Annotated in this window: 55 protein-coding genes (2 of these 55 cut by a window edge); 32 read left to right on the forward strand and 23 right to left on the reverse strand. The window is 72.4% G+C overall.

Annotated elements, in window-relative coordinates; translation table 11 throughout:
• The 5 genes from IEZ03_RS26050 to bsaP form a co-directional block, all read left to right on the forward strand.
• On the forward strand, positions 1-285 hold the 3' end of the coding sequence (locus tag IEZ03_RS26050; protein ID WP_184887435.1) for an FAD binding domain-containing protein. 621 nt of this gene lie to the left of the window's left edge; 285 of the gene's 906 nt are visible here — the last part of the coding sequence; its start codon lies off the left edge, out of view; it ends in the stop codon at positions 283-285.
• Entirely contained in the window at positions 282-767 is a 486-nt protein-coding gene (locus tag IEZ03_RS26055) for a (2Fe-2S)-binding protein (protein WP_132050969.1), read from the forward strand. The genes IEZ03_RS26050 and IEZ03_RS26055 overlap by 4 nt, the downstream gene beginning before the upstream one ends.
• Positions 764-3,193: an aerobic carbon-monoxide dehydrogenase large subunit gene (locus IEZ03_RS26060; protein WP_184887433.1), complete on the forward strand. Its 2,430-nt coding sequence runs from the start codon at positions 764-766 to the stop codon at positions 3,191-3,193. Before IEZ03_RS26055 ends, IEZ03_RS26060 begins: the two co-directional genes overlap by 4 nt.
• The gene (locus IEZ03_RS26065; RefSeq protein ID WP_184887431.1) at positions 3,190-3,948 is read left to right on the forward strand and encodes an XdhC family protein; all 759 of its coding nucleotides are present in this window, start codon (positions 3,190-3,192) and stop codon (positions 3,946-3,948) included. Before IEZ03_RS26060 ends, IEZ03_RS26065 begins: the two co-directional genes overlap by 4 nt.
• Positions 3,949-4,016: 68 nt before the next feature.
• Positions 4,017-5,555 carry a biotin synthase auxiliary protein BsaP gene (bsaP, locus tag IEZ03_RS26070; protein WP_184887429.1) on the forward strand — a complete coding sequence of 513 codons (1,539 nt, stop codon included), beginning with the start codon at positions 4,017-4,019 and terminating at the stop codon, positions 5,553-5,555.
• Here the strand turns inward: bsaP and IEZ03_RS26075 are convergent.
• The gene (locus tag IEZ03_RS26075) at positions 5,552-6,049 is read right to left on the reverse strand and encodes a GNAT family N-acetyltransferase (protein ID WP_184887427.1); all 498 of its coding nucleotides are present in this window, start codon (positions 6,047-6,049) and stop codon (positions 5,552-5,554) included. The genes bsaP and IEZ03_RS26075 overlap by 4 nt on opposite strands.
• The gene (locus IEZ03_RS26080) at positions 6,042-7,718 is read right to left on the reverse strand and encodes an acetolactate synthase (RefSeq protein ID WP_184887425.1); all 1,677 of its coding nucleotides are present in this window, start codon (positions 7,716-7,718) and stop codon (positions 6,042-6,044) included. Before IEZ03_RS26080 ends, IEZ03_RS26075 begins: the two co-directional genes overlap by 8 nt.
• Before the next feature lie 109 nt (positions 7,719-7,827).
• Between IEZ03_RS26080 and IEZ03_RS26085 the strand changes: the two genes are divergently transcribed.
• Positions 7,828-9,507 carry a carotenoid oxygenase family protein gene (locus IEZ03_RS26085; protein ID WP_184887423.1) on the forward strand — a complete coding sequence of 560 codons (1,680 nt, stop codon included), beginning with the start codon at positions 7,828-7,830 and terminating at the stop codon, positions 9,505-9,507.
• A 92-nt stretch (positions 9,508-9,599) separates the two neighbouring features.
• On the opposite strand, the gene IEZ03_RS26090 is transcribed toward IEZ03_RS26085, so the two are convergent.
• Positions 9,600-10,373, reverse strand: a complete 774-nt coding sequence (locus IEZ03_RS26090; protein WP_184887422.1) for a hypothetical protein — start codon at positions 10,371-10,373, stop codon at positions 9,600-9,602.
• 157 nt (positions 10,374-10,530) lie between these two features.
• Here IEZ03_RS26090 and bioD point away from each other — a divergent pair, with 157 nt between their 5' ends.
• Complete coding sequence (gene bioD, locus IEZ03_RS26095) at positions 10,531-11,256, forward strand: dethiobiotin synthase (RefSeq protein WP_184887420.1); 726 nt, start codon at positions 10,531-10,533, stop codon at positions 11,254-11,256.
• Positions 11,257-11,259: 3 nt separating this feature from the next.
• Positions 11,260-12,255 (forward strand): biotin synthase BioB, encoded by a 996-nt coding sequence (bioB, locus tag IEZ03_RS26100; protein WP_184887418.1) that lies wholly within the window; start codon positions 11,260-11,262, stop codon positions 12,253-12,255.
• A gap of 4 nt (positions 12,256-12,259) precedes the next feature.
• Here bioB and IEZ03_RS26105 read toward each other — a convergent pair whose 3' ends face one another.
• The 4 genes from IEZ03_RS26105 to IEZ03_RS26120 form a co-directional block, all read right to left on the reverse strand.
• Positions 12,260-12,556 carry a hypothetical protein gene (locus IEZ03_RS26105; protein ID WP_184887416.1) on the reverse strand — a complete coding sequence of 99 codons (297 nt, stop codon included), beginning with the start codon at positions 12,554-12,556 and terminating at the stop codon, positions 12,260-12,262.
• Positions 12,547-12,924: a hypothetical protein gene (locus tag IEZ03_RS26110; protein ID WP_184887414.1), complete on the reverse strand. Its 378-nt coding sequence runs from the start codon at positions 12,922-12,924 to the stop codon at positions 12,547-12,549. The genes IEZ03_RS26105 and IEZ03_RS26110 overlap by 10 nt, the downstream gene beginning before the upstream one ends.
• 162 nt (positions 12,925-13,086) lie before the next feature.
• Entirely contained in the window at positions 13,087-13,815 is a 729-nt protein-coding gene (locus IEZ03_RS26115; RefSeq protein WP_067905497.1) for a GntR family transcriptional regulator, read from the reverse strand.
• 112 nt (positions 13,816-13,927) lie between these two features.
• Positions 13,928-15,100 (reverse strand): 8-amino-7-oxononanoate synthase, encoded by a 1,173-nt coding sequence (locus tag IEZ03_RS26120; protein ID WP_184887413.1) that lies wholly within the window; start codon positions 15,098-15,100, stop codon positions 13,928-13,930.
• Between the two features lie 75 nt (positions 15,101-15,175).
• On the opposite strand from IEZ03_RS26120, the gene IEZ03_RS26125 reads away from it, so the two are divergent.
• Positions 15,176-16,846 carry a GAF domain-containing sensor histidine kinase gene (locus IEZ03_RS26125; protein WP_184887411.1) on the forward strand — a complete coding sequence of 557 codons (1,671 nt, stop codon included), beginning with the start codon at positions 15,176-15,178 and terminating at the stop codon, positions 16,844-16,846.
• Between the two features lie 233 nt (positions 16,847-17,079).
• Here IEZ03_RS26125 and IEZ03_RS26130 read toward each other — a convergent pair whose 3' ends face one another.
• Together IEZ03_RS26130 and IEZ03_RS26135 are read right to left on the reverse strand one after the other, a co-directional pair.
• Positions 17,080-17,346 carry a WhiB family transcriptional regulator gene (locus IEZ03_RS26130; protein WP_184887409.1) on the reverse strand — a complete coding sequence of 89 codons (267 nt, stop codon included), beginning with the start codon at positions 17,344-17,346 and terminating at the stop codon, positions 17,080-17,082.
• Between the two features lie 312 nt (positions 17,347-17,658).
• Positions 17,659-18,591 carry a diacylglycerol/lipid kinase family protein gene (locus IEZ03_RS26135; protein WP_221481624.1) on the reverse strand — a complete coding sequence of 311 codons (933 nt, stop codon included), beginning with the start codon at positions 18,589-18,591 and terminating at the stop codon, positions 17,659-17,661.
• A gap of 108 nt (positions 18,592-18,699) precedes the next feature.
• On the opposite strand from IEZ03_RS26135, the gene IEZ03_RS26140 reads away from it, so the two are divergent.
• On the forward strand, positions 18,700-19,218 hold the full coding sequence (locus IEZ03_RS26140; protein WP_184887405.1) for a hypothetical protein: 519 nt from the start codon (positions 18,700-18,702) through the stop codon (positions 19,216-19,218).
• 62 nt (positions 19,219-19,280) lie between these two features.
• Here the strand turns inward: IEZ03_RS26140 and IEZ03_RS26145 are convergent, their stop codons facing one another.
• On the reverse strand, positions 19,281-20,066 hold the full coding sequence (locus IEZ03_RS26145; RefSeq protein WP_132049087.1) for an RNA polymerase sigma factor SigF: 786 nt from the start codon (positions 20,064-20,066) through the stop codon (positions 19,281-19,283).
• A gap of 62 nt (positions 20,067-20,128) precedes the next feature.
• Positions 20,129-20,557 (reverse strand): ATP-binding protein, encoded by a 429-nt coding sequence (locus IEZ03_RS26150; RefSeq protein ID WP_184887403.1) that lies wholly within the window; start codon positions 20,555-20,557, stop codon positions 20,129-20,131.
• 178 nt (positions 20,558-20,735) lie between these two features.
• On the opposite strand from IEZ03_RS26150, the gene IEZ03_RS26155 reads away from it, so the two are divergent.
• Complete coding sequence (locus tag IEZ03_RS26155; RefSeq protein WP_184887401.1) at positions 20,736-21,206, forward strand: GNAT family N-acetyltransferase; 471 nt, start codon at positions 20,736-20,738, stop codon at positions 21,204-21,206.
• Positions 21,207-21,268: 62 nt separating this feature from the next.
• On the opposite strand, the gene sodN is transcribed toward IEZ03_RS26155, so the two are convergent.
• The gene (gene sodN / locus IEZ03_RS26160) at positions 21,269-21,673 is read right to left on the reverse strand and encodes a superoxide dismutase, Ni (RefSeq protein WP_207933133.1); all 405 of its coding nucleotides are present in this window, start codon (positions 21,671-21,673) and stop codon (positions 21,269-21,271) included.
• A gap of 185 nt (positions 21,674-21,858) precedes the next feature.
• On the opposite strand from sodN, the gene sodX reads away from it, so the two are divergent.
• A complete protein-coding gene (sodX, locus tag IEZ03_RS26165) occupies positions 21,859-22,308 on the forward strand; it encodes a nickel-type superoxide dismutase maturation protease (RefSeq protein ID WP_229808585.1) in 450 nt (149 codons plus the stop codon).
• On the opposite strand, the gene IEZ03_RS26170 is transcribed toward sodX, so the two are convergent.
• Positions 22,209-22,772, reverse strand: a complete 564-nt coding sequence (locus tag IEZ03_RS26170; RefSeq protein ID WP_184887399.1) for a CGNR zinc finger domain-containing protein — start codon at positions 22,770-22,772, stop codon at positions 22,209-22,211. The genes sodX and IEZ03_RS26170 overlap by 100 nt on opposite strands.
• Positions 22,773-22,939: 167 nt before the next feature.
• Entirely contained in the window at positions 22,940-24,130 is a 1,191-nt protein-coding gene (locus IEZ03_RS26175; protein WP_279436336.1) for an NAD(P)-dependent malic enzyme, read from the reverse strand.
• A 347-nt stretch (positions 24,131-24,477) separates the two neighbouring features.
• Here IEZ03_RS26175 and IEZ03_RS26180 point away from each other — a divergent pair, with 347 nt between their 5' ends.
• The 4 genes from IEZ03_RS26180 (at position 24,478) to IEZ03_RS26195 (ending at position 28,171) form a co-directional block, all read left to right on the forward strand.
• Positions 24,478-25,392 (forward strand): ABC transporter substrate-binding protein, encoded by a 915-nt coding sequence (locus IEZ03_RS26180; RefSeq protein WP_184887397.1) that lies wholly within the window; start codon positions 24,478-24,480, stop codon positions 25,390-25,392.
• A gap of 4 nt (positions 25,393-25,396) precedes the next feature.
• Positions 25,397-26,311, forward strand: a complete 915-nt coding sequence (locus IEZ03_RS26185) for an amino acid ABC transporter permease (protein ID WP_184887395.1) — start codon at positions 25,397-25,399, stop codon at positions 26,309-26,311.
• Between the two features lie 62 nt (positions 26,312-26,373).
• Positions 26,374-27,126 carry an amino acid ABC transporter ATP-binding protein gene (locus IEZ03_RS26190; RefSeq protein WP_132049092.1) on the forward strand — a complete coding sequence of 251 codons (753 nt, stop codon included), beginning with the start codon at positions 26,374-26,376 and terminating at the stop codon, positions 27,124-27,126.
• Positions 27,127-27,202: 76 nt separating this feature from the next.
• Complete coding sequence (locus IEZ03_RS26195; RefSeq protein WP_184887393.1) at positions 27,203-28,171, forward strand: zinc-binding dehydrogenase; 969 nt, start codon at positions 27,203-27,205, stop codon at positions 28,169-28,171.
• 30 nt (positions 28,172-28,201) lie between these two features.
• Here the strand turns inward: IEZ03_RS26195 and IEZ03_RS26200 are convergent, their stop codons facing one another.
• The 7 genes from IEZ03_RS26200 to IEZ03_RS26230 form a co-directional block, all read right to left on the reverse strand.
• Entirely contained in the window at positions 28,202-28,978 is a 777-nt protein-coding gene (locus IEZ03_RS26200) for a PadR family transcriptional regulator (RefSeq protein ID WP_184887391.1), read from the reverse strand.
• Between the two features lie 7 nt (positions 28,979-28,985).
• A complete protein-coding gene (locus IEZ03_RS26205; protein WP_184887389.1) occupies positions 28,986-29,807 on the reverse strand; it encodes a DUF4097 family beta strand repeat-containing protein in 822 nt (273 codons plus the stop codon).
• A gap of 106 nt (positions 29,808-29,913) precedes the next feature.
• On the reverse strand, positions 29,914-30,096 hold the full coding sequence (locus tag IEZ03_RS26210) for a DUF6104 family protein (RefSeq protein WP_132049073.1): 183 nt from the start codon (positions 30,094-30,096) through the stop codon (positions 29,914-29,916).
• 113 nt (positions 30,097-30,209) lie between these two features.
• Positions 30,210-33,914, reverse strand: coding sequence for a multifunctional oxoglutarate decarboxylase/oxoglutarate dehydrogenase thiamine pyrophosphate-binding subunit/dihydrolipoyllysine-residue succinyltransferase subunit (locus tag IEZ03_RS26215; protein ID WP_229808586.1), 3,705 nt, complete (start codon positions 33,912-33,914; stop codon positions 30,210-30,212).
• A gap of 387 nt (positions 33,915-34,301) precedes the next feature.
• Positions 34,302-34,973, reverse strand: coding sequence for an AIM24 family protein (locus IEZ03_RS26220; RefSeq protein ID WP_184887385.1), 672 nt, complete (start codon positions 34,971-34,973; stop codon positions 34,302-34,304).
• A 62-nt stretch (positions 34,974-35,035) separates the two neighbouring features.
• Positions 35,036-35,944 (reverse strand): glutathione S-transferase family protein, encoded by a 909-nt coding sequence (locus tag IEZ03_RS26225; protein ID WP_184887383.1) that lies wholly within the window; start codon positions 35,942-35,944, stop codon positions 35,036-35,038.
• 49 nt (positions 35,945-35,993) lie between these two features.
• Complete coding sequence (locus IEZ03_RS26230) at positions 35,994-37,061, reverse strand: NAD(P)H-dependent amine dehydrogenase family protein (protein ID WP_184887381.1); 1,068 nt, start codon at positions 37,059-37,061, stop codon at positions 35,994-35,996.
• Between the two features lie 257 nt (positions 37,062-37,318).
• On the opposite strand from IEZ03_RS26230, the gene IEZ03_RS26235 reads away from it, so the two are divergent.
• Both IEZ03_RS26235 and IEZ03_RS26240 read left to right on the forward strand, forming a co-directional pair.
• Positions 37,319-38,221 (forward strand): SDR family oxidoreductase, encoded by a 903-nt coding sequence (locus IEZ03_RS26235; RefSeq protein ID WP_132049083.1) that lies wholly within the window; start codon positions 37,319-37,321, stop codon positions 38,219-38,221.
• A 3-nt stretch (positions 38,222-38,224) separates the two neighbouring features.
• Positions 38,225-39,022, forward strand: a complete 798-nt coding sequence (locus IEZ03_RS26240; protein WP_184887379.1) for an enoyl-CoA hydratase/isomerase family protein — start codon at positions 38,225-38,227, stop codon at positions 39,020-39,022.
• Between the two features lie 102 nt (positions 39,023-39,124).
• Here the strand turns inward: IEZ03_RS26240 and IEZ03_RS26245 are convergent, their stop codons facing one another.
• Positions 39,125-39,976: a sirohydrochlorin chelatase gene (locus IEZ03_RS26245; RefSeq protein ID WP_184887377.1), complete on the reverse strand. Its 852-nt coding sequence runs from the start codon at positions 39,974-39,976 to the stop codon at positions 39,125-39,127.
• Positions 39,977-40,368: 392 nt separating this feature from the next.
• Between IEZ03_RS26245 and IEZ03_RS26250 the strand changes: the two genes are divergently transcribed.
• The 14 genes from IEZ03_RS26250 (at position 40,369) to IEZ03_RS26315 (ending at position 56,168) form a co-directional block, all read left to right on the forward strand.
• Positions 40,369-43,167: a sensor histidine kinase gene (locus IEZ03_RS26250; RefSeq protein WP_184887375.1), complete on the forward strand. Its 2,799-nt coding sequence runs from the start codon at positions 40,369-40,371 to the stop codon at positions 43,165-43,167.
• Positions 43,167-43,625, forward strand: a complete 459-nt coding sequence (locus IEZ03_RS26255; RefSeq protein ID WP_132053284.1) for a roadblock/LC7 domain-containing protein — start codon at positions 43,167-43,169, stop codon at positions 43,623-43,625. The genes IEZ03_RS26250 and IEZ03_RS26255 overlap by 1 nt, the downstream gene beginning before the upstream one ends.
• A gap of 6 nt (positions 43,626-43,631) precedes the next feature.
• Entirely contained in the window at positions 43,632-44,009 is a 378-nt protein-coding gene (locus IEZ03_RS26260; RefSeq protein WP_184887373.1) for a DUF742 domain-containing protein, read from the forward strand.
• Complete coding sequence (locus tag IEZ03_RS26265) at positions 43,990-44,628, forward strand: GTP-binding protein (RefSeq protein WP_184887371.1); 639 nt, start codon at positions 43,990-43,992, stop codon at positions 44,626-44,628. The genes IEZ03_RS26260 and IEZ03_RS26265 overlap by 20 nt, the downstream gene beginning before the upstream one ends.
• A gap of 78 nt (positions 44,629-44,706) precedes the next feature.
• Positions 44,707-47,316, forward strand: a complete 2,610-nt coding sequence (locus IEZ03_RS38635; protein ID WP_268248560.1) for a sensor histidine kinase — start codon at positions 44,707-44,709, stop codon at positions 47,314-47,316.
• Positions 47,313-47,756, forward strand: coding sequence for a roadblock/LC7 domain-containing protein (locus IEZ03_RS26275; protein WP_132053276.1), 444 nt, complete (start codon positions 47,313-47,315; stop codon positions 47,754-47,756). The genes IEZ03_RS38635 and IEZ03_RS26275 overlap by 4 nt, the downstream gene beginning before the upstream one ends.
• 1 nt (position 47,757) lies before the next feature.
• Complete coding sequence (locus tag IEZ03_RS26280) at positions 47,758-48,159, forward strand: DUF742 domain-containing protein (protein WP_132053278.1); 402 nt, start codon at positions 47,758-47,760, stop codon at positions 48,157-48,159.
• Entirely contained in the window at positions 48,140-48,745 is a 606-nt protein-coding gene (locus IEZ03_RS26285) for a GTP-binding protein (protein WP_132053280.1), read from the forward strand. Before IEZ03_RS26280 ends, IEZ03_RS26285 begins: the two co-directional genes overlap by 20 nt.
• A gap of 195 nt (positions 48,746-48,940) precedes the next feature.
• Positions 48,941-50,128, forward strand: a complete 1,188-nt coding sequence (locus IEZ03_RS26290; RefSeq protein ID WP_221480852.1) for an ROK family transcriptional regulator — start codon at positions 48,941-48,943, stop codon at positions 50,126-50,128.
• Between the two features lie 25 nt (positions 50,129-50,153).
• Positions 50,154-51,683 (forward strand): sugar ABC transporter ATP-binding protein, encoded by a 1,530-nt coding sequence (locus IEZ03_RS26295; RefSeq protein WP_184887369.1) that lies wholly within the window; start codon positions 50,154-50,156, stop codon positions 51,681-51,683.
• Positions 51,680-52,789 (forward strand): ABC transporter permease, encoded by a 1,110-nt coding sequence (locus IEZ03_RS26300; protein ID WP_229808587.1) that lies wholly within the window; start codon positions 51,680-51,682, stop codon positions 52,787-52,789. Before IEZ03_RS26295 ends, IEZ03_RS26300 begins: the two co-directional genes overlap by 4 nt.
• Positions 52,790-52,827: 38 nt before the next feature.
• A complete protein-coding gene (locus tag IEZ03_RS26305; RefSeq protein WP_184887367.1) occupies positions 52,828-53,904 on the forward strand; it encodes an ABC transporter substrate-binding protein in 1,077 nt (358 codons plus the stop codon).
• Between the two features lie 118 nt (positions 53,905-54,022).
• Positions 54,023-55,162: a Gfo/Idh/MocA family protein gene (locus tag IEZ03_RS26310; RefSeq protein WP_184887365.1), complete on the forward strand. Its 1,140-nt coding sequence runs from the start codon at positions 54,023-54,025 to the stop codon at positions 55,160-55,162.
• Position 55,163: 1 nt separating this feature from the next.
• A complete protein-coding gene (locus tag IEZ03_RS26315) occupies positions 55,164-56,168 on the forward strand; it encodes a sugar phosphate isomerase/epimerase family protein (RefSeq protein ID WP_132054529.1) in 1,005 nt (334 codons plus the stop codon).
• A gap of 163 nt (positions 56,169-56,331) precedes the next feature.
• On the opposite strand, the gene IEZ03_RS26320 is transcribed toward IEZ03_RS26315, so the two are convergent.
• A protein-coding gene (locus tag IEZ03_RS26320; protein WP_308427996.1) for a cupin domain-containing protein crosses the window boundary here: on the reverse strand, positions 56,332-56,543 show its 3' portion. Its footprint extends 484 nt past the window's final position; only the last 212 of its 696 coding nucleotides appear in the window; its start codon lies beyond the right edge, outside the window — the gene reads right to left on this strand; its stop codon occupies positions 56,332-56,334.

Raw genomic sequence — 56,543 nt, forward strand, 5'->3', positions numbered from 1 at the left:
CTCGCCGCCGCCGGCGCCGCCCTCTGGCTGGAGGGCGGCCGGATCGCCGACGCCGGCATCGGGCTCACCGCCGTCCGCGCCGAGCACTTCGTCGCGCCCGAGGCGGAGGAGGTGCTGCGCGGGGCCGTCCCGTCCGAGGAGGTGTTCGCCGAGGCCGGACGGGTCGCCGCCGAGCACTGCGACCCCGGTTCCGACCAGCGGGGACCGGCCGACTACAAGCGGCACCTGGCCGGAGAGCTGACCACACGCGCGCTGCGCCGCGCCTACGGGAGGTCGCAGGCATGAACATCACCGTGACGGTCAACGGGCAGCCCTGCACGCGCGACGTGGAGCCGCGCCTGCTGCTCGTCCACTTCCTCCGCGACGAACTCGACCTCACCGGGACGCACTGGGGGTGCGACACGTCCAACTGCGGGGCCTGCGTCGTCTGGCTGGACGACGTGCCGGTGAAGTCGTGCACGGTCCTGGCGGTGATGGCGTCCGGCAGGGAGGTCCGCACCGTGGAGGGCCTGGAGCGGGACGGCGAGCTCGACCCGGTCCAGAAGGGCTTCTCCGAGTGCCACGGCCTCCAGTGCGGGTTCTGCACCCCCGGGATGATGATGACGTCGCGGTGGCTGCTCGACCGCAGCCCCGACCCGACCGAGGCGGAGATCCGCGAGGCGCTGTCGGGGCAGATCTGCCGGTGCACCGGCTACGAGAACATCGTCCGGTCCGTCCGCTGGGCGGCCGAGCATCCCGCCGAGAAGCCCGAGGAAGTGACCCCATGAGCGCGAGCGGCCCCAACGGGCACGGCCCCAACGGGCACGGCGGCCCCAACGGGCACCACGGGTTCGGCAGGGTGGCGCGCAAGGAGGACGCGCGCTTCATCCGCGGCCAGGGCAACTACGTCGACGACATCAAGCTGCCGGGGATGCTGTACGGGGCGATCCTGCGCAGCCCCCACGCCCACGCCAGGCTCCTCTCGGTCGACACCGCGGCCGCCGAGGCGCACCCGCAGGTCAGGGCGGTCATCACCGGGGAGACGCTCGCGGGCCTGAACCTCGCGTGGATGCCGACGCTCTCCAACGACGTCCAGGCCGTCCTCGCGACCGACAAGGTCCGGTACCAGGGGCAGGAGGTCGCGTTCGTCGTCGCGGAGACCCACTACGCCGCGCGCGACGCGCTGGAGCTCATCGACGTCGACTACGAGGCGCTGCCCCCGGTCGTCGACGCCCGCACCGCCCTGGACGACGGCGCCCCCCTGATCCGCGACGACGTGGAGGGACGCACCGACAACCGCATCTTCGACTGGGAGGCCGGGGACGCCGAGCAGACCGGCCGGGTCTTCGACGACGCCGAGGTCGTCATCGCCCAGGACATGCTCTACCCGCGCGTGCATCCCGCCCCGCTGGAGACCTGCGGGATCGTCGCCGACATGGACAAGGTGACCGGCAAGCTCACCGTCCACACCACCACCCAGGCGCCGCACGCGCACCGCACCGTGTACGCGCTGGTCGCGGGCCTGCCCGAGCACAAGATCCGGGTCGTCTCGCCCGACATCGGCGGCGGCTTCGGCAACAAGGTCGGCATCTACCCCGGCTACGTCTGCGCGATCGTCGGGTCGATCGTCACGGGCCGCCCGGTCAAGTGGATGGAGGACCGGTCGGAGAACCTGATGACCACGTCCTTCGCCCGCGACTACCACATGCGCGGGGAGATCGCCGCGACGCGCGACGGCCGCATCCGCGGGCTGCGCGTGGAGGTCCTCGCCGACCACGGCGCGTTCAACGGCACCGCGCAGCCGACGAAGTTCCCCGCCGGGTTCTTCCACGTGTTCACCGGCTCGTACGACATCGAGGCCGCGCACTGCGCCGTCACCGGCGTCTACACCAACAAGGCGCCGGGCGGCGTCGCCTACGCCTGCTCGTTCCGCATCACCGAGGCCGCCTACCTGGTCGAGCGCATGATCGACCTGCTGGCCGCCGAGCTGGGCACCGACCCCGCCGAGCTGCGGCTGCGCAACCTGCTGCGCGCCGAGCAGTTCCCGTACTCGTCGCCGACCGGGTGGGAGTACGACTCGGGCGACTACCCGCGCACCCTGCGCACCGCCATGGACATCGCCGGGTACGACGAGCTCCGCGCCGAGCAGGCCGACCGGCGAGCCCGTGCCGCTGACGCGCGCGAGGACGGCCCGCTGATGGGCATCGGCATCAGCTTCTTCACCGAGGCGGTCGGCGCCGGCCCGCGCAAGCACATGGACATCCTCGGGCTCGGCATGGCGGACGGCGCCGAGCTCCGCGTCCACCCGACCGGCAAGGCGGTGCTGCGCATCTCCGTCCAGACGCAGGGGCAGGGCCACGAGACGACGTTCGCGCAGATCGTCGCGCACGAGCTCGGCATCCCGGTCGACGACGTCGATGTCGTCCACGGCGACACCGACCAGACGCCGTTCGGGCTCGGGACCTACGGGTCGCGGTCCACCCCGGTGTCGGGCGCGGCCACGGCGGTGGTCGCGCGGAAGGTGCGCGAACGCGCCCGGATCGTCGCGGGCGCCATGCTGGAGGCCGACCCCGAGGACCTCGAATGGACGCCGGGACGCTGGATCGTCCGCGGCGACCCGTCGTCCGGCGCGACCATGCAGGAGATCGCGATGGCCGCGCACGGCAGCCTCGAACTGCCGGACGGCGTCGAGGGCCACCTGGACGCGACCACCGTCTACAACCCGCCCAACCTCACCTACCCGTTCGGCGCCTACATCGCGGTCGTGGACGTCGACCCGGGCACCGGCAAGGTGACCGTCCGGCGGTTCATCGCGGTGGACGACTGCGGCGTCCGGATCAACCCGATGATCGTCGAGGGCCAGGTGCACGGCGGCCTCGCCGACGGCGTGGGGATGGCGCTCATGCAGGTCATGGCGTTCGACGAGGACGGCAACCACCTCGGCGCGTCGTTCATGGACTACCTGCTGCCGACGTCGATGGAGTGCCCGTCCTGGGAGCTGGGCGAGACCGTCACCCCGTCGCCGCACCACCCGCTGGGCGCCAAGGGCGTCGGCGAGTCCGCCACGGTCGGCTCGCCCGCCGCGATCGTCAACGCCGTCGTGGACGCGCTCCACCCCTACGGCGTCCGGCACGCCGACATGCCGCTCACCCCGGCGAACGTCTGGCGCGTCATCCAGGGCCGGCCCTTCCGCACGGACCTGGCGATCCAATGAGCGACAGGACGGAGACGCTGCGCAGCCAGCGGACGCCCTACGTGCTGGCCACGGTCGTCCGCGCCGAGCGCCCGACGAGCGCGAAGACGGGCGACCGGGCGCTCGTGCTGCCCGACGGGACGATGGAGGGGTTCGTCGGCGGCGAGTGCGCCGAGTCGGCGGTGCGCGACCAGGCGCTCCGGCTGCTCGCATCCGGCGAGTCGACGCTGCTGCGCATCACGCCCGGTGCGGACTCCTCACCGCTGGACGGGATGGTCACCGTCACCAACCCGTGCCTGTCCGGCGGGACGCTCGACGTGTTCCTCGAAACGGTGATCCCGCCCGCCCTCGTCACCGTGCACGGGGACGGGCCGGTCGCCCGCGCGCTGGTCGACGTCGGCCGCGCCGCCGGGTTCGACGCGCGGCCGGCCGGGGCCGCCGAGCCGCCCCGCCCGGACGCCGCGGCCGTCGTGGTCGCCACGCACGGGCGGGACGAGGAGGCGCTCCTCACCGCCGCGCTGCGCGCCGGCGTCCCGTACGTCGGGCTGATCGCCAGCCGGAAGCGGGGCGCGGCGGTCACCGCGTCCCTGGAGGACGGCGACCGCGTGCGCACCCCGGCTGGCCTGGACATCGGCGCCCGGACGGCGCCCGAGATCGCGCTGTCGGTGCTCGCCGAGATCCTGGCGCGGCGCCCGGCCCCTGAGCATGCCCCTGCGCCGACACCTGCACCGCGGGAGGCCGACCAGCCGGAAGGAGGCGGGCACTGCTGCGGCTGAGCCGCCGCCCCCGCTAGTCTCGGTGGGGCGGGGCGGCTGCCCCGCGATCCGCGAGGGGGAGTGCGCACGTGTTCGAGTCCGTGCTCGTGGCGAACCGCGGCGAGATCGCCGGCCGGATCATCCACACGGCGCGCGCGATGGGCATCAAGGCCATCGCGGTGTACTCCGACGCCGACGCCGACCTGCCGTTCGTGGCGGAGGCGGACGAGGCCGTCCTGATCGGCCCCGCCGACCCCGCGCGCAGCTACCTCAACGTCCCCGCGGTCCTTGAGGCCGCGCGCCGGACCAACGCGCAGGCCGTCCACCCCGGCTACGGGTTCCTCGCCGAGAGCGCCGCGTTCGCCCGCGCGGTCACCGACCACGGCCGCGTCTGGGTCGGGCCGCCGCCGCTCGTCATCGCCCGGATGAGCGACAAGATCAACGCGCGGAACCTGATGAAGGAGGCGGGCGTCCCCGTCGCGCCCGGCGTGTGGGAGCCCGTCCCGGACGCCGACACGGCGGTCGGGGAGGCCGAGCGGATCGGCTACCCGGTGCTGGTCAAGCCCGCCGCGGGCGCCGGCGGCGTCGGCATGGCCGCCGCCCGCGACGAGGCGGCGCTGCGCACGGCGTACGAGGCGGCCCGGTCCAGCGCCGCCCGCCTGTTCGGGCAGGACGACATCCTCCTCGAACGCTTCATCGACGGCGCCCGGCACGTCGAGGTGCAGATCCTCGGCCTGAACGACGGCACCGTCGTGACGCTCGGCGACCGGGACTGCTCCGTCCAGCGCCGCTACCAGAAGGTCGTGGAGGAGGCCCCGTCGCCCGGCGTCGGCCCCGAGCTGCGCGAGCGGATGCTCGCCGCCGCCGTCCGGGCGGGCGAGGCGGTCGGCTACCGCGGCGCGGGCACCGTCGAGTTCCTCGTGGACCCCGCGGCGCAGGAGTTCTTCTTCCTGGAGCTGAGCACCCGCCTCCAGGTGGAGCACGCCGTGACCGAGCTGGTCACCGGCATCGACCTGGTCGAATGGCAGTTCCGCATCGCCGCGGGCGAGCCCGGCCCGTCCGCCGTCCCCGCGCCGCGCGGCCATGCCGTCGAGTTCCGCGTCTACGCCGAGGACCCGCGGCGGTTCCTGCCCGTGCCCGGCACCATCAAGGTGTGGGAGGAGCCCGTCGGCGACGGCATCCGCATCGACGCCGGCTACGTCGAGGGCGACACCGTCACGCCCCACTACGCGATGCTGCTCGCCAAGCTCTGCGTCCACGGCCACGACCGCGAGCACGCGCTGAGCAAGGCCAGGGCCGCCCTCGACGCGTTCTGCATCGAGGGGCTCCCCACCAACCTGCCCTTCCTGCGGGAGCTGCTCGACCGCCCCGAGTTCGCGGGCGGCGCCTACGACACCGGGCTGGTGGCGCGCATGCGCGGCGCCGCGCCGGTGGACGCCGCCTACTGCGACAGGTGCGGGGAGCCCGCCGCCGCGCGGGACCACGGCCCGTGCCGCGAGGCCCGCCGGATGGAGCCGCCGCGCTACTGCCCGCACTGCCGCCGCCGCCTGGTCGTCCAGGTCACCCCGCTGGGCTGGACGGCCCGCTGCTCCGAGCACGGCGACCTGGAGCCGGACCCCGCTCGCTAGAACTCCAGGGCATAGGTGAGCAGGAGTTTCACGCCGGGCGCGGGGATCCAGTCGCGGTCGGGGGTGCGGACGAAGCCCATCCGCTCGTACATGCGCTGGGCTCCGACCATGTTCGCCTGGGTCGACAGGCGCAGGCCGCGCAGCCCCGAGGCGCGGGCGCGGTCGATGCACGCCCGCACCATGGCCGTGCCGACGCCCTGGCCGCGCGCCTTCTCCCGGACGGCGAGCATGCGGAACTCGGCCTCGTCCGGCCCGGCGACCTGGACGTAGGGGCTGCCGGGCCCGCAGTAGGCGACCGCCCCGACGACCTCGCCCCCGGCCTCGGCGACGAGCAGGTCGGACTTGGCGGCGCGGTCGGCGGCGTCCCGGAGCGTCTCGACGTAGGAGGACGTGGGCGAGACCAGGCCGCCGTCCACGTAGGTCTCCACGGTCAGGTCGCCGACCAGCTCGTACTCGTCCGGGCGGGCCGGGCGCACGGTGACCTGCTCAGACACCGGTGGTCTTGCGGGGGTAGGAGATGTCCGGGTCGGTGGCGACGTTGACCAGGTACGGGACGCCCGAGTCGAACGCGCGGCGCAGCGCCGGTCCGATCTCGTCCGGGCGGGTGACGAGCTCCCCGGCGCCGCCGAGCGCCTCCACCACCCGGTCGTAGCGGCAGTGCTCCTGCAGCTCGGCGGCCACGTCGTAGCCGTACAGCATGCGCATCGGGTGCTTCTCCAGACCCCAGGAGCCGTTGTTGCCCACGACCAGCACGACGGGCAGGCCGTGCCGGACCAGGCTATCCGCGTCCATAAGCGACAGCCCGGCGGCGCCGTCGCCGAGCAGCAGCACGACCTGCGCGGTGGGGCGGGCCAGGCGCGCGGCGATCGCGTAGCCGAGCCCGGTGCCGAGGCACCCGTACGGGCCGGGGTCCAGCCAGCGGCCGGGCCGCCGCGGCTCGATGTACTTGCCCGCGTACGAGACGAAGTCGCCGCCGTCCCCGATCACCACGGCGTCGTCGTCGAGGACCTTGGACAGCTCCCCGTAGATCCGCAGCGGATGGATCGGGTCGGCGCCGGACGCGAGCAGGTCGATGTCGCCCGCGATGGCCGCGTAGGTCGCGTCGCGCAGGCCCTCCCGCCAGTCCCCGTACGTGCCCGGAACCACCCCCGCCTTCGCGCAGGCGGCGGCGAGGTCGGTGAACAGCAGGGACAGGTCCCCGGCCGCGGAACCCGCCGGGCGGATGTGCGACACCAGCTGCGAGGGCGCGTCCGCGAGGTGGACGACCTTGGCCGTCCCGTCGCCGAACGAGCCGTAGCCCAGGCGGAAGTCGAGCGGCGTGCCCGCGGCGATGACGAGGTCGGCGTCCCCGAACGCGGCGCCCCTGGCGCGGGTGACGAGCAGCTCGTGCCCGGCGGGCAGGATGCCGCGCCCCTGCCCGTTGGCGACCACGGGCAGCCGCAGCTCCTCGGCGAACGCGCGGGCGGCCTCCTCGGCGCCGTCCATCCACACGTCCGAGCCGAGCACGAGGACGGGCCGCCGCGCCGCCTTCAGCAGCTCGGCGACGCGGGCGAGCCGCTCCGGGTCGGCGGGCCGCTCCGGCGCGTCGGGGATCGCCCCGGCGCGGGCCGGTCCGGCCGGGCCGAACAGGTGGTCCATGTGGACGTCGAGGAACACCGGGCCGCGGTGCGGGGCGGCGGCGGTCGTGAAGGCGCGGGCGACGTCGGAGGCCAGCGTGTCCGGCCCGGTGACGGTCATCGCCAGCTTGGTGACGGGCTCCAGCAGCGGCGGCTGGTCGAGTTCCTGCAGCGCGCCCGCGCCCCACCGGCCGAGCGGGGCGCGGCCGCCGAGCACGACGACCGGCGACCCGTTGAAGTGCGCGGTCGTGACGCCGCTGATGCCGTTGGTGACGCCCGGACCGGCGGTCAGCACGGCCAGCCCCGTGCGGCGGGTGAGCCGCGCCGTGGCCTCCGCCGCGAACACGGCGGTCTGCTCGTGCCGGACGTCGAGGATGCGGGGGCGCGCCTCCGTCCCCGGCACGCTGCCGGCCCTGGCGCCGCCGACGGCGCCGACCGCGCCGTCGTAGAGCGGGAACACGTGCCCGCCCGACAGCGTGAACATCGTTTCGACGCCGTGCCTGCGGATCTCCGCGATCGCCGTGTCGCCACCGTGCCGAGCAGTCATGCACGCACCGTAACAAGCGACCGCTTGCCCGCACAGTAGTCGTTAGGGTCTTGACGACGTGGACGCGCACCCTGTTGATTGTCGGAAGCCGACTCCGGAGGTGCCCCTGATGCCCGTCCCGCGCTCCATTCTCGCCAGGCAGGACCTTGCCGATCTGGACCTGGAGGTCATCGCCGGAGCGTGGCCGGACGACGTCCGCGGGCACTTCGTCGTGAGCACGTCCGACCAGCGGACCCGCCCGCTGCACGCGTTCTTCGGCGACGGGATCATGGCCAGGCTGTCGCTCACCGCCGGCACCGACGGCGCGCCCCCCGGCCGCTTCGCCTGGCGGGCCCGCGTCCTCGACACCCCGTCGGTCCGGCTGCGCCGCAAGCGCCCCGACCTGTTCACCCCCGGGCCGGTCGGCACGGGCTCCCCGTGGGGGTTCGTCAACGCCGCCAACACCGCGCCGCTGCCGTGGGGCGACCGGCTCTTCGCGACCTGGGACGCCGGCCGCCCGGTCGAGGTCGACCCCGTCACGCTCCGGTTCGTCGCCGAGGTCGGGCACCGCGACGACTGGAAGCCCGCCATGGACCAGGCCGTCCTGCCGCTCGTCTCCACCACCGCCCACCCGGTCGTCGACCCCGAGCGCGGCTGCCTGTGGAGCATCAGCCGGGACGTGCTGACCGGCGCCGTCTCCGTCATCGCCTACGACGGGACGGGCCCGCACGTCCGGCGCTGGGACGTCGAGGGCGCGGTGCTGCCGCAGGCCACGCACACCATCACCCAGACCCGCGACTGGCTCGTCCTCGCCGACACCGCCTACAAGATCGACCCCGACGAGGTCTTCGGCGGGGAGCGGACCACCGCGAACAACCCCGACGGGCCCGTGCTGCTCATCCGCAAGGACGACCTCGTTCCCGGGCGGGAGACCGTCACCTGCAAGCAGTTCCGCATAGCCCCCGAGGTCAACCACTTCTACGCCCGCTACGACGACTCCGACGGCGTCCAGGTCGTGATGGAGCACAGCGAAGGCGTGGACATCGGGATGTACCTGCGCGAGGACGACATCGACGTCCACGGCCGCCCGGTCGACCCCGCCCTGCGCGGCATGTACTGCCACGGCATGACGCCCGCGCTCACCACCGTCCTGCAATTCGACCCGGAGACCGGCCAGGTGCGGGAACGCGCGCGCGCCAGCGACCCGGAGCGGTGGTGGCAGGCCGAGTTGTCCGCCATCGATTGGAGCATCGAGGGCCAGACCGCCCCGACCCGGCACCATCTCATCTACCTCGGCTTCCACCCGGAGGCCATCAACCAGCGGGCCATCCGCAACTACAAGGGCCGCATAGACCCCTCGCGGTTCCCCGCGGAGGAGACCCCGGCGGTCCTCGTCACCCACGACCGCGAAGACCTCAAGGCCCTGTCCGAATGGACGTTCTCCCTGGACGACTACCCGACGTCCCCGTCCTTCGTCCCGCGCGGCCAGGGCGGCACCCGCTACGCGGGCACGAACCCGGGCGGACACGAGGGATACCTGGTCGTGGCCGTCCACAACGACGACCGGTTCCGGATCGAGCTCTTCGACGCCTCAGACGTGGGACGCGGCCCCGTCGCCGTCCTGGCCCCGCCCAACGGCACGACGATGCCGTTCCTGATCCACTCCGCGTGGATGCCCGAAGCCCGCCCGGCCCCGGACCTGGAACGCCACCGCTTCGCCGACGACCTGGACGCCCGCCTGGACCAGCTCCCCCTCGACCTGGCCGCCGCCGCCCACGAGGTAGCCGCCGACCTGGACGCCCCCCGTTGACTTGCGGCGTGTTGTTGTTATGGCAGCTCGGATAACAACAACACGCCGCAAGTCAACGGTTGGTCGACGCGTGATCGGTCGTGGGGAGTGCGCTAGTCCAGGTCGCCGCAGGAGTCTTCGGCGGGGAGGAGCGGGCGCAGGCGGACGGAGTACGTCGTGCCGTCGCTGCGCCACGCGGTTCCCGGGCGGGTCTCGGGGACCTTCGCCGAGGGCGCGAGGGTGCAGATGCCGCCCGCCGCCGGGACGCCGTCGCCGAGCGGGCCGAGCGGCCATGGCCGGGCGGTGCCGTCGCCGGTGATCTCACCCGCGAGGACCGCCGTGCGCTCCGGTGTGTACGGCTCCGGCGGGGCGGCCTGGTCGTCCGCGGGCCAGCCTTCCGGAGCGAGCTGCTTGAGGAACAGCGACTCCCGGCTGCCCGGCCACCCCGGCTCGATGATCCTGGTCTTCGCGTCGCCCATCGTGACGACGGTGACGACCGCGTCCGCGATCTGGTCGGAGCCGACCGTGTGGGAGCGGTCGAAACCGGCCGCGCGGGCGCCGTCCAGGAGCCGCTGGAGCGCCTGCGGCTTCAGGCGGTACTGGGTGAGTTCCCGGTTCGGCGGGCGGCTGTCCGGCCGCTCGGCGGCGACGATCGCGCGCCCCGAGGAGTAGAGGGAGAACTCCGGGATGCTTCCCGGGCCGCCGATGCCCGCGAGGCCGCCGGTCTTGCGCCACCGCAGCACGAGCCTCTCCTCCGCCGGTTCCCCGGACGCGGACCGGGACGCGGACGGGGACGCGGTCGGCGAGGAGGAAGGCGGCGGCCCGGACGTCTCCGCGCCGCCGCACGCGGTCAGGGCCGTACAGGCGAGCACCGCGCAGGCGGCCACCTGGACCCGACGGGAACCTGGGTACGGACCGGCCATGTGACTTGGACGAAACCCCGACCCGCCGGGTTCCCCGGCGACGGCGGTACAAAAACGGCCGTCGAAGACTGTGGGATCCGGTGGCGTTCCGCCCCGGGGCCCCGCGCTAGTGTGCCGCCTTGTGAGTGTGCTCGTGGTCACCGGGACGTGTACGGGCGTGGGCAAGACGGTCGTCACCGCGGCGCTGGCCGCGGTCGCCGCCACGCGCGGCGCGTCCGTCGCCGCCGTCAAACCCGGGCAGACCGGGGCCCGCGACGGCGAGCCCGGCGACCTCGACGCGGTCCGGCGCCTCGCCGGCCTCGACGACGTCCACGAGTTCGCCCGCTTCCCCGACCCGCTGTCGCCCGCCGCCGCGGCCCGCCGCGCCGGCGTCCCGCCCGTCCGGCTGCCGGAGGTGGCCGAGCGCGTCCGGGAGCTGTCCGGCGACCGGCGGCTGGTGCTGATCGAGGGCGCGGGCGGCCTCCTCGTCCGCTACGACGACGAGGGCAACACGATCGCGGACCTCGCCCGCTGGCTCGGCGCCGCCGCCCTCGTCGTGGCCCGCCCCGACCTCGGCACCCTCAACCACACGGCGCTGACGCTGGAGGCGATGGCGCACCGCGGCGTCCAGCTCGCGGGCGTCGTCATCGGCGAGTGGCCGGCCGATCCCGGCCTCGCGATGCGCAGCAACATCCGCGACCTGGAGACCATCGCGGCCCGGCCGCTGGCGGGCGCGCTGCCCGCGGGCGCGGGCGCGCTGGACCCGGCGGAGTTCCTCCTGGCCGCGCACCGCGGCCTGGCCCCCTCGCTCGGCGGCGGCTTCGACGCCGCCGCCTTCCGCGACACCTTCGGCCTCGACAAGGAGTAGTACGTGACCGACATCCTCGACGTAGCCCGCAGCCAGGTGCTGGACGGGGGCCGCGGCCTGTCCGCCGCCCAGGTCCTCGAATGCCTGACCCTCCCCGACGACCGGCTGGAGGAACTGCTCGCGCTCGCCCACGAGGTCCGGATGCGCTGGTGCGGGCCGGAGGTCGAGGTCGAGGGGATCGTGTCGCTGAAGACCGGCGGCTGCCCGGAGGACTGCCACTTCTGCTCGCAGTCCGGCAAGTTCGAGTCGCCCGTCCGCGCGGTGTGGCTGAACATCCCCCAGCTGGTCGAGGCGGCGAAGGAGACCGCGAAGACCGGCGCGACCGAGTTCTGCATCGTCGCCGCCGTCCGCGGCCCCGACGAACGCCTCATGTCGCAGGTTCGCGACGGCATCAAGGCCATCAACGACGCCGTGGAGATCAACATCGCGTGCTCGCTGGGGATGCTCACCCAGGAGCAGGTGGACGAGCTCGCCGCGATGGGCGTCCACCGCTACAACCACAACCTGGAGACGGCCCGCTCCCACTTCCCGAACGTGGTCACCACCCATTCGTGGGAGGAGCGCTGGGAGACCCTCCGCATGGTCAAGGAGGCCGGGATGGAGGTGTGCTGCGGCGGCATCGTCGGCATGGGCGAGACCGTCGAGCAGCGCGCCGAGTTCGCCGGCCAGCTCGCCGAGCTGGAACCCGACGAGGTCCCGCTGAACTTCCTGGCGCCCCGCCCCGGCACCCCGTTCGCCGACCTCCCGCTGGTCGAGGGCCCGGAGGCGCTGAAGACGATCGCCGCGTTCCGCCTCGCGCTGCCCCGCACCATCCTCCGCTACGCCGGCGGCCGCGAACTCACCCTCGGCGACCTCGGCACCCGCGAAGGCATGCTCGGCGGCATCAACGCCATCATCGTCGGCAACTACCTGACCACCCTCGGCCGCCCGGCAGAAGAGGACCTACAACTCCTCACCGACCTACAAATGCCCATCAAGGCCCTAAGCCAGACCCTGTGACGGTTCACGCGATCCTGACCATCCGCTCCTGGATGATGCGCCGGACGTGGTCGAGCACGGTCTTGCCATCGACGCTCCTGTCCCAGGAGATGCCGACCTCAGTGAGATCGCCCTCCTCGTGGTGATCGAGGATCTCGATCGTGGCCGCGTCCGGCAGGAAGAGGTGCTCCCGGATCTCTTCGGCGGTCATGTCCCTGGGGTCTTGCGGATAGGTCACGCCGTGAATCACGATTCCGGTTCGCTGATCGACGGTCGTCGCCATGGGCAAGGTCTTTGCCGCGCGCTCGTTCACTACTTCCATGGCCTCCATCGGCTCGTCTCGATCTCGACGTTGAACGGCTCGGGCAACTGGACGGTCTCCCCGAATTCCCACGACTCCTGGTGCAGGTAGGCGCCTATGGACCGATCCGGGATGCAGAACTTGTTCACAGTCTGCCGGTACAGGTTGACGACCTTTGTGGACATCCACGGGTACTCGGGGTCCTTCATCGACATGGCCGTCAGCGCCGCGCTGATGTCGCTCAGGATGCCGGCATGTGCCACGTTGGGTGCTGGCGACACGACGATCTGACCCCCGATGATCTCGACCCGCATTCCCTCGAACGGAAGATCGAGAAGGTCGTCCACCTCGCCGCGCATCCACATGGCGGACAGCGTGTCCTCGGACACGCCGTCGAGACTGAAAACCTCAGTCCTTGTCACGTTCTGCGACCTCTTCCTCACGATCTGCTCCCGGTCATCGTAGAGAAGGGGTGCACCCAGCGTAGCCAGATCGTTCGAACTTGTGGTCGAAAATCTTGCGGCTGCTCGGTGACGGGGGTGGGGCGGAGGTCAGCGGCGGAGGCGGGTGATGAACTTGTAGCGGTCGCCTCGGTAGAGGGACTGGGCCCATTCGACGGGCTGGCCGGTGGTGTCGAAGGCGTGCCGGGAGAGCAGGAGCATCGGGAGGCCGACGTCCACGCCCAGGAGTTGCGCGTCGTGGGGGGTCGCGAGGACGGTCTCGATGGTCTCCTCGGCCTCGGTCAGGTGGACGTCGTAGGCCGTGGCGAGCGTCTCGTACAGGGAGCGGTGCCGGGGCAGCTCGCGGCGCAGGCCCGGGAAGCGGCGGGCGGGGAGGTGGGAGGTGTCGATCGACATGGGCTCGCCGTCGGCGAGCCGGAGCCGGTGGACGCGCAGGACCCGGCCGCCGGGGCGGATGCACAGGAGGGTCGCGAGGCGCTCGTCGGCGCTGACGTAGCCGGCCTCCAGGATGCGGGTCTCGGGGCGGAGCCCGTGGTGCCGCATGTCCTCGGTGTAGCTGACGAGCTGGAGCTCCTGCGACACCTTCGGTTTGGCGACGAAGGTGCCCTTGCCCTGGATGCGCTGCAGCCGGCCCTCCACGACGAGCTCGGCGAGGGCCTGCCGGACGGTGGTGCGGGACGTCTCGTACTTCTCGGCGAGGGTCCGCTCCGGGGGTAGCGGGCTGCCCGGCGGAAGCGACTGGATCAGCTCCACGAGCAGCTCTTTGAGCTTGTAGTACTTCGGGATGCGGGGGGCCTGGTTCGGGTGGCGCTTACCGATGCCGCCGAGTGAGGCCCGGTCGAATCCGTGGTCGACTCCGCCCCCGTGCCGGGGCCCGCCCCTGACCTCCGTCACGGCATCTCCTCACGTTCATCACCGGTTCTCCCCGATGTTATGCGTGCAGACTACGGGCGGTAGAAGACGCGACCTCCGCCAGGGCCGTCCCGAGGCGTGTGAGGTCCGCCTCGCCCAGCGTCGCGCGTGCGGTCAGGCGCAGGCAGGCGCGGCCCTTCGGCACCGACGGCGGGCGGAAGCAGCCGACGCGAAGCCCGTGCTCGGCGCAGGTTCCGGCCGCGCGGACGGCGGCGTGCGGCTCGCCGAGGTACACCGGGACGACGGCCGCGGCGGGCTCGGCGGTCTCCAGGCCGGAACCGGCCGCGAGCGCGGCGATGCGGCGGGCGCGGTCGCGGGCGCGGGACGCCAGGCCGGGGTCGGCTTCGAGGACGTCCAGCGCGGCGAGCGCGGCGCCGGCGGCGGGCGGGTTCAGTCCGGTGTCGAAGATGAACGACCGGCCGGTGTCGACGAGGGTGTCGATGATCTCGGGGGCGCCGAGGACCGCGCCGCCCTGGGCCGCCAGCGACTTCGACAGCGTGAGCGTGAGGACCACGTCCGGTTCGCCCGCGAGGCCGGCGGCGTGCGCGGCGCCCCGGCCGCCGTCGCCGACGACGCCGAGCGCGTGCGCCTCGTCGACCACCAGCAGCGCGCCGTGCGCCCGGGCCGCGCGGTGCAGGTCGCCCAGCGGCGCGAGGTCGCCGTCCACGGAGAACACGGCGTCGGTGACGACGACGGCGTCGTCCTCGTCGCGTTCGGCAAGCGCCCGCTCGACGGCGGCGGCGTCCCGGTGCGGGACGATCGCGACGCGGGACCGCGACAGCCGGCACGCGTCCACGATGGAGGCGTGGTTGACCTGGTCGGACACGACGAGCGTGCCGGGCCCGGCGAGCGCGGTGACGGCGCCGAGGTTGGCGAGGAAGCCGGAGGAGAAGACGAGCCCGGCGGCGCTGCCGGTGAACGCGGCGAGCCGCCGGTCCAGTTCGGCGTGCAGCTCGGTGGTCCCGGTGACGAGGCGCGACCCGGTGGAGCCGGTGCCCCACGCGCGGGCGGCGGCGACGGCCCCCTCGATCAGCCGCGGGTCGCCGGCGAGCCCGAGGTAGTCGTTGGACGCCAGGTCGGCGGGGCCGTCCGGACCGCCGGGGCGGGGGCGCAGCGTCCGGCGCAGCCCGGCCTCGGCGCGCCGCGCGGCCGCGTCCCGGAACCTGGCGAGGGGGTCTCGTCCTGCGGTCATGCGGGAATCCTGCCAGGGCCCCGCCGGGGCTGGGGGACGGGCCCCGCACCGGGACGCATCGGCGATGATGGACGCGTGCCTACCTTGACCGATCTCGTCCGCGACCAGAGCGACCTCACCGAGGCCGACCTGGAGTGGCTGCACGCGCTGGTGTCGGACTGGCAGCTCCTCGCCGACCTGTCCTTCGCCGACCTGCTGCTCTGGGTGCCGCTGCGGTCGTCGGCCGCGCTGCCCGCCGAGGCGGCGTCGCGCGGGGGGCGCGGCCAGCGCGGCGCGCTCGACACCGGCGCCACCGTGCCGGGCTGGGTGGCGATCGCGCAGATGCGCCCGACGACCGGCCCGACCGCCTACCCGGAGGACCTCGTCGGCAAGGTCGTCCGGACGGGCCGCCGCGGACTGATCGACGTGGCGTGGCGGGAGCGGCGCATCGTCCGGGAGGGCGACCCCGAGTGGGGCAGCGGCATCCCCGTCCGGGAGGAGTCGATCCCGGTGCGCCGCGGAGCCAAGATCCTCGGCGTGATCCAGCGCAGCACCAACCTCAGTTCGGCGCGCACCCCCAGCCGGCTGGAGCTGACCTACCTGCAGAGCGCCAGCGACCTCGCGACGATGATCTCCGAGGGGCGGTTCCCGGTGCCGGGGGAGGAGCCGAACATGGTCCGCTCGCCGCGTGTCGGCGACGGGCTGATGCGGCTGGACCGCTCGGGCCGGGTCACCTACGCCAGCCCCAACGCGCAGTCGGCCTACCGGCGGCTCGGCTACCCGGCGGACCTGGTCGGCGAGTCGCTCGGGCAGATCACCGCGGACCTGTGCGACACGGGCGAGCCGATGGAGGAGGCGCTGAGCGTCGTCCTGTCCGGCCGGGCGCCCCGCGAGGTGGAGGTCGAGTCGCGCGGCTCGATCATGCAGCTGCGGACGATCCCGCTGGTCGTCGGCGGGACGCGGATCGGCGCGGTCGTGCTGTGCCGGGACGTGACCGAGCTGCGCTGGCGCGACCGGGAACTGCTGACGAAGGACGCCACGATCCGGGAGATCCACCACCGGGTGAAGAACAACCTGCAGACGGTCGCGGCGCTGCTGCGGCTCCAGGCCCGGCGGCTGCAGATCCCGGAGGGACGGGCCGCGCTGGACGAGGCGGTCCGGCGCGTGGGCTCCATAGCGATCGTGCACGAGACGCTGTCGCACACCCCCGACGAGCTGATCGACTTCGACGACATCGCCGACCGGGTGATCACGATGGCGGCGGAGGTGTCCACCCCCGAGACCAAAGTGGCGCCGAAGCGGACGGGGAGCTTCGGCGTCCTGCCCGCCGAGGTCGCCACACCGCTGGCGATGGCGCTCACCGAACTCCTCCAGAACGCCCTGGAGCACGGCCTGGTGAACCGCTTCGGCACGCTGGAGGTCATCGCCCACCGCTACGGCGAGGGCGAGGTGCGCGACCGGGGCGGCGTGGAGGTCTGGGGGGAGTGGCCGGAGGCCGGCGACCACGAGTCCCGCGAGGCGCCCGCCGAGGACGCCGCGGAACCCACCGGCCGCCGCCTAGTGACGACCATCGCCGACGACGGCGTCGGCCTCCCCGCCGACTTCGACGTGGAGGGCACCGACAGCCTAGGCCTGCAGATCGTCCGAACCCTGATCGTCGGAGAACTGGGCGGCCGCCTGGACTTCGCCCCTCGCCCAGGCGGCGGCACCGAAGTGACCGTGGACATCCCCCTAGACCACAACCACCGCCTGGACAGAAGGGCCTGACCAGCAAAGCAAGGCGCACAGAACCGTACGCACGCACATCAGCCCCCGCCGCAACCCCGCAACAACCTCAACACCTGCGATCGCGTCCGAAGGCAGGTTTCGAGCGAAGCAAGAAACCTGATCGCGCAGCGAGCCGCTAGGCGAGCCGGAGCGATGCAGCGATCGCGTGCATTGCCGCCGAAGGGAAGGCGCTCTAGCGCCTGACGCCAAGGGCGCTGCAATGAATACTGGCGCTAGCGCCTGACGCCGAGGGCGCTGCTTTGGACACTGCGGTTGCGGCGGCGCTTGAGGGCGCGGCGTTCGTCTTCGCCCATGCCGCCCCAGACGCCGGAGTCCTGGCCGGACTCCAGGGCCCAGCGCAGGCAGGCGTCGGTCACGTCACAACGCCGGCATACCTGCTTGGCCTCTTCGATCTGCAGGATCGCGGGCCCGGTGTTGCCGATCGGGAAGAACAGCTCGGGGTCCACGTCACGGCAGGCTGCGCGGTGGCGCCAGTCCATGCGGTCCACTCCTTCGTCAGGGTGTGGAGCAACTCCACATTTGTGAACGGTTTCACATGTCGCGAACGCCCAGGTGGCGAGGGCCAGGTCCGGGGATGAATGTTCGGCGGCGCTGCGAGCGGGAGGCCGGCGACGTTGGGGCCCCTGTCTCGGATACGCACTTTGAGCGTGTCAGGGGGGCGCGGGCAGACGCAAGACCTTTGAGAAAGGATTCTCAAAGTATGGGTGTCGCATGTGTCACACCCGGAAGACGATCGTGTTACTTGGCTCTCGTCTGGGCGGCCATGAGATCGTGCATTCTCGCGGGCCGGTTCAGATGACGACCCGTAGTGCCTTGGGAACTGAGCGGAACGTCACACTGTCCTGTTCGCCAAGGTAGTCGCCGTCCAGCTGGAAGGCCACCGGACGCTCCGCACGCAGCGTGACCTCGGAAGCGTCGTGGACGTTGACCACGTGCCGGCCCTGGAGCGGACGTGTACGGGCCGTGAGCATCTGGGCCACGGTCCCGAGCGTCGGGCCGATATCCAGTGAACGTATTCCGAACACGTCCAGCCCGCGCGCGAAGTTCGCCTTCGGACTCGGATTCACCGGGAGGCGGTTCATGTACGTCCACGGTGACGTGTTCGAAACGAAGGCCAGGAACAGTCCCGGTTTCGGGGGGCGGCCCGGCTGCTCAAGGGTGAGTGCGGGACGCCTCCGGTCGGTGCCGGTGAAGAAATGCTGGATCGCCGTCCGCACGTACAGGGACGTGTAGGCGGTGGCGCCCGCGGCGCGGCGGCGCTCCACCTCCCGGACGACCTCGGCGTCCAGCCCGATGCCCGCGCAGAACGTGAAGTAGCGTTCGGCGCCGCCCGGATGGCACGCCGTCCCGAGGCCGACCGTCCGGTACCGGCCCGCGCGCAGCGCCTCCAGCACGGACTTCGTCGCGCCGACCGGGTCGGCGGGAAGGCCCAGCGTCTTGGCGAAGACGTTCGCGCTGCCGGACGGCAGTACCGCCAGCGCCGGCAGATCGGGGGACGGCCCGTCCGCGAGCAGGCCGTTGACGGCCTCGTTCACCGTGCCGTCGCCGCCGAGCGCGATCACGACGTCGTAGCCGTTCACGGCGGCCTGGCGGGCCAGCTCGGTCGCGTGGCCGCGGTGGCCGGTCTCGGCGAGGACGAGGTCGAGGTCGCCGGAGAAGGCCCGCATCAGAATGTCGCGGGCCCGCCGGGAGGTGGAGGTCGCCTTGGGGTTGGCGATGAGCATGGCGCGCACGGCGTCAGGGTATCGAGCGTTCCGTATGCGTTCGCCCCGCGTTCGCCTCGTCCTCGGGTGGGCGCCGGGCCGCTCCCCGGCGGGAGTAGGGTTTCGAACGTGTCGAAGCGTCGTCCCATCACCGTGCAGGCCGCCGCCGCCCTGGAGGCCGCGGAGGGCCTCGCCGCCATCGGAGTCGGCGTCTTCACCGGCGTGGAGACGGCCACCGGCGCCGCGGTCGATCCGGCCAGCGCGATCGGCGTGACCGTCCTCGCGCTCGCGGGCGGCCTCGGCATGCTCGCCTGCGCCCGGGGGCTGCTGCGCGCCGAGCAGTGGAGCCGCGCGCCCACGGTGCTGACGCAGTTCTTCGCCCTGCCGGTCGCGTGGTCGCTGTGGCAGAGCGGGCAGCTCGCGTTCGCCGTCCCGCTGGGGCTGGCCGCCGTCCTCACGCTGATCACGGTGCTCAGCCCGCCCAGCACCGCCTGGCTCTTCGACGATGACGAGGAAGAAGCCGGGGACAGGGAAGAGGCCGCCCGCGACGCCGCGGAACCCGCGGCGGCGGAGACGCCGCCCGGGGAGCCGCGCTCGCTGGGGCAGCGCCTCATGGACCGCCTGAAAGAGCAGCCCACGAAGAAATGATCCGGCGCCGAGAGCCGGGACGCCCCGGAGCCTCGGCGCCGTGAGATCACGTCGTCGGCCGGTCACTCGTCCGCGGTGAGGCCCTCCCGCAGCTGCGCGAGGGTGCGCGCGAGCAGCCGCGACACGTGCATCTGGGAGATGCCCAGCTCCGCCGCGATCTGCGACTGGGTCATGTTGCCGAAGAACCGCAGCAGCAGGATCTTCTTCTCGCGCGCGGGCAGCTTCTCCAGCAGCGGCTTGAGGGACTCGCGGTACTCGACGCCCTCCAGCGACTCGTCGACCATGCCGAGCGAGTCGGCCACCGCGGGGGCGTCCTCGTCGCCGGAGTCGGGGGCGTCCAGGGACACGGTGGAGTAGGCGTTCGCCGACTCCAGGCCCTCCAGCACCTCCTCCTCGCTCATCTGCAGGTGCGCCGCCAGCTCGCTGACGGTCGGCGCCCGGCCCTCGCGCTGGGCGAGGTCGCTGATCGCCTTGGTCAGCGACAGCTTCAGCTCCTGCAGCCGGCGCGGGACGCGCACCGCCCAGCCCTTGTCCCGGAAGTGCCGCTTGATCTCGCCGACGATGGTGGGGGTCGCGTACGTGGAGAACTCGACGCCGCGTTCCAGGTCGAACCGGTCGATCGACTTGATCAGCCCGATCGTGGCGACCTGGATCAGGTCGTCCAGCCACTCGCCGCGGTTGCGGAAGCGGCGGGCGAGGTACTCCACCAGCGGCAGGTGCAGCTCCACGAGCTGGTCGCGGATGCGCTGGCGCTCCGGGTCGCCCTCGGGGAGCTGGGAGAGCCGCTCGAACAGGGCGCGCGCCCGCGCCCGGTCGGGGACCGCGCTCTCGGTGCGCTCGACGGTCACCTCGGGCGCCGCCGGCTCCGCCGGCTGGCCCGCGGCCGTCTGCTCCGTGGTCGTCTTCTCCGTCACGGCGCCCCCGCCGCACCGCGCCGCTTCTGCAGCGTCACGGTGACCCGGTCGTCTGCGCCCACCCGGGCGTCGACCTCACCCGCCAGCGACGACAGGACCGTCCACGCGAAGGTGTCGCGGCTGGGTTCCTCCCCGTCGACGGTGAGCACGGAGACGGAGATGCGCATGGCCTCCCCGGTCAGCTCGAACTCGCAGACGAGATCGGTTCCGGGCACCGCCTGGGCGAGCAGCATCGCGCACGCCTCGTCGACGGCGATGCGCAGGTCTTCTATCTCGTCCAGCGTGAAGTCCAGCCGGGCCGCGAGGCCGGCGGTGGCCGTCCGCAGCACGGACAGGTAGGCGCTCGCGGCGGGCAGCCGCACCGTCACCACGTCGCGGACGGACAACTTCGTACTGGTCGGCATTGCAGCGGTTTCCTCGGTCACGTCACTCCCTCGCAGGATGGTCCCGCTGGTACCGAAACTACCGCCTGCCGAGCCCACTCGGAGACTTCGCCGCGCGTGGCTTTCTCACCAATGTCCGCGCCGACGTCAGCGAACGCGTCCCAAACCCCGGCGCGGCGAGGCGTGCATCACGGTCGCGGAGGACGGATAACCTGCTCATGTGATCCGATCCGCGACCCCGGACGACCTTCCGGACATCCTGCGCCTGATCCGCGACCTGGCCGAATACGAGCGCGCCCTCCACGAGGTGAAGGTCACGGAGGAGCAACTGCGCGACAGCCTCTTCCGTGACGAGCCCAAAGTCTTCGCTCACATCGCCGAGCACGAGGGCGAGGTCGTCGGGTTCTCGCTGTGGTTCCTCACGTTCTCCACCTGGAACGGCACGCACGGCATCTACCTGGAGGACCTGTTCGTCGATCCGGACGCCCGCGGCCACGGGTACGGCAAGGCGCTCCTCATCGAACTGGCGCGGATCGCCGACGCCCGCGGCTACGAACGAGTCGAATGGGCGGTCCTGAACTGGAACCGGCCCACCATCGAGTTCTACGAGTCCCTGGGCGCCCGCCCGCAGGACGAGTGGACGGTGTACCGCCTGACCGGCGACACCCTCACCAAGGCCGCCCGCGCGTGACCGCCGCCCGGACGTAGCGGAGGCCCGGCCGGTGTCCGGCCGGGCCTCCGCTCCCGGGCGCGTCAGCCCTGCTTGGTCTCCCAGAAGATCTTGTCGATCTCCGAGATCTTCGCGAGCAGGTCGTCGGCGACCTTGGTGTCCATGGTGGCCTTGGTGCCGCCGCCACCGCCGGCGAGCTTGGTGGCCTCGTTGAACAGCTGGTGGAGCTGCGGGTACTTCTCGAAGTGCGGCGGCTTGAAGTAGTCGGTCCACAGCACCCACAGGTGGTGCTTGACCAGCTCCGAGCGCTGCTCCTTGATCAGGATCGCCCGTGCGCGGAACTCGGGGTCCTCGTTGGCCGCGTACTTCTCAGTGATCGCCTTGACCGACTCGGCCTCGATCCGGGCCTGCGCCGGGTCGTAGACGCCACACGGCAGGTCGCAGTGCGCGGAGACCTTCGTCTTCGGGCGCAGAAGCTTGAGCAACACCTGCTCATCCCTTCCCTCGTTGCGGATCATGCTCAGGTCACCGACATTACCCTTGTGCCACCGGCCACGTCCGGCCAGGGCGCTCGGTATTTCGGCCTAAGACCCGGACCGCGGCGCGGCCCGGAACCCTTCCAGCGTGTTGATGCCCCCGAACCGCGATCTATGCGGGCGGGACGAGGAGGATCATGGGGATGCGCGGCGCCCTGCTGTGCGGGCTCGCCGCCGCCGCGGCGGTGCTCGCGGCGGCCGTGCCGCGGCGGCTGCGGGCCGTCGAGGTCACCGGGGACTCGATGCTGCCGGGGCTGCGGCCGGGCGACTGGCTGCTGGTGCGCGTAGGGGCGCGCCCCGTGCCCGGCGACGTCGTCGTCGCGCGGCACCCGGAGCGACCCGAGCTCCTCATCGTCAAGCGCGCCGTCCGCGCGGACGGCGGCGGGTGGTGGCTGGAGAGCGACAACCAGGCGGCCGCGGGCCGCCGCGACAGCTGGGACTTCGGCGCGGTGCCCGACCGGCTCGTCGCGGGACGGGTCGTCGCCCGCTACTGGCCACTCTCGCGCGCCGGGACGGTCACGCGCGGCGCGATCGGGCTGCAGGCGGCGGTCACGCCGGCCCGTCCGGCGCAGCGGCCGCAGCAGTAGCGGCGCGAGCGGTTCGCGGTGGTGTCGAGGAACACCCGCCCGCAGCCCTCCGCCCCGCACAGCCCGAACCGGCCGACGCCCTCGGCGGCGATCTCCGCGGCGAGGCCCATGGCGGTCCGCGCGGCATAACGGTCCGGTATCGAGCCGGACTCGTTGAAGTGCAGATGCCACCCCTGGCCGTTGTGCCGTGCCAGCTGCGGGTGGACCGGGTGGTGGATGAGCAGCGTGTTGAGGCGCTCGACGGCGTCGTCCTCGTCCCCGCGGGCGGCCGCGACGATGATCGCGCGGAGCTGTTCGCGCAGCGCGCGCATGGCGTCGAGCTCGCGGTGCGCGATCCGCCCCCCGAGATGCGGCCGTTGCGACAGCAGGGCCCGCAGCCCTTCGAGGTCGCGCAGGTCGTCCTCCTGGTCGCGCCGCGTGTTCACGAGATCGACCGCCAGGTCTGCGTAAGAGGCGAGGTTCACAGGCCCTCCTGACGGACTCGACCAGATTGGCCAGGAGTTATTCCCACATGACGAAGAACATACGTGTTCGTGGCGAGAAAATGCCCGTGGCGGGGGGCCGCCCGGCCCGCGAATCCCACGGATACGGGGGCGGGCGGCCGCCCGGAGAAATCACATCGGGGACCGAATCAGATCCGGTTGACGCCGTCCTTGCGGGCCTGCTCGGCCACCGCCGCTGTGACGGCCGGGGCGACGCGGTCGTCGAACGGGCCGGGGATGACGTAGTCGGGCTTCAGGTCGTCCCCGACGATGTCGGCGAGCGCGTTGGCCGCCGCCAGCTTCATGCCCTCGGTGATCGCGGACGCGCGGACGTCGAGCGCGCCGCGGAAGATGCCGGGGAACGCCAGCACGTTGTTGATCTGGTTCGGGTAGTCGCTGCGGCCGGTCGCCACGACCTTGGCGTGCCGGAGCGCGACCTCGGGGTGCACCTCGGGGGTGGGGTTGGACAGCGCGAAGACGATCGCGTGCTCCGACATCGTCGCGACGCACGACTCCTGCACGGTGCCGCCGGACAGCCCTATGAACACGTCGGCGCCGCGCAGCGCCTCCTCGGTGGAGCCCTTGAGGCACGACCGGTTGGTGATCTCGGCGATCTTCGTCTTGACCGGGTTGAGGCCGTCCCGCCCCTGGTAGATGAGGCCCTTGCTGTCGGACAGCGCTATGTCGCCGATGCCGCCCTCGATCAGCATCTTGGAGACGGCGATGCCGGACGCGCCCGCGCCCGCCACGACGGCGCGCAGCTCCGACAGCGGCTTGCCGACCAGGCGGGCCGCGTTCTTGAGCGCGGCGAGCGCGACGATGGCGGTGCCGTGCTGGTCGTCGTGGAAGACGGGGATGTCGAGCGCGGCGCGGAGCCGGTCCTCGATCTCGAAGCAGCGCGGGGCGCTGATGTCCTCCAGGTTGATGCCGCCGAAGCTCGGCGCCATCCGGATCACGGTGTCGACGATCTCGTCCACGTCCGTGGTGCTCAGCGCGATGGGCACGGAGTCGACGTCGGCGAACTCCTTGAACAGCAGGGACTTGCCCTCCATGACCGGCATGGACGCGGCCGGGCCGATGTCGCCGAGCCCGAGCACGGCGGTGCCGTCGGTCACGACGGCGACGACCCTGGACGTCCAGGTGTAGTCGTAGGCCAGCTCGGGGTGGTCGGCGATCGCGGTGCACACCCGGGCGACGCCGGGGGTGTAGGCCAGCGAGAGATCGTCTTTGTTGCGCACCGGAATGGTCGAGCGCATTTCCAGCTTGCCGCCGCGGTGCAGCGGGAACGCCGGATCGTCGTCGTACGAGGACGGTTCGTTGGGATTGGGCTCAGCAGCCACAGCGACCCCTGTCAGTGAAAGTTGGCTTTCTTGCGATGCCGCCGCGGTGGTGTGGCGTGGTGGCCGGTCACCTGGAGGTCATCTCGCGACGTACGGGGGTCACCCGTTGTCCGATTCTCTCATACAGGTTCTGGCGGGCCCTGGGCGCAGGGTGGTGGCAACCGTCACGTGACGGTGACCACAGGCAGGCCGAGGCGTCTACCTGGGCGGTTGCCGGGGGCCCGGTGGGCGGAGCCGTTGCGTGATTGTTTCGGACCCTTTATCCAGATCAGGGGTGTTCTGCGCCAAAATATGCACCTGACCTTTGGATCCGTTACGGATCCAACGCAACCACTTGGAGGGGGACCATGATCATCGGTTCTCTGCGCCGCCGCGCCGTCGCGGCGAGCGCGCTCGTGCTGACGGGCGCCCTCGCCCTGTCCGCATGTGGCGACAACGGCGACGAGACGGAAGGCTCGGGCGGCTCCGGCGCCGCGAACACGAGTGCGGACGCCGAGCTGAGCGCCATGGTCCCGGACGCGATCAAGAGCGACGGCAAGATCGTCGTCGGCGTGGACGCGTCCTACCCGCCGAACGAGTCGGTCGACCCCGCCTCGCAGAAGATCGTCGGCTGGGACATCGAGCTCTTCGACGCCGTCGCGGCCAAGCTCGGGCTGAAGACCGAGTACCACAACGCGGGCTTCGACACGATCATCCCGGGCGTCCAGTCCGGCAAGTACGAGATCGGCGTCTCCTCGTTCACCGACAACAAGGAGCGCGAGAAGGCCGTCGACTTCGTCACCTACTACACGGCCGGGACCTCCTGGGCCGCGCTCACCGGCAACCCGAAGGGCGTCAACCCCGACGACGCCTGCGGCAAGAGCATCGGCGTCCAGCAGGGCACCGTGCAGGTCGAGGACCTCACCGCGAAGAGCAAGGAGTGCGCCGCCGCGGGCAAGCCGGCCATCAAGCAGGTCGTCCGCAAGCAGCAGACCGAGGTGAACAACGACCTCGTCGCGGGCAAGATCGACGCGATGGCCGCCGACTCGCCGATCATCGGCGACGCGGTGAAGAAGACCGGCAAGCTGGAGATCATCGGCGAGGTCTACGACACCGCGCCCTACGGCTACGCGCTCGGCAAGAACGCCGGCCAGTTCAAGGACGCCGTCCTCGGCGCCGTCAAGGCCCTGATCGCCGACGGCACCTACACGAAGATCCTGACGGACAACGGCGTGGAGAGCGGCGCGATCACGGAACCGAAGATCAACGCCGCCGAGAGCTGATCGCATGACGGTCGACGACGACGTCGAGAAGGGACGGCCCGAAGCGATTCGGGCCGTCCCCGTCCGGCATCCCGGCCGCTGGGTCGCCGCGGCGGTCGTGGTGGTCCTCGTCGCGATGTTCATCAACTTCCTGTTGACGAGCGACGCGCTGGAGTGGCCGGAGCAGCGGAAGTACATCACCTCGGACGCGGTGCTGCGCGGTGTCCGCAACACGATCCTGCTGACCGTCGCCGCCATGATCGGCGGCATGGTGCTCGGCACGGTCCTCGCGCTGATGCGCCTGTCGGCCAACCCGCTGCTGAGCGGCGCGGCCTGGTTCTACCTGTGGTTCTTCCGCGGCACGCCGCTGTACACGCAGCTGCTCATCTGGGGCGCCATCGGCTCGCTGTTCCCGACCGTGGGGATCGGCATCCCGTTCGGGCCCGAGTTCCAGACGTGGCAGACCCAGGCGCTGGTCACCCCCATGCTCGCCGCGGGGCTCGGCCTGATCCTCAACGAGGCCGCCTACATGGCGGAGATCGTCCGGGCCGGGATCCTGTCGGTGGACGAGGGCCAGCAGGAGGCGGCGAGCGCGCTCGGCATGTCCCGGATGCAGACCATGCGCCGGATCGTGCTGCCGCAGGCGATGCGGGTCATCGTGCCGCCGACCGGCAACGAGGTGCTCTCCATGATGAAGAACACCTCGCTGGTCGCGGCCGTCCCGTTCTCCGAGCTGACCTTCACCGCGCAGACCATCTACGCCAGCACCTACAAGATCATCCCGATGCTGGTGATGGCGTGCCTGTGGTACCTGCTGCTGTCCTCGGTGCTGATGATCGCCCAGTACTACATCGAGCGGCACTTCAGCCGGGGCGTCGGCAAGAACGGGTCGGCGCGCACGCAGCGGATCCGCTTCCGGGGCGGAGGCGGCGGCCAATGAGCGGAGGTGACAACGTGACCGATCCCCTCGCCAAGACGCCGGCGCCGGAGAGCGGCGGGCTGATGGTGAAGGCCGAGCGGGTGCACAAGTCGTTCGGCCGGCTGGAGGTGCTGAAGGGCATCGACCTGGAGGTGCGGCAGGGCGAGGTGATGTGCGTCGTCGGCCCGTCCGGCTCCGGCAAGTCGACGTTCCTGCGCTGCATCAACCACCTGGAGAAGATCAACGCGGGCCGGCTGTGGGTGAACGGCCACCTGGTCGGCTACCGGCAGCAGGGCGGCAAGCTCTACGAGCTGCGCGACCGGGAGGTCTCCGCGCAGCGCCGCGAGATCGGCATGGTGTTCCAGCGGTTCAACCTCTTCCCCCACATGACGGCGCTGGAGAACGTCATGGGGGCGCCGGTGTGGGTCAAGCGCCAGCCGAAGGACCAGGTCAGGTCGCGGGCGCTCACCCTGCTGGAGCGCGTCGGGCTGGCCGACAAGGCGCAGGTGTACCCGTCGCAGCTGTCCGGCGGGCAGCAGCAGCGGGTGGCGATCGCGCGGGCGCTCGCCATGGAGCCCGCGCTGATGCTGTTCGACGAGCCGACCTCCGCGCTGGACCCCGAGCTCGTCGGGGAGGTCCTGGACGTCATGAAGCAGCTCGCCCTCAGCGGCATGACCATGGTCGTGGTCACCCACGAGATGGGCTTCGCCCGCGAGGTCGGCGACTCGCTGGTCTTCATGGACGACGGTGTCGTGGTCGAGGAGGGCACGCCCCGCGAGGTCCTCGCCAACCCGCAGCACCAGCGCACGCAGGACTTCCTGTCCAAGGTCCTCTGACCGGTTCCGCGAGCGGGCCGCCTCCCGTCCGGGGGCGGGCCGCCCGCCGTTCCGGCCGGGCCGTTAGTGTGCGTTCATGTTCGCTGTCACCGCTACGCAGATCGACGCAGACAATCCGCTGACCGGGCTGACCGTGGGGGAGGCGCCCGAACCCGAGGTACCGGACGGCTGGACGACCGTCACGGTGAAGGCCGCGGCGCTCAACCACCACGACCTGTGGTCGCTCAAGGGCGTCGGCCTGCCCGCCGACAAGCTCCCGATGATCCTCGGCTGCGACGCGGCCGGGATCGACGAGGACGGCAACGAGGTCATCGTCCACTCGGTGATCGGCGACCCCGCGCGGGGCGGCGGCGACGAGACCCTCGACCCGAAGCGGTCGCTGCTGTCGGAGACCCATCCGGGGACGCTGGCCGAGCGGGTCGCGGTGCCGCGGCGCAACCTCGTCCCGAAGCCCGCCGAGCTGTCGTTCGAGGAGGCGGCCTGCCTGCCGACCGCGTGGCTCACCGCCTACCGGATGCTGTTCGACAAGGCGGGGCTGCAGCCCGGCTCGTCCGTGCTGGTGCAGGGCGCGGGCGGCGGCGTCGCGACCGCCGCGATCGCGCTCGCGTCGGCCGCCGGCTTCCGCGTCTACGCGACCAGCCGCAGCGAGGCCAAGCGCGAGCGGGCGCAGGAGCTCGGGGCGGACGCGGTCCTGGAGACGGGCGCGCGGCTCCCCGAGCGGGTGGACGCCGTCATCGAGACGGTCGGGCAGGCGACGTGGTCGCACTCGCTGAAGTCGCTGCGGCCGGGCGGCCGGGTCGTGGTGTCGGGCGCCACCAGCGGCCAGGTGCCGCCCGCGGAGCTGAACCGGGTGTTCTTCCTGCAGCTGCAGGTGGTCGGCTCGACCATGGGGACGCGCGACCAGCTGGAGCGGCTGGCGCGATTCCTGGTCAAGACGGGGACCAAGCCGCTGATCGACCGGACGCTCCCGCTGAGCCAGGCCAGGGAGGGCTTCGCCGCGATGGAGACCGGCGACCTCTTCGGGAAGGTCGTCTTCACGCCGTGAGCAGGTGGCGGCGTGGCCGGGGCGTCCCGGTCACGGCGCGCCGCCGCCCCGGCTCTCGCCAGGGTCCGCGTCCTTGTCCTTGTTGCCGGGCTTCCGGTGGAGGACCTCGTCGTTCAGGCGGGCGCGGGCCTCGTCGAGGATCGCCTGGACGGCGGCGAGACCGTCATCGTCCAGCCGTGACTCCGTGGCGGACTTGCGGACGTCCTCGACGAACGTGCGGAGCAGGCGCTCCAGCTTGAGGCGGGCGACGTCCTCGCGGGTGCCGGTCGCGGTCTTCCACGCGTCGTCCCAGTTCTGCCGCCACTCCTCCTTCCACGCCTGCTTCTGCTCGCGCCAGTACTCCTTCTGCCGCCGCCACTCGTCCTTCTGCCGGTCGGCGGTCTCCTTCCAGGCCTCCTTGGACGTGGCCTTGCCCTGGTCGCGCATCGTGCGGGCGGCCTGGGTGAGCTCCTCGCGCAGCGTCCGGACGGTCTGCCGGACGTCCTCCTGCACCCCGCGCGCGAACTCCTGGGCGGACGCGGAGATCTCCTCCTCCAGGTCCGCCAGCTCGTCCATCCGGCGCTCCAGCTCCTCGCGGCCCTTGTCGGTCAGCGAGTACACCTTCTTGCCCTTGATCACCTCATGGGTGACCAGGCCCTCCGCCTCCAGCCGGGCCAGCCGCGGGTAGATCGTGCCGGGGGAGGGGGAGTAGACCCCGAGGAACCGGTCCTGCAGGTGCCGGATCACCTCGTAGCCGTGCCGCGGGCTCTCCTCCAGCAGCTTCAGCAGGTACAGCCGCAGGCGACCGTGGCCGAAAACGGGGCTCACGTGGTCCTCACTTCTCCATCCGGGGTGCGGTGGTGCCGGGTGCGTCGTCGCGGCCGATGAGGGTGACCTGGCCGGACACGGTGTTGACGGTGAGCCGTCCCGAGCCGTTCCCGAGCTTCCCGGCGACACTGCGGGCCACGGGCCGGTCCTGCTCGCCGAGCTCGGGGAAGGACGTGTCGATCCGCCCGGCGGCCGAGTTCAGCATGACCTGCGCGTCCGCGGACTCGGGGATGCGCAGCGCGACCTCGCCGGAGACGGTGTTGACGTCGACGCGGCTGCCCGCCGCCAGGTCGACGTCGGCGGCGATGCGCCCGCTGACCGCCCGCGCCGCCAGCCGGTCGAGCGACCCGCCGGCCAGCGACAGGTCGCCGGCCACGGACGTGAACGACACCGTCCCGTCCAGGCCCTGCGCCTCGATCGCGCCGGAGACGGTGTTGGCGTCGATCGCGCCCGCGACCTCGTCGAGCGTCACGTCGCCGGAGGCGCTCTTGATGGACGTGCGGGCCTTCATGCCGGTCACGACCGCGTCCGCCGACACCAGGTTGAGGGTGACGGGGCAGTCGTGCGGGACGGTCACCGTGATGGACGCGCGGCACTTCTGGGTGCGCAGCCAGCTCAGCACGCCCTCCCACAGCTTCTCGTGGGTGATCGTCAGCATCCCGGCCTCATGGGTGATCACTAGCGGCGGGCCCTCGACGTCGCCGACCAGCACGGACGGCCGCTCGTCCGAGGCGAGCACGGAGACGTCTCCCGCGATCAGCGTGGCGCGCAGCGCGACGACGCCGTCGAAGTCGAGGGTGGTCGGTTCGTCGATCGTCCAGCGCGACATCGGGCTCTGCCCCTTCGTCCGAGCGTCCTGTGACCAGTAAACACGATATGTCGCGTTGCTGAAAAGTCAAGATGTATCGCGTTTCCGGCCGGAACCGGGGCGGGGGTCACCCGTCGTCGTCCTCGTCGTCCAGCCGCGCCAGCCAGGTGGCGAGCCGGTCGACGGGCGTCTCGAACTCGGGGTTGAGGTCCACGAACTCGCGGAGCCGCTCCGCCAGCCACGTCAGGCTGACCTCCTCCTCCCCGCGCCGGTCCGTCAGCTCCTCGATGCCCCGATCGGTGAAGTACATGGTTCTGGATTTCCACTTCCTACGATGCTGCCCACGACACCGAGGGCTCCGGTGCGGCGCACCGGAGCCCTCGGACCCACGTCATCTCCGCCGGGGGAGACCCCGGCGACCGACTACTTCTGCTCGCCGAACACCCGGGCGATGAGGGCCTCCTGCTCCGCCTGGTGCAGCTTCGCCGAACCCACGGCCGGCGACGACGACGCCGGACGCGACACCCGCGACATCCGCAGGCCCTCGATGTGGTGCGGCAGCTTCAGCGCCATGAACGGCCAGGCGCCCATGTTCGCCGGCTCGTCCTGCACCCACACGACCTCGACGTCCGACGGGTACTTGGCCAGCTCCGCCTTGATCTCGTCCACCGGCGGCGGGTACAGCCGCTCGATCCGGATCATCGCGGTGTCGGTCGCGCCCGCGCTCTGCCGCGCCTTCACCAGGTCGTAGTAGATCTTGCCGGTGCTGAGCAGCACCCGCCGCACGCCCTTCGGGTCGATCGCCGGGTCGCTCTCCGGGATCACCGGCAGGAACGCGCCGCCGGTGATCTCCGCGACGCCGGACGTCGCCGCCTTCAGCCGCAGCAGCGACTTCGGCGTGAACACGACCAGCGGCTTGTGCCGGCCCGACAGCACCTGCCAGCGCAGCAGGTGGAAGTAGTTCGACGGGGTCGTCGGGTACACCACGGTCATGTTGTCCTGCGCGCACAGCTGCAGGTAGCGCTCGATGCGCGCCGACGAGTGGTCCGGTCCCTGCCCCTCGTAGCCGTGCGGCAGCAGCAGCACGACGCCGGAGTGCTGGCCCCACTTCTGCTCGCCCGACGAGATGTACTCGTCCACGATGTTCTGGGCGCCGTTGGCGAAGTCGCCGAACTGGGCCTCCCAGCAGACCAGCGCGTCCGGGCGGGTCATCGAGTAGCCGTACTCGAAGCCCATCGCCGCGTACTCGCTGAGCAGCGAGTCGTGCACGTAGAACTTCGACACGCCCTGCCCGAACTGCTTGAGCGGGGTGTACTCCTCGCCGGTCTTGCGGTCGACGAGGACCGCGTGCCGCTGGCCGAACGTCCCGCGCCGGGTGTCCTGGCCGACGAGCCGCACCGGGTGGCCGTCGATCAGCAGCGAGCCCATCGCCAGCAGCTCGCCGGTCGCCCAGTCGATCGCGTCGTCCTCGATCATCTGTGCGCGGCGCTGCAGGATCGGCTGCAGCCGCGGGTGCGGGGTGAAGCCCTCCGGCAGGCTGACCTGCGACTCGATCAGCCGCTTCACGGTCTCCTGCGGGATCGCCGTCGGCGCCTTGCCGTGGTCGATCGGGATGCGCTCCTCGACGTCCGGCTTCACGACCGAGCCCGGCTCCTGCGGCTTCTTCACCGCCTCGCGGGTCTCGGTGAAGGCGCGCTCCAGCTGCTCCTGGTAGTCGCGGAGCGCCTGCTCGGCCTCCTCGACCGTGATGTCGCCGCGGCCGATCAGCGCCTCGGTGTACAGCTTGCGCACCGAGCGCTTCGCGTCGATCAGGTCGTACATCAGCGGCTGGGTGAACGAGGGGTTCTCGCCCTCGTTGTGGCCCCGGCGCCGGTAGCAGACCATGTCGATGACGACGTCCTTCTTGAACGTCTGCCGGTACTCGAAGGCCAGCCGCGCGACCCGCGCGCACGCCTCCGGGTCGTCGCCGTTGACGTGGAAGATCGGCGCCTGGATCATCCGGGCCACGTCGGTGGAGTAGACGCTGGACCGCGAGTACTCGGGCGCGGTGGTGAAGCCCACCTGGTTGTTGATCACGACGTGCACGCTGCCGCCGGTGCGGTAGCCGCGCAGCTGCGACAGGTTCAGCGTCTCCGCGACCACGCCCTGCCCCGCGAACGCGGCGTCGCCGTGCAGCAGCACGGGCAGCACGCTGAACCCGGCCTCGCCGACGTCCAGCACGTCCTGCTTGGCGCGGACGACGCCCTCCAGGACCGGGTCGACCGTCTCCAGGTGCGAGGGGTTCGCCACCAGCTCGCAGTGGATCTTGGAGCCGTCGTCGGCGACGAAGTCCCCGGACGCGCCGAGGTGGTACTTCACGTCACCGGAGCCCTGCGCGCTGCGCGGGTCGAGGTTGCCCTCGAACTCGCCGAAGATCTGCCCGTAGGACTTGCCGACGATGTTCGCGAGGACGTTCAGCCGGCCGCGGTGCGCCATGCCGATGACGACCTCGTCCAGGCTGGCCTTCGCCGCCGCCGAGATCACCGAGTCCAGCAGCGGGATGACGGACTCGCCGCCCTCCAGCGAGAACCGCTTCTGCCCGACGAACTTCGTCTGCAGGAACGTCTCGAACGCCTCGGCGCTGTTCAGCCGGCGCAGCACGTGCAGCTGCTCCTCGCGCGACGGCTTGTCGTGCGGGACCTCCACGCGCTCCTGGATCCAGGCCCGCTCCTCGGGGTCCTGGATGTGCATGTACTCGATGCCGACGGTGCGGCAGTAGGCCATCCGCAGCACGCCGAGGATGTCGCGCAGCTTCATCGTGGCCTTGCCGCCGAACCCGCCGGTCGCGAACTCGCGCTCCAGGTCCCACAGGGTCAGGCCGTGCTGCAGGATGTCCAGGTCGGGGTGCCGCCGCTGCTTGTACTCCAGCGGGTCGGTGTCGGCCATCAGGTGGCCGCGCACCCGGTAGGCGTGGATCAGCTCGTGGACGCGGGCGACCTTCGCGACGTCGTCCTCGTGCGACGCGGAGATGTCCTTGACCCAGCGCACCGGCTCGTACGGGATGCGCAGCGCCTCGAAGATCTCGTCGTAGAAGCCGTCCGCGCCGAGCAGCAGCTCGTGGATGCGGCGCAGGAAGTCGCCGGACTGCGCGCCCTGGATGATCCGGTGGTCGTAGGTGGAGGTCAGCGTCATCACCTTGCTGATCCCCATCCGCGACAGCGTGTCGCTGGACGCGCCCGCGAACTCCGCCGGGTACTCCATCGAGCCGACCCCGATGATCGCCCCCTGGCCGGCCATCAGCCGCGGCACCGAGTGCACCGTCCCGATCGTGCCCGGGTTCGTCAGGCTGATCGTGGTGCCCTGGTAGTCCTCGATGGTGAGCTTGTTGTTGCGCGCCTTGCGGACGATCTCCTCGTAGGCGGCCCAGAACTGGCGGAAGTCCAGCGTCTCGGCGGCCTTGATGCTCGGCACCACCAGCTGCCGCGTCCCGTCGCCGCGCTGCAGGTCGATCGCCAGCCCGAAGTTCACGTGCTCCGGCCGGATCATGACCGGCTTGCCGTCCACCTCGGTGTACGCGGCGTTCATCTCCGGCATCGCGGCGAGCGCCTTGACCGTCGCGTACCCGATCAGGTGCGTGAACGACACCTTGCCGCCGCGGCCCCGCTTGAGGTGGTTGTTGATGACGATCCGGTTGTCGATCAGCAACTTGGCCGGGATGGTCCGCACGCTCGTCGCGGTCGGCACCCCCAGGCTCGTCTCCATGTTGCTGGCCGTCCGGGCGGCGACACCGCGCAGCCGCACCTCTTCGGCGCCCTCGGGCACCGGCGGGGGCGCGGGCTTCTTTTCGGCCTTCGGCGCGGCCTTCGCCTTGCCCTTCGCCGGGGCGCCCTTCGAGGGGGCCTTGGGGGGCTCGACCGGCCGCGCGGGTGTCGGCGGGGCGGCCGCGGTACCGTTCGGGGACTTCGGGGCGGTGCTCCCGTCGGGTGCCTGGGGCGCCCCGGGGGACGCGGACTTCACCGAACCCGGCCGGCTGTCCGGCTGGTAATCCGAGAAGAAGCTCCACCAAGCCTCATCAACCGAGGTCGGGTCCTCGAGGTACTTCTGGTACAGCTCGTCGACCAGCCACTCGTTGGCACCGAAGTCAGTCATCGTTGGGTCGGCACTAGATTGCGACGACTCTGTCGACACGGCGGAGATCGCCCTCTTCCGCAGCTCGCAGGTAATTTCTTAGACGCGTCAAGGCTACTCGTTCCAGCCCCTGTGCGCTTGTGCAGTGCCTTCGGCGATCGGCTCCCGCGTGCGGTCGGGCCGCGGGCCTCGTCCCGGCCCCGCCAGCGGCGCGACTACACCGGCCACCACAGCAACCCCGCAACAACCTCAACGTCTGCGATCGCGTCCGAAGGCAGGTTTCGAGCTTGCGAGGAACCTGATCGCGCAGCGAGCCGCCAGGCGAGCCGGAGCGATGCAGCGATCGCACGCAGTGCCCGTTGAAGGGAGGGCCTCCAAGGCCCGACCGCCAAGGGCACTGCAATCAACTCAGTGCGTGTGGGGGGCCACCGTGGGGCCTTCGCTGGCCTGGACCAGGACGAAGCCCTGGCCCTGGAAGGCGAGCTGCATGGCCTCGCCGCTACCGCGGCCGATGAGGGCGCCCGCCTTGAAGGTGCGGTTGACGCCCACCTGGAGGCCGGTGCTCCACGCGACGGCGGACTGGCCGTCCACGAAGGTGGGGGCGCGGCCGGCGTCGAGCATGACGGGGGTGCCGTGCGTGGTCAGGGCGACCCAGCCGGTGCCCGTGAGCGTGGTGTTGAACAGGCCGCCCGCGGCGATGCCCGCGCCCTGGACGCGCTGGATGTCGGACTGCAGGTGCGCGTCGTAGGCGAGGATGTTGGCGCCGTTGACGGTCAGTCCCTCGTTCTCCAGGTAGAACAGGTGGATGTCGTCGGCGTCGTTGGCGACGAACAGCAGGCCCTGGCCCTTCACGCGCATCGTCGGGACGCCCTCGCCGGTGAGGGCCTTCTTCATGAACTTGCCGATGCCGCCGGAGCCCTCGTAGTCGAACTCCATCTGGCCCTGGAAGGCCACCATGGAGCCCTGGCGCGCCAGGACGTCGCCGTTGAGGTGGATCCGGAGCATCTTGGAGTTCTGGAGGGCGAAGTGGCCGGGGAGCTGCTGCCCCTGGTCCATGTTTCCGAAGAACTGACTACGCATGGTCGGGTTCGTCTCTCTCGTTGCGGCTGTTTGCGGTTCGTCAGCATAACGACGTGCCGAGGTCAGCGATCCCGATCGTGCGGTGCGGTCCAGTCGATGAAGGGGCCCTTGGGGACGACCCCGGACGGGTTGATGTTGCGCTGCGTCACGTAGTAGTGGCGCTTGATGTGGTCGAAGTTCGTGGTCTCGCCGAACGCGGGGACCGAGTACAGGTCGCGGGCGTAGCCCCACAGGTTCGGGTAGTCCGTCAGGTGCCGCACGTTGCACTTGAAGTGCGAGTAGTACACGGCGTCGAAGCGCGCGAGCGTCGGGTACAGCCGGACGTCGGCCTCGGTGATCTCGTCGCCGAACAGGTAGCGGCGGCCGGAGAGGCGCTCCTCCAGATGGTCGAGCGTGGCGAAGAGGGCGTCCACCGCGTCCTCGTAGGCGTCCTGGGCGGTGGCGAACCCGGACTTGTAGACGCCGTTGTTGACGGTCCGGTAGACGAGGTCGTTCAGCTCGTCGATCTGGGGGCGGAGCGCCTCCGGGTAAAGGTCGGGCGCGTCCGGGCGGTGATGCGCGGTGAACTCCGTCTCCATCATCGTGGTGATGTTCGGGAAGTCGTTGGTGACCAGGCGCCCGGTCTCGGTGTCCCAGACGCACGGGACGGTGTAGCGGCCCTCGAACGACGGATCGGTGCCGAGGTACAGCTCCGAGAGGAACACCGCGCCGGTGACGGGGTCGCGCTCCGGGAGGCGCCAGCCGCGCTCGTCTCGGATCGGGTCGACGACGGCGACGCTGATCGCGTCCTCCAGGCCGAGCAGGCGCCGGACGATCAGGCTGCGCTGCGCCCACGGGCACGCGTACGAGACGAAGAGCCGGTAGCGGCCGGGCTCGGCGGGCAGGCCGCTCGACCCGTCCGCGGTGATCCGCTCGGTGAAGCGGTTCGCCTGCCGGACGAACCGGCCTCCCTCGACCTCCTGGACGCTCATGTCGTGCTCCCTCCGTCGACGGGCCCGCCGCCCACGATAGCCGCCGCGCTCAGACCCGCATCCGGCCGCCGATCATCGGGAGGTCGAGGTGGGTGCGGATGCCCGGCTCGGCGGCGCAGACGGCCGGGACGGCGTTCAGCGCGTGGGCGGTGGCGGCGGAGATCGGATCGGACACCCACTCGCTGTCGGCCGCCAGCGTGAGGGAGGGCTCGCCGTCCACCCGGAGCGAGTACCCGGGACGGCCCCACTCCTCGCACATCTCCCCGGCGCTGGCCTTGTGCACGACCTCGATGGTGATCACGGGGCGTCCGCCGGCCAGGCCGCTGAACCTCCAGCGGGCGGCCGCGACCGTCCCGCGCGGGATCGGCCCGGCGGCGGTGGTGAGGTCGGTGCGGGCGAGCCGGTGGTCGACGTCGAGGTCGACTTCGTCCAGGTCGATCCCGAGCCCGGCGGCGACCAGGTGCAGGCTCTCGGAGTACAGCGCCCTCATCGCGGTGCGGGCCGGCCGCAGCGCGCGCCGGTAGGCGTCCTCGTCCTTGCCGAAGCCGAGCATGTGGTGGACCATCCGCCAGGACGGGTGCAGCGCGAAGTCGGAGACCTCCCGGGCGTAGACGTGGGTGATCCGCCGGGACAGCCGCGTCAGCATCAGCGGCATGGCGTCGGCCATGAAGCCGTTGCTGATCCCGCTGCCGTGCACCGAGGCGCGGCCCCGCTTGCACGCCTGCTCCAGTTCGTTCACGTAGTGCGGGCCGTGCGCCCCGGGGTAGAGGAAGCCGTTCAGGGAGACGACGTTCTTGCCCGACGACAGCAGCGCGCAGACGAGGTCGAGTTCGGCGGACCTGTCGGGCGTCGGGCTCGGCGCGTAGACGACGCAGTCGGCGTCGAGGGCGAGGATGTCGTCGAGGTCGCCGGTCGCGATGATTCCGGCGGGGTCGCGTCCGGCGAGGACACCGGCGTCGGTTCCGGCCTTTTCGGGCGCGTGCACCCAGACGCCGGCCAGCTCCATGTCGTCCCGGGCGAGGACCCCTCTGATCACGCTCCGGCCGACCGCGCCCGTCGCCCACTGGACGACTCGGTAGGGGCGCGGGCCCTGGGGAAACGCGTCGGCTGTGCTCATCGAGACGGAACCTCCGTTGTTCCTCGCGGCGTCGATGAGTGGACCCGTACGGGAGGAGACTACGCCGACCGCCCCGGCGAAAGCGGCATTTACCGCATCTTTCGCTCGGGTCCCGCGGCGCACAGGACTGCGCGGCGGCGCGGGCGGGAAGAAAGACCGGGGGCCGCGGCCGAGCGGGATTCGGTTTAGTGGTACCACTGGGTAACCCCCGGGTGGTTTCCTAGGGGGCGAAGTCGGTGCGATGTGAGGAGACAGGGATGTCGGAACTGCGCTACGACGGCCGCGTGGCGGTCGTGACCGGGGCCGGGCACGGCCTCGGCCGCCAGCACGCGCTGGAGCTCGCCGCGCGCGGCGCCAAGGTCGTCGTGAACGACCTCGGCGGCGACCGGTCCGGTGTCGGCGCCTCCGCCGGCCCCGCCCAGGAGGTCGTGGACGAGATCAAGAAGAACGGCGGCGAGGCCGTCGCCAACCCCGACAACGTGGCGACCCCCGAGGGCGCGCAGGCGATCATCAAGACGGCGCTGGACGAGTTCGGCAAGGTCGACATCGTCATCAACAACGCGGGGATCCTGCGCGACAAGTCGTTCAAGAACATGTCGCCGGAGGAGTTCGACGCGGTCATCGCCGTCCATCTGCGGGGCTCGTTCCTCGTCTCCAGCGCCGCCTGGTCGCAGCTGCGCGAGCAGGGCTACGGCCGGATCGTCAACACGTCCTCGCCCGCGGGCCTGTTCGGCAACTTCGGGCAGGCGAACTACGCCACGGCCAAGATGGGCCTCGTCGGCTTCACCAAGACCCTCGCGCAGGAGGGCGCCAAGTACAACATCAAGGCCAACGCGATCGCCCCGGTCGCCTGGACCCGGATGACCGAGGACCTGCTCCCCGCCGACTTCGCCGACAAGCTCGGCGTCGACCAGGTCACGCCGCTGGTCGCCTACCTCGTCCACGAGAGCAACGAGGACTCCGGCGAGGTCTACACCGTCGGCGGCGGCCGCATCGCGAAGATCTTCGTGGCGGAGGGCCCCGGCTACGGGCAGAAGGAGACGCTGAGCGTCGAGGACGTCCGGGACAACTGGGCGGCCATCAACGCCGCCGAGCCGCTGACCGTCTTCAAGAACGTGGGCGAGCAGATGGGCCCCCTCATCCAGCAGCTCACCTCCTAGACGTTGGGCGGGATCAAGCTCGACCGCCGGGACGGGGTGCTGACCATCACCCTGTCCCGGCCGGAGCGTCTGAACGCCGTCGACGGCGCGCTGACCGAGGAGATGCTCGACGTCCTCAACGAGCTGGCGCGCGACCCCGACACCCAGGTGGTCGTGCTCACCGGCGAGGGCCGCGGCTTCTGCTCGGGCATGGACATCCAGGGCGGCGACCCGGGGCAGGAGAGCTCGGAGGGACGCGTCCAGCGCCTCTACCGGGGCATCGGCCGGGGCGGCGAGGTCACCGCGCGGCTGCGGGAGATCCCGCAGCCGGTGATCGCGGCCCTGCACGGCCCCGTCGCGGGCATGGGGGTGTCCTGGGCGCTGGCCTGCGACATGCGGGTCGCCGACCCGACGACCCGGTTCGTCGTGCCGTTCGTGAACCTCGGCCTGTCGGCCGGCGACTGCGGCCTGTCCTGGCTGCTGCCCCGGCTGGTCGGCCCGGCCAGGGCCGCGGAGATCTTCTACCGCGCCCAGCGGCTGGACGTGTCCCGCGCCGAGGCCCTCGGCCTCGTCACCGAGGTCAGCGCCGAGGGCGCGGACCTGGAGGCCGCCCACGCCCTGGCCGACGAACTGCTCGCGAAGTCCCCGTACGGCCTGCGCCGCACGAAGGAACTGCTCAACACGGCCCTGGACGCCCCTGGCCTCCGCGCCCAGCTCCAGGCCGAGACCGCGGTACAGACCCTGGCCTTCTTCACCGAAGACCTCCCCGAGGGCATGACCGCGACCATGGAGAAACGCCCCCCGAAGTTCAAGAACCGCTGATCCCCACCCGACGCACGGGGCGCCGTTTCACGAGACGCGGAGCGGATCGGGAAACGGCGCCCCGTGCGCAACGGGGGGTTCCAGGGGGGTCGCACCCCTGGACTACTGAGCCAGGGCCGAAGACAGCGCCTCTACGTAGCGGAGTGCGGCCAGGCGTGCCAGGGCCGGGTGGGGGCCCAGGGGGGCCGAGTGGGCGGAGCCCACGGAGCCCACGGAGGCCGCGGCGGGGGCGATCAGGCCGGTCTCCGGCTCGGTGCCGATCAGGTGCGGCGCGACGGCGATGGACGTGGCGCCCGCCGCGTGGAGCTGCTCCGCGGCGGCCTTGACCGACGCCACGTCGTTCAGCGAGGCGGTGAAGACGGGGGCCGCGAGCCGGGAGGCGAGGAGCACGCCGGTGACCTCGGCCTGCCGGACTGCGGCGGCGTCTCCGGGGGTGGCGATGATGAAGCCGGACGCGGCGGTCACCATCGTCATCAGCCGGATCCGGTCGGCGCGGGCCAGGCCGGCGTCGGCGAGGCGGTCGTGCAGCGCCTCGGCGATCAGCGGGTGGGGGCCGAGGGGCTCGGCGGCGACGGCGCGGGCGGGGGAGCCGGCGACGGCGGCGTGGACGGCGGCGTCCATGGCCCGGTCGGGGCCGGTGGACAGCGGGACGACCACCGCCGCAGGGGCGTCCTCGTCGCGCCGCAGCCCGGCGAGGACGGCGTTCAGGTTCGCCTCCTCGCCCTCCAGGTGCGCGAGGTAGGCCGGCTGGCCGGTGTGCTCGATCTCGACGAGGCGGGCGAGTTCGTGGGCGACCTCGGCGCCGGCCTGCCGGGCGTGGCCGGGGACGGCCAGGACGAGCGCTGGGGATCCGGGGGGCAGCAGGAAGGACTCGTCGCCGCGGTGGCGGCCGCCGCGGGGCGTGCGGCGCCGTCGGGACGGAAGTGCCTCGGATGCCTGGCTTTCGGGACTCACGGCGGGCATCGTAACGCCCTGCGGCCCGTGCGTCGGCCTTCCGCCCAGGCCGGTCATGTCCGGCGGGCCGGTGCGGGCGCCCTCGTTCCGGCCGCCGTCGTTGCCTGTATGGATCGCCGATCTCCTTCCCGTTCCGGCCGCGACGCGAGCGTGGGGTGAAGGAGCACAGTATGGCGCATCCGCCCCGGGACGACAGGGGGAAATGAAGTAACTTGTCCGGATTTGCCGCAATCTCTTTGTGGAGGTTCGGCGGCATCCTCCCGGCCGGACGCATAGCCGCAGGTGACACGGAATGGTCCCAATGCGTCCGAAAGGCGCCAAAGGGGTTGCGGCCCCGTCACGCACCGCCTTTATGATCCAGGGACCCTCCGCGCCGGAACGTTCGAGGTCACATGGATTTCGTTTCATCCAGGGGGGACGCCCCCCAGGACACCACGGCGAAGACCGATGAGCGCCGCCCTGCCGAAGCGGCCGGCCACCGGCGCACGCACCCGATCCGCGCCCGCTCGACCCGCACGCGGTCGATCAGCACGCGGGTGACCGCGCTGCTGCTGGTCCCGCTGCTGTCCCTCGTCGCGCTGTGGGGCTACGCGGCCAACACCACCGGCCGGGACGCGCTCGCCCACCGCAACTACCACACGCTCGACCGCCTGCTGGCGCCGACCGGCCAGGCCGTGCTGGTGGAGCTGGGCAAGGAGCGCCAGGCGTCCGCCGTGTTCCTCAGCACCCCGCGCGAGAGCGCGCCGTCCACGCCGCCCGCGCTCGACCAGCAGCGCAAGCGCCTGGACGCGGCCATCGAGCACTTCCGGCGGGAGGCCACCTCCGAGGCCGCCCGGGACGCCATGCCCGCAGGACTGGAGGAGCGCGTCGAGCAGGTCATCCGGGGGCTCGGCGGGCTCACCGGCCTGCGGACGGGCATCGACGCGCGCTCCATCGAGCGGCTGACCGCGATCAACTACTACGGCACCATGGTCGACGACGTGCACCGGGTGTACGACCGCCTCGACATCGACGACTCCGACCTGTACAACGCGACGCTCGCGACCCGGCACGCCGGCCGCGCCATCGAACTGCTGCAGCGCGAGAACGCGCTGATCGCCTCCGCCCTCATCACCGGGGGCCGGATGACGGCGCCCGAGCACCGGATGTTCGTCGAGATGATCGGCGAGCAGCGCTGGCACTGGACCAGGCAGCGCTCGCTCCTCGACCGGGAGGTCTACGCGACGACGACCGCGCCCGTGTTCGCGTCCCCGCTCTACCAGAGCTTCCGGGGCATCGAGGACCGGATCGCCGACGCCGACCCGCGCAGGCCGCTGCCCATCGGCGCGGAGGAGTGGCAGCGGACGGCGCAGCAGCTGGTGCTGCGGACCAACGACATGCTGCTCAGCAACTCCCGGCTCGCGGGCGAGGACGCCGACCGGCTCGGCCGCGACGCCTACGTCCGGCTCGGCGTCGTCGGCGGCCTCGGCCTGCTGGCGATCCTCGTCTCGGTGCTGCTGTCGCTGCGGGTCGCGCGGGGGTTCGTCCGCGAGCTGGTCGGGCTGCGCGGCTCCGCCGAGGAGCTCGCCGACCGCCGGCTGCCCGCCATCGTCGACCGGCTGAGCCGCAACCAGCGGGTGGACGTCGCCGCCGAGGCGCCGCCCCTGGCGGCGGGCCGCACCGCCGAGGTCGCCCAGCTCGCCGAGTCGTTCTCCAAGGTGCAGCGCACCGCCGTCGACGCGGCAGTCGGCCAGGCCGAGCTGCGGGCGGGCGTCAGCCGCATCTTCCTGAACATCGCCCGCCGCAACCAGTCGCTCCTGCACCGCCAGCTGACGATGCTGGACGCGCTGGAGAGCCGCGCCGAGCCCGACGACCTGGAAGACCTGTTCCGGATCGACCACCTCACCACCCGCATGCGGCGGCACGCGGAGAGCCTGATCATCCTGTCCGGCGCCACGCCGGGCCGCGGCTGGCGGCACCCGGTGCGCTTCGCCGACGTGCTGCGCGCGGCCGTCTCGGAGATCGAGGACTACACCCGGGTGACCGTCCTCACCGAGTCCGCGGACGGCCTGGTCGGCGCGGCCGTCACCGACGTCGTCCACCTGCTGGCCGAGCTGCTGGAGAACGCGGCGACGTTCTCCCCGCCGACCACCGAGGTCCGGGTGATGGCCGAGCGCGTCGGCACCGGGTTCGCCGTCGAGATCGAGGACCGCGGCCTCGGCGTCCGGCCCGAACTGCTCGAGGAGGCGAACCGGCGGCTGGCCGAGCCGCCCGAGTACGACCTCGTCGACACCGACCAGCTGGGGCTGTTCGTCGTCGCGCGGCTCGCCGCCCGGCACGACATCACCGTGTCGCTGCAGCGGTCCCCGTACGGCGGCGTGACCGCGATCGTGCTGCTGCCGCACGAGCTGGTGGTGCCCGCCGAGCAGATGGCGGCGGCCGAGGCGTCCGCCGAGATCGAGCCCGGGGACCACTTCGCGGACGACGGCGCGGCGCACGGCCGGGCCGGGGAGCCGCGCGAGGCCGCGCTGGTGCCCGCGCCGCGCTCGGAGTCGGTCGTCCCGCTGCGGGAGACCGACGAGTCCGGGCGGTTCGCGTCGCTGCCCGCCGCCGAGCCGCACGAGCGGCGCCTGCGCGCGGAGGACGCCGGCGGGTACGGCAGCGGCGAGCACGGCTCTGGCGAGCACGGCACAGACGGGCCCATGGAGGCGCCGCCCGTGCTGCCCGAGCTGTCCGCCCCCGCGGTGTCGTGGGGCACGCCCGGCGAGACCGGGCCCGGCACCCCGTCCGGGCCCCGGCCGAACCCCTGGTCGGACGAGGCCGTGCCCGTCCCGGAGATCGTCCCGGAGATCGTCCCGGAGATCGTCACCGACGCGGCCGGGGAGGCCCGCGAGGACGCCGGTGCTCACTCCGGCGGAGGCCCGGCCGAGGTCGTGGACGCCGACGAGATCGTGGACGCGGACGTGGTCGACGACACCCGGGAGGACTGGCAGCCCGCGGGCACCCACGCCGGGCTGCCCCGCCGGGTGCGGCAGGAGAACCTGGCCCCGCAGCTCCGCAAGCGCCCCCCGCCGCCCCCGCCCCGCCTCGACGGCGGTGCGTCAGGGGGCATCGCCCGCTCGCCTGAGGAGGCACGTTCGCTGATGGCATCGATACAGCAGGGATGGCGGCGCGGGCGCGCGTCGAACGTGGGCGACGAAGGGGAGCGATGATGCACCACACCGCGACCGGTGAGCTGAACTGGCTGCTCAACGACTTCGCCGGGCGGGTGACGGCGGTGCGGCAGGCGGTGATCCTGTCCCGGGACGGCCTGGCCATCGCGGCCTCCACCGACCTGGGCCGCGAGGACGCCGAGCACCTGTCCGCGCTGGCGTCCGGCGTGCAGAGCCTGGCGCGCGGCGCGGGCCGGCACTTCGCCGGCGGGAACGTGCGGCAGACCATCATCGAGATGGACGCGCTGCTGCTGTTCGTGACGGCCGCCGGCGACGGCACCTGCCTCGCCGTGCTGGCCGACGCGGAGGCCGACGCCGGCCTCGTCGCCTACGAGATGGCGGTGCTGGTCAAGCGGGTCGGCCAGCACCTGCAGGCGAGCCCCAGGTTCGGAGCCGAGCACGAGACGGCGGGTGAGGGCTTCGGAAGCGCCGGGGGGACCTCGCCGCGGAGCCGGTGAGCGGCCATGGCCTCCTCAGAGCGGTGGCTGGACCGGGAGGCCGGTCCGCTGGTGCGTCCGTACGCCATGACCCGGGGGCGGACCCGTCCCGAGGGCGAGGGCTTCGAGCTGATCGCGGTCGTGGCGGCGACCGGCGTCCCCCCGGGCGACCGGCTGCGCTACAGCCCCGACCACGCGCGGGTGCTGCGCGCCTGCGCGCGCCCGGTGCCCGTCGTCGAGCTGTCGGCCGACCTGGGCCTGCCGATCGGCGTCGTCCGCGTCCTGCTCGGCGACCTGCGGGACGAGGGACTGATCGCGGTGGTCGCCGAGGTGGAGCCCGTCCGGGGCCGCCGCCCACCGAACGGAGTGCTGCGGGAGGTGTTGAATGGCCTACGCGCCCTCTGACGGGACCGGCACGAGCGCCCGTCCCCTCGTCACGACGAAGATCCTGATCGCCGGCGGGTTCGGGGTCGGCAAGACGACGATGGTCGGCTCGATCAGCGAGATCAGGCCGCTGCACACCGAGGAGCCGCTGACCGACCGCGGCGTCGGGGTCGACGACGTGTCCGGCGTCGGCGCGAAGACGACCACGACCGTCGCGATGGACTTCGGGCGGATCACCCTCTCGGAGCAGCTGCTGCTGTACCTGTTCGGCACGCCCGGGCAGGAGCGGTTCTGGTTCATGTGGGACGAGCTGGCCGCGGGCGCGATCGGTGCGGTCGTGCTCGCCGACACGCGCCGGCTGACCGGCAGCTTCGCCGCCATCGACTACTTCGAGCGCCGCGGCGTCCCGTTCGTGGTGGCCGTGAACTGCTTCGACGGCCGGCGCACGCACCGGCCCGAGGACGTCGCGATAGCGCTCGACCTGGACCCGGACGTCCCCGTGCTGCTCTGCGACGTCCGGCGGCGCGAATCATCGAAGGAGGTTCTGGTGGCGCTGATGGAGCACGTGCTGACCTGGCCCGACTCGCCGGACGCGCCGGACGGCCCGCGTCCGCCCGACCGCCGGGAAGCCGCGACGTAGTAGGCTCCCGCACACCCCCGTACTCCACGCATCGGGAGGTTTCCCCCGCATGTCCCGCCCCCGAGTGCCGAAGCAGTGATGGCCGCACCCCGTTTCTCCTCCATCCGGACGAGGATCACGCTGCTGGTCCTCGTCCCGCTGCTGGCGTTGACCTCGCTGTGGGTCCTCCTCACCGGCATGACCTACGGCGACGCGAACCAGCTCCTGGAGAGCAGGAACTTCCAGCAGAAGTCGGTGCTGCCCACGCAGCGGCTCATCGACGGCCTGCAGAAGGAGCGGCGCCTGTCGATGTCCTGGCTCGGCGACGGCCGGTCGGCCGCCGCGAGCGAGATCCAGGAGCAGCGCAGGGCCACCGACAAGGCGGCCCGGGAGGTCCGCGCCGGCAGCCGCGACCAGGGCATGCGCGAGACGATCCTGCCCGAGGTGGTCACCCGCATCGACGGGCTCGTCACCAGGCTCGGCGGCCTCGACGCGCTGCGCCGCAGCGTCGACGGCCGCGCCGCCGGGCGCGGGCACGTGCTGCGCGAGTACAACGAGCTCATCGACGCCGGCTTCGCGATCTACAGCGCGACCGCGCCGGCGGACGGCTCGATCACCGCGCGCGCCCGCACGCTCACCTCGTTCGGCCGCGCCCGCGAGTACATGGCCCGCGAGGACGCCCTGCTGACCGGGGCGCTCGCCGCCGGCCGCATCTCGCCCGCCGAGCGCGCCGAGTTCGCCAAGCTCGTCGGGGCGCACCACACGATCCACGCGGACAACGCCCGCGACCTGCCCGACCGGTTCCACGCCCGCTACGAGCGGCTGATGAGCGGCCCGCCGGCCCGGCAGCTGATGCGGCTGGAGAACGAGGTCATCCACGGCGCCGAGCCGCCCGCGGCGGCCGCCGAGCGCGGGACCGCCGCCGGAGACGGCGCGCTCCCGGAGGGGGCGCAGGGCGGTGCGCGGGAGGTCACCGTCATCGAGCCCGCCGCCTGGAGCAGCGCGAGCAGCGCCGTCCACGGCCAGCTGTTCGAGCTGGAGAACGACGTTCTCGACGACCTCACCGAGCACGCCCAGGGCATCGCGATCGGCACGTTCACGCGGCTCGCCCTCGCCGGCGGGCTGGGGCTGCTCGCGATCGTGCTGTCGTCGTTCTTCGCCGTCCGGGTCTCCCGGCGGCTGGTCCGCGAGTGCCGCGCGCTCGCCGGCGGCGTGGTCGAGTTCACCCAGGAGCGGCTGCCGCGGCTGGCGGAGCGGATCCGCGCCGGGCGGCCCGCCGAGCCCGAGCCGGAGCCCGAGCTCGACTACCGCATCAACGAGATCCGGCAGATCGCCGAGTCGTTCGACCGGGCCCGCGCGGCCGTCGTGGCGTCGGCCGAGGGCGAGGCCGCGGCCCGCCGCGGCATCAGCGAGGTGTTCGTCAACCTCGCGCGCCGCAACCAGGCGCTGCTGCACCGCCAGCTCAGCCTCCTGGACTCCATGGAGCGCCGCACCGAGGACCCGTCGGAGCTGTCGGACCTGTTCCGGCTCGACCACCTCGCGACCCGGATGCGCCGGCACGCCGAGGGCCTGGTGATCCTCGCGGGCAAGACGGCGGGCCGCGGCTGGCGCCGCCCGGTGCCGCTGGTGGACGTCGTCCGCGGCGCGGTCGCCGAGGTCGAGGACTACCCGCGCGTCCGGGTGCAGCCGCTGCCGCGCGTCGCGCTGCTCGGCTCCGCCGTCGCCGACGTCATCCACCTGCTGGCGGAGATCGTGGAGAACGCCACCACGTTCTCGCCGCCGCAGTCGCCGGTGCGGGTCAGCGGGCACGCGGTCGCCAACGGCTTCGCGATCGAGGTCGAGGACCGCGGCCTCGGGATGACCGAGGAGGCGCTGCGCGCCGCCAACGCGCGGCTCGCCCGGCCGCCGGACTTCGACCCGTCCGACAGCGCGCAGCTCGGGCTGTTCGTCGTGGCGCGGCTGGCCGAGCGGCACGGCATCCAGGTCACGCTCCGCCAGTCCCCGTACGGGGGGACGACCGCGATCGCGCTGATCCCCGCCTCGCTGATCGTGGACGAGCCGGAGACCGAGCCGGCCGCGCGCCGCCTCACCGGGCCCATGCAGACGCTGCCGGGCGCCGCCCCGGCCCTGTCGGCCTCCAAGCCGGCCTCCGGGGCGGCCCCGGCGCTGCCGGCGGCCGACACGGGCGGCGTCGTCCGCCTGGTCGAGGCCGAGCGGGCCGACGGGCCCGCGACGGAGCAGGCGCCGCAGGCCGAACCGGAGCGCCCGGCGCCCGAGCCCGCCCGGGCGAGCCCGGAGGCGCCGCCGCTGAAGCCGGGCGAGCTGCCCAAGCGCAGGCGGCAGCAGCACCTGGCGCCCCAGCTCAAGCAGCGGGTCGACGAGCACCTGGCCGCCCAGGGCCAGTCCCCGCCGGTGACCGACCCGCCGCCGGCGGAGCCCGCCCGCCCGCCGCGCGGACCCGAGCCGGCCGGGATGCCGCTCGGCGCGCCCGTCCCGCCGGACGCGGCGCCGCCCGCGGCACCGGACCGGGCCGCCGGCGACGGCGCGCCCGCTCCCGGGACCGTTCCGGACGAGGACGACCCGCGCTCACCCGAAGCACTGCGATCGATGATGTCCGCCATGCAGCGTGGCTGGCAGCTTGGCAGACAGGACGCGGCCGACGCGGAGGCCGCGCGAGACCCAGCCGACCAGGAGGACGACACCCCATGACAGAGGCCCAGTACCCCGGCGCCGAGGTCCCGGGCGGAGGCGGTGAGCTGGACTGGCTCCTCGACAGCCTGGTCCAGCGGGTCGCCCCGGTGCAGAACGCGGTGGTGCTGTCGGGCGACGGCCTGAAGATGGCCGCGTCCAGCGGGCTGGCCCGCGAGGAGTCCGACCACCTGAGCGCGGTGGCCGCGAGCTTCCAGAGCCTCGCCCGCGGAGCCGGGGAGACGTTCGGCGGCGGGCCCGTCCGGCAGACGATCGTGGAGATGGAGTCGTCGTTCCTGTTCGTCACCGCCGCCGGGAAGGGCGCCTGCCTGGCGGTCCTCGCCTCCGCCGACGCCGACCTCGGGGTCATCGCCTACGAGATGGCGATGCTGGTCACCCGCGTCGGGCAGCACCTGTCGGCCAACCCGCGGGTCGCCGCGGCCGAGCCGGGCGGCGTTTGAGGTGGAGGGGCGAGGCGGCGCCTGGTACGACGAGGCCGCGGGCCCCGTCGTCCGTCCGTACGCGCTCACCGGCGGCCGGACGCACTACGACGGCGTCGAGTTCGACCTGGTCGCCCTCATCGTCGCGGTGGAGACCGCCGTGTCCGACGACGACTCGGCCGCACTTCGTGCGTCCCAATGGTCGCCGGAGCCCGAACATGACATGATCCTGGAGCTTTGCCGCACCCCGTTGTCGGTCGCCGAGATAGCGTCGGATCTGGAACTTCCCCTCGGGGTCGTCCGCGTCCTGCTCGGCGACCTGCTCGACCACTCGCTGATCCAGGTCCGGCGTCCCGCGCCGGTGGCGCAGTTCCCCGGCGAGCGTGTACTCAAGGAAGTGATCGATGGAATCCGTGCGCTCTGACGCGGCGGCCGCCCAGGGCGATTCCGCGCTGACGGTCAAGATCCTCGTGGCCGGCGGCTTCGGCGTCGGCAAGACCACCCTGGTGAGCGCGGTCAGCGAGATCCGGCCGCTGCGGACCGAGGAGGCCCTGACCGAGAAGAGCATCGGGATCGACGACACCACGGCCGTCGCGTCCAAGACGACGACGACCGTGGCGATGGACTTCGGGCGCATCACGCTCCCGAACGGCCTCGTGCTGTTCGTGTTCGGGACGCCCGGCCAGGACCGGTTCTGGTTCATGTGGGACGAACTGGCCAAGGGCGCGCTCGGCGCGGTCGTCCTGGTGGACACCCGCCGGCTGGCGGACTGCTTCGCCTCGGTCGACTACTTCGAGCGGCGCGGCGTCCCGTTCATCATCGGCGTCAACCGGTTCGACGGCGCGGGCCACCACTCGCACGAGCAGGTGCGCGACGCCCTCGACCTGTCGCCCGACATCCCGGTCATCAACTGCGACGTCCGCGACCGCGAGGACGCCAAGCGCGTGCTCATCACGCTCGTCGAGCACATCATGCGGACGATGAGCGGCCGCCAGACCGTCAGCTACTAGCGTCGCCCCGCAGGCCCCTGTCCGCTGACCTGGGCAGGGGCCTTCGCATGTCCACCTTTGTCCTCCGAGTGGAGAAAGTTCGGTCACAATCAGGAAAAGGTCTTCACAACGCGGCGAAAGCCGGTTACGTTCTCGCCATGAGACCGGGGTCACACCGGACCGGTCTCGTCCCGGAGGACCTGAGAGGACGGCGTGATGCGCATGTCGGCTCGCCCGCAGAACGTGCATCAGGCACGGCTGCTGCGGCTGCTGCGTGACGAGGGCCCGCGCTCGCGCGCCGAGCTCGGCGACGTGGTCCGGCTGTCGCGGTCGAAGCTGGCCGTGGAGCTGGACCGGCTCGTCGAGCTCGGGCTCGTGGAGGGCGCCGGGCTCGCGGCGTCCCGGGGCGGCCGCCGGTCCGGGATCGTGCGGCTGTCGCCGAACCTGCGGTTCGTCGCCTTCGACGTCGGCGCAACCTCGATCGACGTGGCGGTCACCGACGGCGAACTGGAGGTGCTCGGGCACGTCAGCGAGGAGTGCGACGTCCGGCAGGGCGCGACCGTGGTCCTCGACCGGGCCCTCGACCTGCTCGGCAAGCTGCGCGACGAGGGGCTGATCCCGCAGGTGCACGGCACCGGGATCGGCGTCCCCGGCCCGGTCAGCTTCCGCGACGGCATGCCGGTCGTCCCGCCGATCATGCCCGGCTGGGACCGGTTCCCGGTGCGGGACGCGATCGGCCAGGAGCTCGGCTGCCCGGTCCTCGTCGACAACGACGTGAACCTGATGGCGCTCGGGGAGCTGCACGCGGGGCTCGCGCGCGCCGTGGACGACTTCCTGCTCGTCAAGATCGGCACCGGCATCGGCTGCGGCATCGTCGTGGACGGCGCCATCTACCGCGGCGTGTCCGGCAGCGCGGGCGACATCGGCCACATCCGCGTCGACGACGACGGGCCGATCTGCGCGTGCGGCAACGCGGGCTGCCTGGAGGCGTACTTCGGCGGCGCGGCGCTCGCCCGGGACGCCGAGGCGGCGGCCGGGTCGGGCCGGTCGCCGCGGCTCGCCGCGCTGCTGGAGACGCACGGGGCGCTGTCGGCCGAGCACGTCGGCGAGGCCGCGGCCGCCGGGGACCCCGTCGCGGTGCAGATCATCCGGGAGGGCGGCCGGCACGTCGGGCAGGTGCTCGCCGGGCTGGTCAGCTTCTTCAACCCCGGGCTCGTCATCATCGCGGGCGGCGTCGCCGGGCTCGGCCACGCGCTGCTCGCCGAGATCCGCAGCGTCGTCTACCGCCGGTCCGCGCCGCTCGCGACCGGCAACCTCCCGATCGTGCTGTCCGAGCTCGCCGGCGCCGCCGGGGTGGTCGGCGGCGCCCGCCTCATCAGCGACCACGTCTTCTCCGCGTCCTGACCCCCCTCTCCCCCGAGGAGGCCCGATGGGCTCGCCCGAAACCGAACCGCTGCTGCTCATGCGCGGCATCGTCAAGCAGTTCCCCGGCGTCCGCGCCCTGGACGGCGTCGACCTCGACGTCCGGCCCGGCGAGGTGCACTGCCTGCTCGGGCAGAACGGCGCCGGGAAGTCGACGCTCATCAAGGTGCTCGCCGGCGCGCACCAGCCGGACGAGGGCGAGATCGTGTTCGCCGGGGAGCCGGTGCGGCTCGCCGGGCCGAACGCCGCGATGCGCGCCGGGATCGCGACGATCTACCAGGAGCTCGACCTCGTGGACGGCCTGTCGGTCGCGGAGAACATCTTCCTCGGCCACGAGAAGTCCACGCTCGGCTTCACCCGCCGCGGCGACGCCGAGCGGGCGGCGCGCGAGCTGCTCGGCCGGCTCGGGCACGCGGAGATCCCGGCGCGCCGCGAGGTGGGGCGGCTCCCGGCGGCGGGCAAGCAGGTCGTCAGCATGGCCCGCGCCCTGTCGCACGAGGCGCGCCTGCTGGTGATGGACGAGCCGTCCGCGGCCCTCGCCCACGACGAGGTCGGCAACCTGTTCCGCATCATCCGCGAGCTGACCGCGGCCGGCGTCGCGGTGATCTACATCTCGCACCGGCTGGCGGAGATCCGGGAGATCGGCGACCGGGTGACCGTCCTCAAGGACGGCCGGGCCGTCGCCGTCGGGCTGCCCGCCCGGACCACCTCCACCGACGAGATCGTGTCGCTGATGACCGGCCGGGACGTCGAGTACGTGTTCCCGGAGCGGCCTGAACCCGTGGCGGAGGAGGACAGGCCCGAGGTGCTGCGGGTCGAGCACCTGACGCTCCCCGGCTCCTTCGAGGACGTCTCGCTCAGCGTCCGCGCCGGTGAGATCGTCGGGCTCGCGGGGCTGGTCGGCTCCGGCCGCTCCGAGATCCTGGAGACGGTCTACGGCGCGCGGCGCCCCGCGCGGGGGCGGGTGCTGATCGACGGCCGCCCGGTCCGCCCCGGCGACACGGGCGCGGCGGTGCGGCGCGGCATGGGCATGGCGCCGGAGGAGCGCAAGAGCCAGGCGCTGCTGATGAACGAGACCGTCGCCGGGAACGTCACCGTCGCCGGGCTGTCCCGGTACGCCTCGTTCGGCTGGCTCGACCGCCGCCGCGAGACCGCCGACGTGCGGCGGCAGATCGAGGCGCTCGACATCCGGCCGCCCGATCCGGCCCGCCCGGTCGTGACGCTGTCGGGCGGCAACCAGCAGAAGGTCGTGCTGGCGCGCTGGCTGCTCGGCTCCGCCGGGCTGCGGCTGCTGATCCTGGACGAGCCGACCCGCGGCGTGGACGTCGGCGCGCGCGCCGAGCTGTACGCGGTGATCCGCGAGCTGGCCGGGCGCGGGATCGGGGTGCTGCTGGTGTCCAGCGAGGTCCCCGAGGTGCTCGGGCTCGCCGACCGGGTCCTCGTCGTCCGCGAGGGGCGGATCGTGCACACCGGCGACGCCCGCGCGCTCGACGAGGCCACCGTGCTCAACATGATCATGGAAGGGAGCGCCTTGTGACCGAGACGAGCCAGGGGTCCGGGGGATCGGCCCCCCGGACACCGCCGGAAGGCAGGGAGGCGGACGGGCCGGACGGCCGGCTCGTCTCGCTGGCCAAGCGCGTCCCGGTGGGCAAGGGGCCGGGCGGCCCGCGGCCCCCGGCCGGCGCCGGAGCCGCCGCGGTGCGGGGACCGGGGGAGATCCGGCACCTCGGGCTGGCCGCCGCGCTGGTGCTGCTCGCGGGCGTCGGCCTGGCGACCCAGCCGGAGAACTTCGCCACGTCCGGGAACGTGGTCGCCATCCTGGTGCTCGCCGCGACCATCGGCGTGATCACCGTCGGGCAGACCTTCGTGATCATCGGCGGCGGGATCGACCTGTCCGTCGGGTCGGTGATGGCGCTGGCGTCGGTGTGGGCGACGACCGTGGCGACGCAGTCGTACGGGCCCGCGGTGATGGCGCTGTGCGCGATCCTCGTCGGGACCGGCACGGGCGTCGTGTCCGGGCTGCTGATCAGCTACGGGCGGCTCGTCCCGTTCATCGCCACGCTCGCGATGCTGGTCGCGGCGCGGGGGCTGGCGCAGCGGATGTCGGACCGCAAGACCCAGCTGATCCGGCCCGAGAACGACGCGCTCGTGGCGCTGTCCACCACCCGGGTGCTCGGGCTGCCGCTGGTCGTGTACATCTTCGCGGCCGTCGCGTTCGCGGGCTGGCTGCTGCTCAACCGCACCACGTTCGGCCGCCGGACGTTCGCGGTCGGCGGCAACCCCGAGGCGGCGCGGCTGGCCGGCATCGACGTCCGCCGGCACACCCTGGCGCTGTACGCGCTGTCGGGGTTCTGCTGCGGCATCGCCGCGATCATCATCATGGCGCGGACCACCACCGGTTCCAGCACGCACGGCGACCTGTACGAGCTGGACGCGATCGCCGCCGTCATCATCGGCGGGACGCTGCTCACCGGCGGGCGCGGCACGGTCGTCGGGTCGATCCTCGGCGTCCTGATCTTCACGCTCATCACCAACCTGTTCATCCTGAACGGCCTGCAGACCAGCGACCAGCTGATCGCCAAGGGCGCGATCATCGTGGCCGCCGTGCTGCTGCAGCGCCGCGGGCTCCGCTCGCCCACCTGACCCCCTTCACCCCCACCCCCCTCAACCAGGAGCACGTCATGCGTGAACAGAGCCCCCGTCAGCAGGGTCCCCGTCCAAGCCGCCGGAACCTCCTGCTCGGCGGCGCAGCCATCGCCGCGGGCGGCCTCGCCGCGGCCTGCACCAGCAACACCGACGACGGCGACTCCGGCACGAAGCCGCAGGCCGGGACGCTCGCCGGCGACAACGACAAGGCGGGCAAGCAGGTCACGATCGGGTTCTCCGCGCCCGCCGCGGACCACGGCTGGATCGCGGCGATCGCCAAGAACGCCGAGGAGCAGGCGAAGAAGTACTCCGACGTGACGTTCAAGCCGGTCGAGCCGACCAACGACATCAACCAGCAGATCTCCGCCGTCGAGTCGCTGATCCAGGCGAAGGTCGACGTCCTGGTGATCCTGCCCAACGACGGCGAGCAGCTGAACCAGGTCGGCCGCAAGGCGATGGACGCCGGCGTCCCGGTCGTCAACCTCGACCGCGTCTTCCCCGACCACCTGTCGTACCGGACGTGGGTCGGCGGCGACAACTACGGCATGGGCGTCTCCGCCGGGCACTACATCGGCAAGAAGCTCAAGGACAAGGGCGTCGCCGACCCGGTCATCGTGGAGATCCAGGGCATCGCGACGCTGCCGCTGACGCAGGACCGCAGCAAGGGCTTCGCGGACGCGCTGAAGTCCTACGGCTTCGACGTGACCGCCAAGCAGGACGCGAAGTTCACCGTCGAGTCCGGCAACCAGGTCGCCTCCAACCTGCTCCAGGCGCACAAGAAGATCGACGCGATCTGGAACCACGACGACGACCAGGGCGTCGGCGTGCTCGCCGCGATCAAGCAGTCCGGCCGGGACGAGTTCTTCATGGTCGGCGGCGCCGGGTCCGCCAACGCGATGCGCGAGATCAAGGCCGGCGGCGTGCTGGAGGCGACCGTCACCTACTCGCCGACGATGGCCGCGTCCGCGATCAAGCTCGGCCGGCTGATCGCTCAGGGCAAGGGCATGGCCGACCTGGTCGAGCTGCAGGTGCCGCAGTCGATCACGCTGGCGTCCGAGACGATCACCAAGGACAACGTCGACCGCTACATGCCGCTCGGCTTCGAGTCCTGAGCCGCGGGCCCCGGACCACGGGGGCGCCGGCGCGCCCGCTCCGCTGCCAGGGGGCGGGCACGCCGGCCAGACAAGGGCCAGTCACACAGGGCCGGTCACACAGAGAGGTGAGCAGAACATGACGACCGTCGGAGTCGGGATGGTCGGGCACGCGTTCATGGGACGCGCCCACTCCCAGGCGTGGCGCAGCGTCGGGCCGTTCTTCGGGCCGCCGCTGACCCCGGTCATGACCGCGCTGGCCGGGCGTTCCGCCGAGCGCGCCGGAGCCGCCGCGGCGGCGCTCGGCTGGGCGTCGGTGGAGACCGACTGGAAGGAGCTGCTCCGCCGCGACGACGTCCAGCTCATCGACATCTGCACGCCGGGCGACGGCCACGCGGAGATCGCGGTCGCCGCGCTCGACGCGGGCAAGCACGTCCTGTGCGAGAAGCCCCTCGCCAACACCGTCGCGGAGGCCGAGGCGATGGCGGCGGCCGCCGGCCGGGCCCGGGAACGCGGCATCCGGTCGATGGTCGGGTTCAACTACCGGCGCGTCCCGGCGGTCACGCTCGCGCGCCGGCTTGTCGCCGACGGGCGGATCGGGACGGTCCGGCACATCCGCGCCCAGTACCTGCAGGACTGGCTCGCCGACCCGCAGGCGCCGTTCACGTGGCGGATGGACAGGGAGAAGGCCGGGTCGGGCGCGCTCGGCGACATCGCCTCCCACATCGTGGACACCGCCCAGTTCATCACCGGGCACACGCTGACCGGCGTCTCGGCGACGCTGGAGACCTTCGTCCCGGAGCGCCCCGTGCCGGGCGGCGGCACGGCCCCGGTGACCGTGGACGACGCCGCCCTGTTCATCGGCCGCACCGACCGCGGCGCGCTCGCCTCGTTCGAGGCCACCCGCGTCGCCACCGGCCGCAAGAACGCGCTGCGGATCGAGGTCAGCGGCTCGTCCGGGGCCCTGTCCTTCGACCTGGAGTCGCTGAACGAGCTGTGGTTCTACGACGGGGACGAGGACGGCGCGACCGCCGGTTTCCGGCGCATCGTCGTCACCGAACCGGACCACCCGTACACCGGACGCTGGTGGCCGCCCGGCCACGTGCTCGGCTACGAGCACACCTTCACCCACCAGATGGCCGACCTGCTCACGGCGATCGCGGAGGGCACCGACCCGAGCCCCTCGTTCGCCGACGGCCTGCAGATCCAGCGCGTCCTCGCCGCCGTCGCCGACAGCGCGGCGTCCCGCCGCTGGGTCGACATCGAAGGGAGCGACTGACATGCCACGACCGATCACCCTGTTCACCGGCCAGTGGGCGGACCTGCCGTTCGAGGAGGTCTGCCGGCTGGCGTCCGGCTGGGGCTACGAGGGCCTGGAGATCGCCTGCTGGGGCGACCACTTCGAGGTCGACAAGGCCGTCGCCGACGACGGCTACATCCCGCGCAAGCTGGAGACGCTCGCCAAGCACGACCTGAAGGTCTGGGCCATCTCCAACCACCTCGTCGGACAGGCCGTCTGCGACAACCCGGACGAGCGCCACAAGGCGATCCTGCCGGAGCGGATCTGGGGCGACGGCGAGCCCGAGGGCGTCCGGCAGCGCGCCGCCGCCGAGATCAAGGACACCGCCCGCGCGGCCGCCCGGCTCGGCGTCGACACCGTCGTCGGCTTCACCGGGTCCTCCATCTGGCACACGGTCGCGATGTTCCCGCCGACCCCGGACTCGATGGTCGAACGCGGCTACGCCGACTTCGCCGAGCGGTGGAACCCCATCCTGGACGTGTTCGACGAGGTCGGCGTCCGGTTCGCGCACGAGGTCCACCCCAGCGAGATCGCCTACGACTACTGGACGACCGTGCGGACCCTGGAGGCCATCGGGCACCGGCCGGCGTTCGGCCTCAACTTCGACCCGTCCCACTTCGTGTGGCAGGACCTCGACCCGGTCGGCTTCCTGTTCGACTTCCGCGACCGGATCTACCACGTCGACTGCAAGGACACCAAGGTCCGCACCGGCGACGGCCGCCGCGGGCGCCTCTCCTCCCACCTGCCGTGGGCCGACCTGCGGCGCGGCTGGGACTTCATCTCCACCGGCCGCGGCGACGTCCCCTGGGAGGACTGCTTCCGCGCCCTGAACTCGATCGGCTACACCGGCCCGATCTCGATCGAGTGGGAGGACGCGGGCATGGACCGCCTCCAGGGAGCCCCCGAGGCCCTGGAGTTCGTCCGCGCCCTGAACGCGATGGAGCTGCCCACGGCCTCCTTCGACTCCGCGTTCTCCTCCGACTGACCCGCCGTTCCGACTGACTTGCGGCGTGCCGCCCGCGTGAGGCCGCGCACGGGGGCGGCACGCCGCTCGCCTCACTCCGCGACGCGTGCCCCGACCCTGCGCGGGGCGTGGCGTTCGACGAACCGCTCCACCTCGGCGAGCGGGGCGAGCGGGGCGAGCGGGGTCAGGGCAGGGCGCGGAAGTCGGCGAACTCGAAGCCGGGGGAGACCACGCAGCTGACCAGGACCTCCTCGTCGCCGGACGGGTGGGCGGCCTGCCACACGCCCGCGGGCACGACGGCCTGCGGGACCTGGCCGTCCGCCACGTCCGCGCCCAGCGTGACCGCCTCCTGCGTCTCGGACGGGCCCTCCCCGTCCCCGCCGAGGTACAGCGTCA

Source organism: Actinomadura livida, from assembly GCF_014648675.1.
In the GTDB taxonomy this organism is placed as follows: domain Bacteria; phylum Actinomycetota; class Actinomycetes; order Streptosporangiales; family Streptosporangiaceae; genus Spirillospora; species Spirillospora livida.

Coding starts and splice junctions, on each gene's coding strand:
- IEZ03_RS26250 (WP_184887375.1), top strand. CDS start 40,369: ATGGATTTCGTTTCATCCAGGGGGGACGCCCCCCAGGACACCACGGCG.
- IEZ03_RS26060 (WP_184887433.1), top strand. CDS start 764: ATGAGCGCGAGCGGCCCCAACGGGCACGGCCCCAACGGGCACGGCGGC.
- IEZ03_RS26120 (WP_184887413.1), bottom strand. CDS start 15,100: ATGACCGCAGGACGAGACCCCCTCGCCAGGTTCCGGGACGCGGCCGCG.
- IEZ03_RS26260 (WP_184887373.1), top strand. CDS start 43,632: ATGGCCTCCTCAGAGCGGTGGCTGGACCGGGAGGCCGGTCCGCTGGTG.
- IEZ03_RS26180 (WP_184887397.1), top strand. CDS start 24,478: ATGATCATCGGTTCTCTGCGCCGCCGCGCCGTCGCGGCGAGCGCGCTC.
- IEZ03_RS26130 (WP_184887409.1), bottom strand. CDS start 17,346: ATGGACTGGCGCCACCGCGCAGCCTGCCGTGACGTGGACCCCGAGCTG.
- IEZ03_RS26230 (WP_184887381.1), bottom strand. CDS start 37,061: ATGAGCACAGCCGACGCGTTTCCCCAGGGCCCGCGCCCCTACCGAGTC.
- IEZ03_RS26055 (WP_132050969.1), top strand. CDS start 282: ATGAACATCACCGTGACGGTCAACGGGCAGCCCTGCACGCGCGACGTG.
- IEZ03_RS26235 (WP_132049083.1), top strand. CDS start 37,319: ATGTCGGAACTGCGCTACGACGGCCGCGTGGCGGTCGTGACCGGGGCC.
- IEZ03_RS38635 (WP_268248560.1), top strand. CDS start 44,707: ATGGCCGCACCCCGTTTCTCCTCCATCCGGACGAGGATCACGCTGCTG.
- IEZ03_RS26065 (WP_184887431.1), top strand. CDS start 3,190: ATGAGCGACAGGACGGAGACGCTGCGCAGCCAGCGGACGCCCTACGTG.
- IEZ03_RS26255 (WP_132053284.1), top strand. CDS start 43,167: ATGCACCACACCGCGACCGGTGAGCTGAACTGGCTGCTCAACGACTTC.
- IEZ03_RS26295 (WP_184887369.1), top strand. CDS start 50,154: ATGGGCTCGCCCGAAACCGAACCGCTGCTGCTCATGCGCGGCATCGTC.
- IEZ03_RS26305 (WP_184887367.1), top strand. CDS start 52,828: ATGCGTGAACAGAGCCCCCGTCAGCAGGGTCCCCGTCCAAGCCGCCGG.
- IEZ03_RS26215 (WP_229808586.1), bottom strand. CDS start 33,914: ATGACTGACTTCGGTGCCAACGAGTGGCTGGTCGACGAGCTGTACCAG.
- IEZ03_RS26290 (WP_221480852.1), top strand. CDS start 48,941: ATGCGCATGTCGGCTCGCCCGCAGAACGTGCATCAGGCACGGCTGCTG.
- IEZ03_RS26185 (WP_184887395.1), top strand. CDS start 25,397: ATGACGGTCGACGACGACGTCGAGAAGGGACGGCCCGAAGCGATTCGG.
- IEZ03_RS26190 (WP_132049092.1), top strand. CDS start 26,374: ATGGTGAAGGCCGAGCGGGTGCACAAGTCGTTCGGCCGGCTGGAGGTG.
- IEZ03_RS26085 (WP_184887423.1), top strand. CDS start 7,828: ATGCCCGTCCCGCGCTCCATTCTCGCCAGGCAGGACCTTGCCGATCTG.
- IEZ03_RS26225 (WP_184887383.1), bottom strand. CDS start 35,944: ATGAGCGTCCAGGAGGTCGAGGGAGGCCGGTTCGTCCGGCAGGCGAAC.
- IEZ03_RS26105 (WP_184887416.1), bottom strand. CDS start 12,556: ATGGAAGTAGTGAACGAGCGCGCGGCAAAGACCTTGCCCATGGCGACG.
- IEZ03_RS26315 (WP_132054529.1), top strand. CDS start 55,164: ATGCCACGACCGATCACCCTGTTCACCGGCCAGTGGGCGGACCTGCCG.
- IEZ03_RS26285 (WP_132053280.1), top strand. CDS start 48,140: ATGGAATCCGTGCGCTCTGACGCGGCGGCCGCCCAGGGCGATTCCGCG.
- IEZ03_RS26205 (WP_184887389.1), bottom strand. CDS start 29,807: ATGTCGCGCTGGACGATCGACGAACCGACCACCCTCGACTTCGACGGC.
- sodX (WP_229808585.1), top strand. CDS start 21,859: ATGGGGATGCGCGGCGCCCTGCTGTGCGGGCTCGCCGCCGCCGCGGCG.
- IEZ03_RS26265 (WP_184887371.1), top strand. CDS start 43,990: ATGGCCTACGCGCCCTCTGACGGGACCGGCACGAGCGCCCGTCCCCTC.
- IEZ03_RS26220 (WP_184887385.1), bottom strand. CDS start 34,973: ATGCGTAGTCAGTTCTTCGGAAACATGGACCAGGGGCAGCAGCTCCCC.
- IEZ03_RS26195 (WP_184887393.1), top strand. CDS start 27,203: ATGTTCGCTGTCACCGCTACGCAGATCGACGCAGACAATCCGCTGACC.
- IEZ03_RS26080 (WP_184887425.1), bottom strand. CDS start 7,718: ATGACTGCTCGGCACGGTGGCGACACGGCGATCGCGGAGATCCGCAGG.
- IEZ03_RS26275 (WP_132053276.1), top strand. CDS start 47,313: ATGACAGAGGCCCAGTACCCCGGCGCCGAGGTCCCGGGCGGAGGCGGT.
- IEZ03_RS26135 (WP_221481624.1), bottom strand. CDS start 18,591: ATGCTCATCGCCAACCCCAAGGCGACCTCCACCTCCCGGCGGGCCCGC.
- IEZ03_RS26210 (WP_132049073.1), bottom strand. CDS start 30,096: ATGTACTTCACCGATCGGGGCATCGAGGAGCTGACGGACCGGCGCGGG.
- IEZ03_RS26310 (WP_184887365.1), top strand. CDS start 54,023: ATGACGACCGTCGGAGTCGGGATGGTCGGGCACGCGTTCATGGGACGC.